36 protein-coding genes and 1 tRNA gene (1 of these 37 running past the window's edge) are annotated in these 57,671 nt (G+C 31.3%); 18 read left to right on the top strand and 19 right to left on the bottom strand.

The features are described from left to right. The 4 genes from ABWU82_RS00185 to ABWU82_RS00170 form a co-directional block, all read right to left on the bottom strand. On the bottom strand, positions 1–1,510 hold the 5' end (the start) of the coding sequence (locus ABWU82_RS00185; RefSeq protein WP_353289492.1) for a hypothetical protein. Its footprint begins 5,246 nt before the window's first position; 1,510 of the gene's 6,756 nt are visible here — the first part of the coding sequence; its start codon is at positions 1,508–1,510; its stop codon lies off the left edge, out of view. Between the two features lie 408 nt (positions 1,511–1,918). Beyond that, on the bottom strand, positions 1,919–3,604 hold the full coding sequence (locus tag ABWU82_RS00180; protein ID WP_353289491.1) for an ABC transporter permease: 1,686 nt from the start codon (positions 3,602–3,604) through the stop codon (positions 1,919–1,921). A gap of 327 nt (positions 3,605–3,931) precedes the next feature. Beyond that, a complete protein-coding gene (locus ABWU82_RS00175) occupies positions 3,932–5,788 on the bottom strand; it encodes an ABC transporter permease (protein WP_353289490.1) in 1,857 nt (618 codons plus the stop codon). 195 nt (positions 5,789–5,983) lie between these two features. Then, the gene (locus tag ABWU82_RS00170; protein ID WP_353289489.1) at positions 5,984–7,342 is read right to left on the bottom strand and encodes a hypothetical protein; all 1,359 of its coding nucleotides are present in this window, start codon (positions 7,340–7,342) and stop codon (positions 5,984–5,986) included. Between the two features lie 55 nt (positions 7,343–7,397). Between ABWU82_RS00170 and ABWU82_RS00165 the strand changes: the two genes are divergently transcribed. The 3 genes from ABWU82_RS00165 to ABWU82_RS00155 all read left to right on the top strand — a co-directional run bounded on the left by ABWU82_RS00165 (position 7,398) and on the right by ABWU82_RS00155 (position 9,182). Continuing rightward, positions 7,398–7,474: transfer RNA gene (locus ABWU82_RS00165), tRNA-Arg, on the top strand. A 115-nt stretch (positions 7,475–7,589) separates the two neighbouring features. Beyond that, positions 7,590–8,057 (top strand): hypothetical protein, encoded by a 468-nt coding sequence (locus tag ABWU82_RS00160; RefSeq protein WP_353289488.1) that lies wholly within the window; start codon positions 7,590–7,592, stop codon positions 8,055–8,057. A 111-nt stretch (positions 8,058–8,168) separates the two neighbouring features. After that, on the top strand, positions 8,169–9,182 hold the full coding sequence (locus ABWU82_RS00155) for a hypothetical protein (RefSeq protein ID WP_353289487.1): 1,014 nt from the start codon (positions 8,169–8,171) through the stop codon (positions 9,180–9,182). A gap of 611 nt (positions 9,183–9,793) precedes the next feature. Here the strand turns inward: ABWU82_RS00155 and ABWU82_RS00150 are convergent. Genes ABWU82_RS00150 through ABWU82_RS00135 form a run of 4 tightly spaced genes read right to left on the bottom strand, consistent with a single transcriptional unit; the run spans position 9,794 to position 14,993 of the window. Then, positions 9,794–10,576 carry an SDR family NAD(P)-dependent oxidoreductase gene (locus tag ABWU82_RS00150; RefSeq protein ID WP_353289486.1) on the bottom strand — a complete coding sequence of 261 codons (783 nt, stop codon included), beginning with the start codon at positions 10,574–10,576 and terminating at the stop codon, positions 9,794–9,796. Positions 10,577–10,591: 15 nt separating this feature from the next. Beyond that, positions 10,592–12,673, bottom strand: coding sequence for a DUF2779 domain-containing protein (locus tag ABWU82_RS00145; protein ID WP_353289485.1), 2,082 nt, complete (start codon positions 12,671–12,673; stop codon positions 10,592–10,594). A gap of 2 nt (positions 12,674–12,675) precedes the next feature. After that, positions 12,676–13,611: a methionyl-tRNA formyltransferase gene (gene fmt / locus ABWU82_RS00140; protein WP_353289484.1), complete on the bottom strand. Its 936-nt coding sequence runs from the start codon at positions 13,609–13,611 to the stop codon at positions 12,676–12,678. A 14-nt stretch (positions 13,612–13,625) separates the two neighbouring features. Beyond that, positions 13,626–14,993 carry an aldehyde dehydrogenase family protein gene (locus ABWU82_RS00135; protein ID WP_353289483.1) on the bottom strand — a complete coding sequence of 456 codons (1,368 nt, stop codon included), beginning with the start codon at positions 14,991–14,993 and terminating at the stop codon, positions 13,626–13,628. Positions 14,994–15,166: 173 nt separating this feature from the next. On the opposite strand from ABWU82_RS00135, the gene ABWU82_RS00130 reads away from it, so the two are divergent. Further along, positions 15,167–15,925 (top strand): DUF5385 family protein, encoded by a 759-nt coding sequence (locus ABWU82_RS00130; protein WP_353289482.1) that lies wholly within the window; start codon positions 15,167–15,169, stop codon positions 15,923–15,925. Positions 15,926–15,983: 58 nt separating this feature from the next. Here the strand turns inward: ABWU82_RS00130 and ABWU82_RS00125 are convergent, their stop codons facing one another. Both ABWU82_RS00125 and ABWU82_RS00120 read right to left on the bottom strand, forming a co-directional pair. Further along, positions 15,984–16,808, bottom strand: coding sequence for a coiled-coil domain-containing protein (locus ABWU82_RS00125; protein ID WP_353289481.1), 825 nt, complete (start codon positions 16,806–16,808; stop codon positions 15,984–15,986). Between the two features lie 175 nt (positions 16,809–16,983). Continuing rightward, complete coding sequence (locus tag ABWU82_RS00120) at positions 16,984–18,600, bottom strand: hypothetical protein (RefSeq protein WP_353289480.1); 1,617 nt, start codon at positions 18,598–18,600, stop codon at positions 16,984–16,986. Between the two features lie 334 nt (positions 18,601–18,934). On the opposite strand from ABWU82_RS00120, the gene rpsD reads away from it, so the two are divergent. The 3 genes from rpsD (at position 18,935) to ABWU82_RS00105 (ending at position 21,141) form a co-directional block, all read left to right on the top strand. Continuing rightward, complete coding sequence (gene rpsD, locus ABWU82_RS00115) at positions 18,935–19,537, top strand: 30S ribosomal protein S4 (RefSeq protein WP_353289479.1); 603 nt, start codon at positions 18,935–18,937, stop codon at positions 19,535–19,537. 309 nt (positions 19,538–19,846) lie between these two features. Next, on the top strand, positions 19,847–20,452 hold the full coding sequence (locus ABWU82_RS00110) for a hypothetical protein (RefSeq protein ID WP_353289478.1): 606 nt from the start codon (positions 19,847–19,849) through the stop codon (positions 20,450–20,452). Between the two features lie 122 nt (positions 20,453–20,574). Then, a complete protein-coding gene (locus ABWU82_RS00105) occupies positions 20,575–21,141 on the top strand; it encodes a hypothetical protein (RefSeq protein WP_353289477.1) in 567 nt (188 codons plus the stop codon). A gap of 1,239 nt (positions 21,142–22,380) precedes the next feature. Here the strand turns inward: ABWU82_RS00105 and ABWU82_RS00100 are convergent. Continuing rightward, positions 22,381–22,506 (bottom strand): hypothetical protein, encoded by a 126-nt coding sequence (locus ABWU82_RS00100; protein WP_353289476.1) that lies wholly within the window; start codon positions 22,504–22,506, stop codon positions 22,381–22,383. A gap of 257 nt (positions 22,507–22,763) precedes the next feature. Here ABWU82_RS00100 and ABWU82_RS00095 point away from each other — a divergent pair, with 257 nt between their 5' ends. From ABWU82_RS00095 to ABWU82_RS00070, 6 genes are all read left to right on the top strand, one after another. Further along, positions 22,764–23,252: a 4Fe-4S single cluster domain-containing protein gene (locus ABWU82_RS00095; RefSeq protein WP_353289475.1), complete on the top strand. Its 489-nt coding sequence runs from the start codon at positions 22,764–22,766 to the stop codon at positions 23,250–23,252. Then, complete coding sequence (nrdD, locus tag ABWU82_RS00090) at positions 23,233–24,951, top strand: anaerobic ribonucleoside-triphosphate reductase (RefSeq protein WP_353289474.1); 1,719 nt, start codon at positions 23,233–23,235, stop codon at positions 24,949–24,951. The genes ABWU82_RS00095 and nrdD overlap by 20 nt, the downstream gene beginning before the upstream one ends. Then, entirely contained in the window at positions 24,951–25,544 is a 594-nt protein-coding gene (locus tag ABWU82_RS00085; protein WP_353289473.1) for a dTMP kinase, read from the top strand. The genes nrdD and ABWU82_RS00085 overlap by 1 nt, the downstream gene beginning before the upstream one ends. After that, positions 25,535–27,997 (top strand): leucine-rich repeat protein, encoded by a 2,463-nt coding sequence (locus ABWU82_RS00080; protein ID WP_353289472.1) that lies wholly within the window; start codon positions 25,535–25,537, stop codon positions 27,995–27,997. Before ABWU82_RS00085 ends, ABWU82_RS00080 begins: the two co-directional genes overlap by 10 nt. Before the next feature lie 82 nt (positions 27,998–28,079). Continuing rightward, positions 28,080–29,246 carry a hypothetical protein gene (locus tag ABWU82_RS00075; protein ID WP_353289471.1) on the top strand — a complete coding sequence of 389 codons (1,167 nt, stop codon included), beginning with the start codon at positions 28,080–28,082 and terminating at the stop codon, positions 29,244–29,246. 217 nt (positions 29,247–29,463) lie between these two features. Further along, positions 29,464–30,879, top strand: coding sequence for a hypothetical protein (locus ABWU82_RS00070; RefSeq protein WP_353289470.1), 1,416 nt, complete (start codon positions 29,464–29,466; stop codon positions 30,877–30,879). 59 nt (positions 30,880–30,938) lie between these two features. Here ABWU82_RS00070 and hemW read toward each other — a convergent pair whose 3' ends face one another. Together hemW and miaA are read right to left on the bottom strand one after the other, a co-directional pair. Then, positions 30,939–31,991 (bottom strand): radical SAM family heme chaperone HemW, encoded by a 1,053-nt coding sequence (gene hemW, locus ABWU82_RS00065; protein WP_353289469.1) that lies wholly within the window; start codon positions 31,989–31,991, stop codon positions 30,939–30,941. Next, a complete protein-coding gene (miaA, locus tag ABWU82_RS00060) occupies positions 31,984–32,898 on the bottom strand; it encodes a tRNA (adenosine(37)-N6)-dimethylallyltransferase MiaA (protein ID WP_353289468.1) in 915 nt (304 codons plus the stop codon). The genes hemW and miaA overlap by 8 nt, the downstream gene beginning before the upstream one ends. 24 nt (positions 32,899–32,922) lie before the next feature. Between miaA and ABWU82_RS00055 the strand changes: the two genes are divergently transcribed. Beyond that, positions 32,923–33,489 carry an IMPACT family protein gene (locus tag ABWU82_RS00055; RefSeq protein ID WP_353289467.1) on the top strand — a complete coding sequence of 189 codons (567 nt, stop codon included), beginning with the start codon at positions 32,923–32,925 and terminating at the stop codon, positions 33,487–33,489. Between the two features lie 7 nt (positions 33,490–33,496). Here ABWU82_RS00055 and ABWU82_RS00050 read toward each other — a convergent pair whose 3' ends face one another. The 3 genes from ABWU82_RS00050 to ABWU82_RS00040 are packed head-to-tail and all read right to left on the bottom strand — an operon-like array spanning position 33,497 to position 35,199. Next, positions 33,497–33,679 carry a hypothetical protein gene (locus ABWU82_RS00050; RefSeq protein WP_353289466.1) on the bottom strand — a complete coding sequence of 61 codons (183 nt, stop codon included), beginning with the start codon at positions 33,677–33,679 and terminating at the stop codon, positions 33,497–33,499. Between the two features lie 4 nt (positions 33,680–33,683). After that, entirely contained in the window at positions 33,684–34,256 is a 573-nt protein-coding gene (locus ABWU82_RS00045; RefSeq protein ID WP_353289465.1) for an O-methyltransferase, read from the bottom strand. Beyond that, a complete protein-coding gene (locus tag ABWU82_RS00040) occupies positions 34,243–35,199 on the bottom strand; it encodes a DUF6856 family protein (RefSeq protein ID WP_353289464.1) in 957 nt (318 codons plus the stop codon). Before ABWU82_RS00040 ends, ABWU82_RS00045 begins: the two co-directional genes overlap by 14 nt. Positions 35,200–35,414: 215 nt before the next feature. Between ABWU82_RS00040 and mnmA the strand changes: the two genes are divergently transcribed. From mnmA to ABWU82_RS00020, 4 genes are all read left to right on the top strand, one after another. Beyond that, positions 35,415–36,524: a tRNA 2-thiouridine(34) synthase MnmA gene (gene mnmA / locus ABWU82_RS00035; RefSeq protein WP_353289463.1), complete on the top strand. Its 1,110-nt coding sequence runs from the start codon at positions 35,415–35,417 to the stop codon at positions 36,522–36,524. A 256-nt stretch (positions 36,525–36,780) separates the two neighbouring features. Continuing rightward, a complete protein-coding gene (gene dnaK, locus ABWU82_RS00030; protein WP_353289462.1) occupies positions 36,781–38,565 on the top strand; it encodes a molecular chaperone DnaK in 1,785 nt (594 codons plus the stop codon). A gap of 220 nt (positions 38,566–38,785) precedes the next feature. Then, positions 38,786–39,145: a hypothetical protein gene (locus ABWU82_RS00025; RefSeq protein ID WP_353289461.1), complete on the top strand. Its 360-nt coding sequence runs from the start codon at positions 38,786–38,788 to the stop codon at positions 39,143–39,145. Between the two features lie 196 nt (positions 39,146–39,341). Next, positions 39,342–39,809, top strand: coding sequence for a hypothetical protein (locus tag ABWU82_RS00020; protein WP_353289460.1), 468 nt, complete (start codon positions 39,342–39,344; stop codon positions 39,807–39,809). 163 nt (positions 39,810–39,972) lie between these two features. Here the strand turns inward: ABWU82_RS00020 and ABWU82_RS00015 are convergent, their stop codons facing one another. The 3 genes from ABWU82_RS00015 to ABWU82_RS00005 form a co-directional block, all read right to left on the bottom strand. Then, positions 39,973–50,973 carry a coiled-coil domain-containing protein gene (locus ABWU82_RS00015; RefSeq protein WP_353289459.1) on the bottom strand — a complete coding sequence of 3,667 codons (11,001 nt, stop codon included), beginning with the start codon at positions 50,971–50,973 and terminating at the stop codon, positions 39,973–39,975. Positions 50,974–50,994: 21 nt separating this feature from the next. Continuing rightward, a complete protein-coding gene (locus tag ABWU82_RS00010) occupies positions 50,995–53,265 on the bottom strand; it encodes a coiled-coil domain-containing protein (protein WP_353289458.1) in 2,271 nt (756 codons plus the stop codon). A 660-nt stretch (positions 53,266–53,925) separates the two neighbouring features. Continuing rightward, on the bottom strand, positions 53,926–57,671 hold a 3,746-nt coding region (locus ABWU82_RS00005; protein WP_353289457.1), incomplete at its 5' end, for a hypothetical protein.

The following is a 57,671-nucleotide window of genomic DNA, read 5'->3' as shown; positions in this document are numbered from 1 at the left end:
CCACTTTTTGAGCAGCTGCAATTACCGCTTGTTGATCAGCGATAATAGTTTTATCTTTTTCAGTTTTATTGGCAGCTATAGTTTGTTTAATTACATTTTCAGCATTAGTAATAGTTGTTTGGTTTTGAGAAGCCAAAGTTTTATTGTTAGCAGCGTTATTGTTAGCTCCTGTTGCGTTAACAGTTGCAGTCTCAGCGTTAGCATTAGCCACTTTTTGAGCTTCTGAATCTAAACCAATTTGACCATTAGGTACTACTGGTACACTAGCATTTTTGTAATTTTCTTGTTGTAAGTTTTGTAAAACATTAATACTGTTGTTTAAGGCCACTCTGTTATCATTAACGTCTGATTCTAATGGTTGTAAAGCATTTGCATCAGCTTTAATTTTGTTAATTGCGTTTATGTAACCATCGTTGGCTGTTTTGACAGTTGTTACTTGAGTATTAATTGCGTTTTGGTTAGTAGTTAAGTCTTGGTCTACACTACCTCTATCAGTTGGACTGGCTTTCAACCATTGGTTTTCTAACTCAGCCTTTTTAGTGTATAGTTGTTTTAAATTAGTTAAGTCGTTAATCAATTTTTGAGCCAAGCCAGTACTTGGTGTTTTTTCTGTTGCATTGTTTAAAGCAGATAAGTCTTGGTTTTGTTGAGTTAATTGGCCATCTAATTTCTTTCTAGAATCCACCAAGGTTTTTAAAGCAGCTAAAGTTTTTTGTACTTGACCTTTAACATTATTTGGAGTTTTAGGGTTGTTTAAAATTGACTCTAAATTTTTTTGCATTGCTGTATAAGTTGGTGCAAGTTCTTTAGAGTTTGCTAATTGGGAATTGTTTAAAGTGGTTTGAGTTGGTAAAGTTGCATTTACTGCTGAAACATTATCAATGGCTTGTTGAATTAACCCAGCGTTTGTTTTAGCTTGTTGAGCTTGATGTTCATGATATTGATTTTGAGCATTAGCTAAGTCTTGTTTTAATTGGTCTAATTGTTTAGTTAAAGCACCAATTTTTTCTTGCGCTTGCGCTTCAGCTTGGGCTAATTCTTGTTTTTTATTAGCAATAGCTTGGTCAGTAGCTTGAACATCTTTATCTAACGCATCTTGTTTAGCTTTTGTTGTGGCGTTAACTTGTTGGATTTGTTGTTCAATATCTTGAATTTGTTTCTTTAAAGCATTAACCTTACTTTCTTTTTGGTTGTAAGTATCTTGTAGTTTTTGATCAATTTGTTTAATAGAATCTGTTGACTTTTCTAATTGGTGAATCCGGTCTAAGTTTTGTTGTTTTTGAATTTCTAATTTCTTATTTTGGTCTGTAAGACCATTTTTTTGTTCAGTTAATTGTTTTAACTTTTGGTTTAAGGATTTAATTAATTGATTTTGGTCATTTTCTGTTTGGACTACTTTAGTGGTTTTATGTCCTCTAAAAGAAAATCACACGGCAGGAGTTACGATTCCGGTAGCAATCAGTGAAACTGAAGCAATAATCGCAATATTTCTAATGGTTTTTTTCTTCATAAAGATTCCTTGAGTCGTTTTTTTAAAGATATGTATTTAAATTTTAGGTGTGTCACAAAAAAACACATGCATAAAAATACAAGTGACATATAACTCTAAAATTTATTTATATTATCATCCCAAAATTGTCAAAATATTTATAAAAGGTAATAAATTTACACATTTTTTCAAGAAAAAAGGAAAAAACTCGAAAAATAACAAATTACACTACTTTTTTTGTGTTTTTTATATTAAATCTGTTATAGATTGACATTTTCCTTATGTATTTAGTCTAATAAAATTAAAGTTTATTTATTATCTTGTTTAAAATTTATTTATTTGAAATCATTCGTTTAAAAGTTTAGAAAAATATAAAAATAAAAAACGTCACTAGTTTTCAACCACTAGCGGCGTTTTTCTAAAAAAATCTTAAGCTACATCTGTACGGACGTACATCGCTACCCCAAAGAAGATAAATATAATGCCAACGGCTAATCAACCTAAAATTAATGCATATGGATTATATTCTGGTTGAATATTGGCAGTGAAACCAGTTGTTAATTTTTCAGATTCTAATAGTGATAACGGTAAATTAGTTTGCAGAGTTTGCAGCTGAATGTTTTGCCCATGTCAATCATTATGTAAGTTGGCCATAAACACCGGTTTATTATAAATAAACGCACCCATACCATTGTTGTTGATGGAGTCATTAATAGCCAAAGGAGCAATATTTAAATTTAAATTGCTTGCCATAATTTCCAAAATTGATTTATTAATTCACGGAAACTTATTAGGATTAGCATAATATTCTTGCATTGCTAAATATGTGGCTTGAGCAAATTTGATACTATCACCAAAGAATTTTAATAAAAATTCATTTCTTTGTTTTGCTGTAAAATCGTCAAAATTATTTGTAGTATTTTTTGCACATAGATTTTGCAAAATCGGACTGTAATAATAAGTTGACGGTAAAAATTTATGTTTGCTAAATGAACGTCAATTATTCATTAATTGATTTAATTGCTCTAAACGTTCACCAGAATAATAATATTTACTAAATTCATTAATAGAATTAAAGGTTTTAGTTTTTCATAAACCCGTTTGAGAGTCTAAATCGTAAATAGGGAACGTTCAACCATTAGTTTTATTCATTTCATAAACGGACTGAATGGTATTCGGCAATATAGTTAAGCCTTTTCTGTTTGCGCCAAAATTATAAAACATGTAATTGTTATAAGTTAGGATTAATTTATTTTTATTTAAGGTTTGAGTGTGGTTATCTACGATAAACTGATTTAAATTAACATCATTAATCTGTAAACGTCATCCTCTAAATTCAGATGCGTTAATAAATCACAATAATTGATCTACGTCATAATTTTTATAAAATTTTGAACTGTAAAGACGGTACATATCAATAAATTGATTTTCGATATCACCATATCCAGTTTGGTAATAATTAGAAGCATTAATCGCTTCTTTTCAATAATATTCACCCAATCGACTTAACTTCGCAGGAAAATCAGACACCTTATTGTAATCAATGATAGTTTCAGAAGTAATAGGTTTACCTTTGTAAGCCACTACATTAATTTTTTTAATACCATTAGGATGTTCTTTATCAGGTTTTACTACCAAGTTAACATTTTGAAATTGTAAATCATTCTTTTTAAAATAATCACTTGGTGTAGTTTGTGTAAAGTAATAAATTGATGATACTAACATTAAAACCGCTTGCAAGCCAATAGAAAGCATTACAATCAAAGTCTTTTTAGAAAATACAGTGAAGACTAAGGTTAAACCTGACCAAACCGTAAAGATAGTAAACGTCGCCACAAATAAGGATAATACTGTAAACGGCATCACATCATTAACGTTATATTCTGACCACTGAGTAAAGATACCTATAATCGCTGCGGCAACAGAAGCTAAGCTAATGTACGCCATTAAAATGAATATTTTAGACCAAATCATGGTTGATCTTGTAATTGGCTTAGAACAGATTAATAGTTCAGTCCCATCTTGTAAATCTTTTATAAAGATTTGGACCACTACTACTGAAGCTGGAATTACAGCGAAGAATACAAACATACTAATTAAGGATTTGAACTCCATAACCGAGGTAATAGATTCCTTCAACACCAGAGGTACAACGTATAAAATCAACGCAATAACAGCATAATAGAGGAGCGTTGTGATGTAAATAGACCACCTTTTAGATAACGAAGATAATAAAAATTTTGTATATTTTCAAAAAATCATTTAATCACCCGACTTATAAAAGATACCCGTTGACTCATCATCAACAGGTATATATATTATGGTAACTTATCCAGATATGAAGTTAACAGAATTTGAAACTTTTCCTGTTTTTTTCTGGTCTAGATTGATTTCATCTTTATATAGTAGTTACTCATAAAGTAACTTTATTATAACCAGATTTTAAATAATATCTTTTCTACGGTATAAGTGTTGTCCAGCTAGCAAGATAATAAAACTTGCACACAATCAAGCCACAATTAAACCAGTATTACTGTAAGTTGTCACTACTTTCATAGTTGTCGCAGTACTTAAATAACTTTCTGGCATTAAAGTGAAAGTAGAGTTATTTTTAAATCAGTATTCACTAAAGTCAGGAGCTAAAGTAGCAACTTGAGGTGCATCACTCACCACTCAATTTTTGGAGTTTTGGCTAGTTAAAGCAAATAATTGTTGTGCTGAACCAGCATAAGTTAAACTTTGTAAACCAATATTTAGCTTATCATTACTGTAATATGACATCGGTAAATTCAACACTCTTAACATTACTTCATAAGAACTTTTATTAAATTCTGGGAAATTATTAGGATGATTGAATGCTTCAATCATACCTAAATAAGTTCAGTATTGAAATTTTGTAAATTCTTTGTTGAAAGTGTTTACTATTTTTTTCAATTGACTATTATCGTCTTTTAAGATGTTTAAATTTTGTTGTTGTAATAAATAAGTAGTTAATAAAGATTGGTAAATAGTTGCACTACTTAAAGTTGATTGCAATTGGTGGGTAATAATTTTATGTGCAGATAAATTACTCATAAAATCTAAGTTTTGTGCAACAAATTGTGAATTATAAAAATATTTGACTAGTGCTTCAGGGTTTGCAAAAGTTTTAGTATTTCAATTTTGTGTAGCAGCGTTAAAGTCTAGAACAGGGAAGTTCAACGCATCCTTTAAATTTAAATTTCAGTTTTGTGTTCCGTTATAACCCTTAAACATTCTGCTACTTGTAAAACTTCTAGCAAACATCGGACCTAACATATCATTTAGATCTGAATTTGTGTCGATATTAGAAGCCGTGGATTTAGCCTTGGTAAAAATAACACTTGGATTAGCGGTTAATAAAAATTTTCTTAAATGCGGATGTATACCAGTGGTAGTGACGGATAAATCTAGAGGATCTAAATGGTCGTAAACCGCTGTTTGCACTCCACCATTTTTACTAAATTGCAATTGGTAGTAGGTTGAGTCACCATTTGCGCTAATAGATAAATGGTTTATCGTATTGTTTAAACCACCACTAATATACGTTTTGGTACTAATAAATGAAAACAAGGATACTAGTTGGTAGTTGAAGTCAATTTTTGTTAAAGTATTCAAGTTTGTTTCGCGATTAGCTCTACTTCATTCGTCATGAATGTAAGAGTTCAAATTCAACTGTTGGCTTTTTACAGTTAATCCATTTATAATTGAATCTTCTGTAATAGGATAATAAGTATTTTTACTATATCTATTAGCAACACCTAATCACTCGTATTGACTTTGATTTTGAGCATCAGGTTTAGACACAACGCAAACAGGCGCTACCCGAATTCCTTCTTCAACCAGTTTAGGTCCCGGTGCAGTCAAGACTAAAGAATAAACGATAGAAATAACCATTAAAGTTACGTTTAAAAAAATTGTTACTGTTAAAGCTAAGAATCTTTTATAAAACGCTGAAACCACAATAGAAATCGAACCCCAGAACAAGAAGTTCACAAATGTTCCGGTAAAATAACCAGCTAAAATGCCTTTGATAGGATCATTTTCGTTATGTGAAGAATATTTACTCCAAATGGCTACAAAAACCATTAACAACGAAATAAAAATAATCGAAACTAAAAATACAAAAATTTTACTTCACGTAACCGTAAATCTTGTGATAGGTTTCGACAAAACTAACAAGTCAGTTCCGTCTTCTACCCCAGTTCGAAAAATTTGCGTTCCTAAAGTAGCAGCAGCAATCGCGCCAAAGATCATGTTTAACATTAAGACACCCTTCATCTTAAACATTTCTGTTAACGACAGATGGAACAGAGAAGGATATAAATAAAGAAACAGCACCATAACCAGAATGAACAATCCGCTAGTTATGTATACTGATCATTTTCGCACTAACGTGGAAAATAAGAATTTCGTATATGATAAAAAGCTCATGGTGTGAATGTAATTTGTAGTTTTTTAAAAAATAAAATATAGTTAGTTTTTACTTGACAAGAAAGTGACTGATGAACCATGTTCACGAATTCATGCACCAAAGATGTCTTGATGATTAACTACTTGTTTAATTGTAAGATTCTTAGCTTGTTCTAGGACACTTTTTATACTAATATCTTCTTTAACTATTGTACTTTTACCATTTAAAGGGGTGTTAACAGTTAAACTTAGTTTTAACTGTGGATTTTTTTGTAAAATTTCTGTTATTTCTTTTTTGGTTAAATTTTGCTTTATTCCACCATTAATTAGTTGAGCATCAATTAAATTATTGTAATTATTTTTAGTATATAAAGGGTTTTTAATTCAAGCCGAAGATTGTACTTGTGGATTATTAGAATTGTTTAAATTAACAATTTTGAAGTAACATTGTTGACCTAAATAATTAAATGTTGCTTCATAATAGGTTTCTGTAACATCAAACGGAATAAATAATCCGTAAGGTGCTTGGTTTTTTAATTGCATTAATCCAAAGTAAATGCCTAATAAACCATTTTGCGGACCTAATACTAAAGAACCGGATGCCCCCGGTTTTAAAGCCATGTTTTTTACACCAGCAATAATTTCGTTGTTAAAAGAATAACCATTTAATTCTGGATAATTAGATAATAACGGATCCATAAACACCACTTGCGACATTGGTTTATTACTAAATTGTTCATAATCAGCATGTCCAGTGTGTCCGTCATAAGGATATCCACCAATCGTAACGGTTGGAGTTGTGGTTTGTTGAGCGCCTAAATATGGATTATTGTATTTAAGCTCTTGTTTGTGTTCATCAAAATAAGCAAATTGATGTGGTAAATTATGATCTTTTAAATTTACTTGAACTTTTAATACAGCCACATCATAATTAGTTTCTAATGCATAATCATTTAGTAAATAAATATCTCCTTTGGGTTCTTTCTTACTATATATATGGAAATTAAAATTAGAAACATCGTAATTTCAAGCAGATACTGTTCCACCGATTGGCTCAGAAGCCAAAGAAAGACTAGTATTAATTAAATAATTTGAATCAGAAGTTTGAATGTCATGAAAAAAGTGGTAATTTGTCATGATATAAAAAGTTCTTAAAGAGTTTTTAGGATTTTTTACAACATTTTCATCAAAAACAAAGCCAGTAGCAAAAATATTATTGACAGCAGTTGTCGCTTTTAGTGAAAGAGATAAATTATTAATTAATTTTGTGGTAGAATTTTTTGTGTTCTGATTAATTAGATTATGATTTAACGGTTTTACTGTTGAAGAACATGAGGTTAACCCCCATGTTAATCCACCAGCAATCGCTAATAAACCTAATGAAATTAAAAAATATTTATTTTTTTTAAAATTTGTTTTCATATTTCTAATTATAGTGTATAATATTTAAGTGTTAATCACAAAGCATTTAAAAAATGCGCCTATAGCTCAGCAGGATAGAGCATACGCCTTCTAAGCGTACGGTCGGGAGTTCGAATCTCTTTAGGCGCGCCATTTTAAAAATAACTCACCTTATTTAAGGTGAGTTTTTTGTTCCCTATGATAAAACAAGAATAATTGTTATATAGTACAATAACTATAGAACATCTTAACGTAAAGGGTGGTTATTATGGAAAATCCCGAAGTAAATAATCAATTTTATGATTATGCTTTAGATAATGAATTAGATATCGTGGACACACATAAAGTTAGTAGTGGTTACGATTATGCTAAAGGGGCACTTGTTATTTTAGTGTTCTTAAACATTATTTTTAATATTTTATGAATGGTTTACTTAGCTGATTTTAGTTGAGCGGTAAATCATCCTCATGATTTTAATAACTATGATAGCTATATTTGGTTACACCGTACCAATGCCATCGCTTTTGGAGTAACGGCAATTTGTACCGGTTTGATTTCAGCAATTATTGTCGGTTCTATTTGAAATAGTTTAACCAAAAAGAACTTTATTATTTGAATGACATTGGCACTTTTATCAAGTGTGATTCCGTTTATCCCATCACTTGTCTTATACTTTTATGTAGCTGGTGTAAAATTCAAGAAAAAGAATCGTAAGACAAACTCTAACTCACGTTAGAGTTTTTTTCTAGCTTATACTCACTTTTATGTCTGTATCGTTTCAGCTTCAGAATCATTAACTAACTTTGTTATAATGATAACTATTAATGTATTTTCGGAGTAAAAGATAATGGAACAATTTAGTTACGAAGATTTTAAAGAAGCCTGCAATAACCAAGGGTTATCAGGACGGGCACAAATGATTGATGTGTACTTAGCTGCCTTAAACACTTATAAAGACAAGTTAACTCATATTAATCCTAGTATCGCAATTACTAAAAATAATTTAGAAACCATGATTGAAAACTCTAATGACTGAATCTTAATCGGCGAATTTTTAGAAGATAACATCGGTTCTTACATGACTAAACCTAGCGACAAAGAATTAGACATGTTACGTTATGAAGGATTGCTATTAGCTGACCAAATTACAGCAGAAGAAGATAATGTCTTTCCTGATAAAAAAGTTTTGTTACAGATTACTGAACAAAACTTTGACGTACATAAACAAAAAACTTTAAGAATGGACTTTAATTTATTAGATACTTTACGTCGTAAATGAGAAGACGAAGTACATAAAGACAACGTTAGTTCAGTGATCGATGCTATGGATAAAACCACTTATTTATTTAAAAATGTCGATATTCGCAAACAAACCCAAAAAGAAGACCAACTGTTTGCTGTTATTAGCATTGATGACACTCCTTACAACTTGTGTGAACACGGCATGACATGATTATTAAATACTGGTTGAACTTACAACTTTATCAAAGTTAACGATACTTTAAAGGCCTTTTACAAAAAACATAATTTAAGTTACCACTTCTCCTATGAAATTAGTTTAGATAACTTAAATTATGGACTAAGAGAAGCAAACGGTAGTATTTCTGATTTATACTTAAGAATTAAACAAGTGAAATCTAAATACGACGTCAGTTTGTTAAATAAACTAGAACGTGAAGATATGTCTTTCTTTAAAAGATTAACTATGTCTGAAAAGAAGATGAATAAAGAAGTTTTATACTTAATTACTAGTATTTTAGACGCCAATAAAGACTTAATGGAATCATTAGCGCACAAACTGAGCTTCTTAAGAAAAGCAATCATTTTAAACGACTTGAAAGATAACCGCGTAGGCGAATAATCTCAGAGAAATACTCTTTTTTAAAGAGTATTTTTTAATACACTAATTTAATATTTTTTTAAATTACTGAAAACTTCATCTGGCTCAAAATATTTGCTTTCAAATCTTTGTGCTATTTTTACATGTTGAATGTTTTGCATCGCTTGCCATTATTTAATTTTATAAATAATTTTTGTGTAATTGTTATCAGTGGATTATATAATAAATGTGCATTTAAGAAGGTAGTTATAATACTTTATAAAAACCTCTTAGTTTCAGATTATAAGTAATTTGAATCCGGTGGAATCGTTTCTTTATAAAGAGACGGTTCATTTTTATTGTGTATCAAAAAAACGTTAACTGGATAATCCTCTGAATTAAAATACTCCATCTTTTAATTCATAAAAAGATGGAGTTCTTTATTGTAACAACAAGGCAACAGTTGGATTTTAGACTACTACCAATTTATAAAATTGTGCAATATTATAATTTAAAGAATCTGAAGTACAGAACTTTTAACTAAGAAATAAAATAATAACCCAACACTTAATGTAAGTGTTGCAGTTGTTATTTAAACTCAAGATACCCCATTTTTTCAATTTTAGAAAAATGAAATATTTATTATGTTGATTTTATTTTTGGTGAGCTTTTTTTAATAAAATCTTTCCGACAAATTTAGGACACATACGGTATAAATTAATAACGTGTTGTAAACTTCTCGGGATTAAAACTGTTTGTTTTTGGTGAGACAAGCCGTTAATCACTTTTTCAGCTACAGTTTGTGGCGTTAATAAATTCTTTTGGAATCCAGAAGAATAGTCAGTGTGCTTGTCAGCGTTAGGAAAGAAATTAGTTTTTACTCCTGCGGGATGAATAGTTAAAACGTTTACGTTGTGTTTTGCAGTTTCTAATCTTAAAGCGTTAGCATAACCTAAAATAGCATATTTAGTGGCCGTATATGTTGCACAATAAGGTAACGGAAAGAAAGAGACAGCTGATGCTAAAAAAACTATTTGACCAGACTCTTTTTTGTACATTGAAGGTAAGACCATTTTAGCTAGTTCTATTGGTGTAAGTACGTTAGTTTGAAACATTTTTTGTTCTTCTGATGCTGAAATAGCTGTACTTTGGTCAAAAGTGCCGTAACCAGCATTATTAATTAACACATCCACATTTTCACAATGTGGTCTTAACGCTTCTACTTCTTCTGGTTTACTTAAATCGCAAATAACCTTCGTTATTCTTACTTTAGTTGTGTTTAAACCAGCTAGTAACGCATCTAGCTTTTGTTCATTCCGCGCTACTAAAATTAAATGAACTGAATAATTTAACAATAATTGGAGAATCTCTTTTCCAATTCCGTTAGTACAACCAGTTAATAAAATGGTTTTATTATTTAAATCGTAAGTATTCATGAACTAATCCTTAAATTAATTGAGTGTATTCACGTAGGCTAAGCAATCTGGAGCATATGTTGGTAGGATAAACTTAGTCACTAAGTATTCGACAGCCACCATTGCTCTTACGTCATTTTCGCAATAAATAGAAACATTTCTTACTAAAGTATTTCAGTCTTCATCGCTTAATGTTCCGTAAAATCTAGCCATAGTTTTTTGTTGACAAACTAACCCATTACCAATTGCTAGAGTTTTATAATCTTTACAACCGGTTTCTTCAAAAATTTTCGGTTGGTACTTTTCTACTAATGGTAACACCTTTTTAATTGAATAGAACCCACCTAATTCTTTAATAAACACCGCTTCTTTTTTTGTGCTAATTGAGAAGAAATCTGCTAAGTCAAAAATGTTTTTATTAATACATTTGACTTTGTCTCAGTATTCTTCTTCATTAATAAATTCAGCCATTTCTGTTAGCCGTAGTGTTTCGAAGTTTTTGTTATACACTACATAGCTGTAGTCTTCACCTTCATATAATTCATCAATAACTGCTTTAAATCAAGGAATATCAATGAAGTTAGGATCACGGACCATGTTAATACATTTTTCGTTTAATACGCCATGACCGTGATCTTTAATCACTGAGTTTTGCGTAATGGCTTGAGTAAATGGTAAAGATTTATCAATCGCACGGATAGATGGGTTAATTGATTCAAAGTCAAAATAAACTTTTTTAGGTTTTAAAGTTTTTAAAATTTCTACTGTTTCTTTTTCGTCAACAGTGAAGTTTGGAACTTTAGGATTAACGAATCTTTCGTGATTTTTCTTATAACGGTCCGTATCTTTTGCTTTCCCATTTAAAAAATCTTCAATTTCGTTGGTATCTAATAAATTTTCATCTGTCATTCTTTGTAAATTACCGGCTGACATATCTAATACATTACCAGAATAATTAAAGAACAAGTAGCCTTTAGCTAAGTAGAGTTTTCTTAACACTAATCACATATCAGTGTTTTTGAAATCTGATTTATCTTGTCTGCTAGGTGTAAAATTTCCGGGAATATCATTCATTGTCATTTTTGACTTGTGCTCTCACAAGTTTAGAATAACATCATTGAATTCGTTTATCGTATTTTCAATTAATACTTTTTTCCGGTTTTTAATGGCACTATTAAAGATTTCTTCATCGAATTCTAATTCAAATAATTCATCAAATAATGGGCCACCAAGATCAGTAACTAACTCTTCTTTTTTGTTTAATTTATCAAAAGGTTGAGCTAATTTTTTGGCTTGTTTTTGTTGCAAGTCATAATGATTTTCTTTAGTAATGCTGACACTTTTACTTAAATTCACTCTATCAGTTAAGATAAATGAAACTTGTTTTCTCAACAAACGTTCGTACTTAATTAAACATAGTTCGTAATGTAAGAAATAGTCTTTAGGATTAAAGATAGTTTCTAAAATTTTGTGTTGGAACAACAAGTCTAAAAAGTGGTGAATTTTGACGGATGAAGTGGCCTTGGTTTCAATAATATTGATGTTTTTACCACACTTAACTAAGGCGTCACATTTAGTCGCAATTTCTCTTTTTTTATCAATAAAAACTGGTTGGAAAATGATGACATTTTCGTAGTTAGCTAGTTTTTCAGCAGTATACACTGCTTGTTGTTCTAATTTCACACCTTGGTAAATTTCATCAAAGTCAAAGATATTGTAGTCCACATCTAACGTATTATCTTCTTTAGTATAGTGGCGAATAATATAAGCCTTGGATTCTTGGTCGATGATTCTCCCTTCCACAATTAAAGGGTTCACATCATCGACGTGTCTTAGCTCATCTAAATATTGTTGGAATTTTGTCTCATTACCTGTGTAATAAGGCATTTCTTCTTCGTTTTTTAAAACCCTGTATAATTCGTAAGAATCAACTTCTGCTTCTTCGTTTTCTTCATCATCTTCTTCATCTAAATCGTTTAGATGGTGACGATCATGTGCTAATTCGTATTGTAATTTATAAGCTGCTTCTAACTCCGCGTTACTAAAAAACCACATTGCTGGTTGTTTGGTATAGTATGCCAAATAGTCATATTTGGTAACGTAATTAGACTTTTTCATAATTATTTATGATTACGGTATCATTCAGTAAACACGTTGTTACCGTTTAATAATTCTTTGATTAATAATGGTTTTTTGTTAGGTAGTTGGATTTTAGTTAAAGCGATATCAAAGTTTTTAGTGGCAATATAAATTGCTTCTTTAGTAATTTGAGAAATTTCTCCAGGAGCCACTTTAGAAGGAATACTTGTCATTTCAGCCGCGTGAATTTTAATTAATTCCCCTTGGTAGTTGAAGTTAGCCATAGGTTTGCTAAATAAACCTCTAATTCATTGGTCTACAACATGTGCTTCATTATTGAAATCTACAATTTCTTGTTCTTTAGTAATGTTGTAACCGAAAGTTACTAAAGCTTCATATTGAGCAACAGATGGAATGTCTTGTTGTAACAATAAATGGAAGTCTCTTTGAATAATGTCGTAACCTAATTGTTTTAATTTGTCATATAAGCTGGCAGTAGTTTCTCTTGCTGAGATTGGACATTTCATTTGTGAAATAATGTCGCCCGCATCCATTTTAGAGACCATTTTCATTAAAGTCATGCCTGATTCGGTTTCACCATTAATAATGGCTCAGTGAATCGGTGCTCCACCTCTTAATTTTGGTAATAAAGAAGCATGCACGTTAAAACAGCCATATGTTGGAATAGCTAAAATTTCTTTATTAATAAATTGACCAAACGCACAAGTTACGATTACATCGGGTTGTAATTGTGCAATTTCTTCAGTAATTTCTTTAACTTTATTTGGTTGTAATACCGGAATATTATGTTCTAAAGCTAATTGTTTAACTGGTTGATAAATAATTTCTTTTTTACGGTTCATTAGTCTATCTGGTTGACAGACTACAGCGATCACTTGAACATCTTGTAAGTCTAATAAAGATTGCAATACATATTTGCCAATTTCTGGCGTTCCCATAAAAATAACTTTTGTCATTGTAAACCACCTTGTTATTTATAAAATTTCTTTAAAAAATGAAGTTTGTCTGATGTATAAGGTGCATATCTTGCAGGTACATCAATTCTTGAGGCTTTGACCATTGGTTTGAGTTGGCTGAATGTAGTCACTGAATTTCATTTATGATATTGACCCACACCTGAATTTTTAATACCACCAAACGGTGACATTTTATCGCAGTGTACCAACACGTCGTTTTGCACAAAAGCGCCGGTTTTAATATTTCAGAATAATCAGTTAAAGAATTCCTTGTCAGTCGTAAAAGCGTAGCTTGCTAACGGATAATTGTTTCTTTGCACGATATTTAAAATATCTTCTTTTGTCTTAAATGTACAAATCGGTAAAATTGGACCAAATATTTCTGTTTGCATTAAATCAGAATCTAATTGCTCTTTAGTAACATCAACAATTGTAAACCCTAATTGATTATCGTTAGTTTTCAATTGAGCTACAATATTTTGTCCTTGTAATAATTCATTAAATTTAGCCAATGATTTTTTGTTCACACTGTAGGCAATATCTTCACCTTGTCTAGCAGCAGGATATTGAGTATTAAATTCTTGAATTAAGGCTTCAATTAGTTGTTGTTTGACTGACTCTTGCACAATTACATAGTCTGGTGCTACACAAGTTTGACCGTTATTCACCATTTTGCCTCACACTAAACGTTTAGCTGTAATGTTAACATCAAAAGTATCGTCCACAATTACCGGACACTTGCCACCCAATTCTAAAACTACCGGAATTAATTTACTACTGTAATTTTCATAAATTTTGCGTCCTACAGCTTCTGAACCAGTAAAGAAAACTAGGTCAGGATCTAAGCTGTATAACTCATCGTACAAGTGTTCAGATCATGTTTCATCCACAATGCAGCATTGTTCTGGACTAAATGTTTCTTCAATAATCGTTTTCATAACTTGTGTCACAGCTTTTGTGTAACTAGCTGGTTTTAAAATTACCGTATTGTTCATTGCAATGCTGCCAATTAACGGTACCATTGATAAATTAAACGGATAATTATATGGCGAATAGATAATTGTTGTGCCATAGCCTTGTCTACGAGTAAATGTTTTTTGGTTAATGATTCATAACGGATCATAATAACTTTTTGTACGATAAATTTTATTTAATTTTTTTATAAATCAGTTTAACTCATTTAACGCAATGGCATACTCAGTTAAATACACTTCTTGTTGACTTTTATGAAAGTCACTTTGAAAAGCATCATACAAATCTTGCTCATGTTTTATCATGTTACTTCTTAACATAATTAATTGTTCTTTTAAACGCAACACATCAGGTTCTTGATGTGTTTTAACATAATTTTGTTGCGCTTGAAATAACTCTAAAATAGTCATCAGATGTTTCCTTTCTCAAACGGTTGAAACCATGAAAATGTGGTTAGGTTACTCACCATTAATTCATTTCTATTATTATATAGAATAATGAATTACAATTGAATATCTACATTTTAAACATTGATACGATATAATATTTTAGATATACGTCACCCAAAGGGGTTAGGAAATAAATGGATACAATCTCTCAATTAGTTAACTTAACAACAGCCAGCGACGGATTAAATAGTAGTAACTTATTCTACATTATCTTAATCATCTTACCGATCGCTTTAATTATCTTCTTTATTATTAAAAAGAAAAAAGGTAACTCTAACGACAAGAGTCCTAACGGTAACCGTTTAAAAAACAAACAAGAAGCTGACGAAGTTTGATTAACTATTAAAAGATACTTAAGAGATAAGTCAGAAAAAGGTAAAGAAGTTGTCGATTCTTACGTTGTTAAACGTCCTGATCCGTTCAATGTGTCAGCTATGACCAAAGAACAAAAGCAAGAATGAAAACAAAAACAAAAAGAATTTAAAGCTTTAAAGAAAACCGACCCTGACCAATATAAGCTAGAAAAAGCAAGAATTGCCATTCAAAAAAGAAAAAAACCAGCTGAGTTATACGTAGTATTATTTACTACTAAAAATACTAAGACTGGCACAATTGATAATCCTAGAGCCATTGAATGTGAAGTCACTTACAAGAAAATCAACAAAAATAACCGTGAAAGAATCATTGTTATTAACAAGTTGTTAAACTACGACGAAGAAATGAAGTGAATTCAACCAATTAAGGCGAAAGATGACAAGCAATGAGCAAAACAATTGCAACGCGAACAAAGAGTAGAAGCGAGATTAAAAGCTAAAAAAGAAAAACAAAAATTAAAAGAGCAACAAAAGAAAGATGCTCAAAAACTTGCTGAAGCCGAAGTATCACATCATTAGTCTGATAAGAAAAAAAGAGTTAACTCTTGGTTTATTCCACCAAGAAGTTAGCTCTTTTTTAATCAACCATTTTTTGTCATGGTTTTTTAATTTTGAACTTAAATCTTTCGGACTTGCTAGCCGGTTGTGATTTGTTATAAAGTTCCAGCAAGACATAAGAGTGTTCTTCTAATTTTTTGATATTCGCTAATAAAGTAGCGTTGTACTTCTTTAAAGTCTCAACCAATTTTCTCTGGTTTTGTTCTAAGTTAGCATGTAAATTGTTTAGTTCAGTTTCATCTTCTGCTTGAGCAATTTGCAAACGGTTTGTTTTCACTACTTCGTTAGCCTTAGCAAAATCCTCATTGTGTTTAGTGATGTCTTTTTCTATTTCTTCAATAATTACATCTTCATATTCACTAATTTGAACCATATCTGTATACAACATTTCGTTTTGCAACATAATATCAGTCACGTTAGAACCTTGGTCTTGTTTTAAAATAATAAACTTTTTGAATAGAAAGTCAATGTTAGGTTGTGTTCTGAAAATTGGATTAAAAAATTTAGGATAATCATTCACAAATTTTTCGACGTAGTTGTCAATTTTATCTCTATACTTATCAAAGTATTTTTTATATTCCTCATCTGAACAAGGAATATTATTATCATTATGATAATGTAAATAGAGAGAAGTTAAGGCGTAATAATCCTTTAATTCTTGAGGCATAAAATGATAAATCATTTGACCTTGCCAACTTCCGTTCACAAATGACATAACTCTTGCAGAGTGTTGAGACTTAAAAATTTGAGTTTCAGTAGTACCATTAAAAATCTTCCATAGGTAGTAGATCTTCTTTTCGTAGTACATTCTGACTCTTAAAAAAAATTCTGCAGTTATTTTCATAATGAAATGGTTTCCTTTTTAGAAACTAACTTCATTATACTAGACAAATGCATGTTAAGGCGACTAGTAGTATATTTTCTGTTTTACACAAAAAAACAAGTAATTTTATTTTTCAAGAAGATAACATAAAAACTATCTAGATTTTTGTGGTCTAGATAGTTTTTCAAAATATCATTTAAATTACTTTTAATTTAATTAAAATCCGAACAGTTTGTTCGATAAATTTTTTATATTCAATGTTGTTGTAAGTGTGGTCCAGCTGTTTTCATTCAGTTTCTGTAAAAATTTCGTAATACTGATCAACATTAATTTGTTTTCATAATTCTCTAGCGATAATTTCGTAAGTTTGTTGCTTATAGTTATGATCTAAAAACATATTTACAGTAATGGCGGACACGTTCATTACTTGTTCGTTCGCTAAATTATATGGCGCTTGAATTTGGTTTAACACTTCTTGTGCACAATATAATTCTTCTCTATTAGGTGTGTACTCACGGTCTAAGAATTCAATTTCGTTTAATAATTGGAGCTTCTTAAACTGAGCAATTTCTTGAATGAAATTAAATTCATTTAATGTGTTGATTAAGATATTCGTTTGTGTTGACCAAACTAATAACTGTTCGCATAACTGGATTAAAGCTTTAAGAGCAACCGGCGGTCAAAGTTCTAAGCTATAACGGTCATCTGCTAAAGAATTTAACCGATTTTCGGTTAGTAAACGACGGCTATTCTCAATTAAGCATTGTGAATCACGTATTCAGTTTTGTGCAAGATTGTGGATTCAAACGAGTTGTTGGTTTGGTGCAATTTGTTCTTGGAACCACCCAAGAAAACTTTCTATTGATTTAAATGTTTCAGCTACTTTTTTTATAAATGAGGCGTTATTTTTCTTTCATTCCAATAAATATTTAGTTTGTCAAACTTTCACTAAATCTTTTTGGAAGTCGTTAATTACAAACCAACCATCACATAGCCTCTTATTTTGAACTTTAAATTTCGATGCTAAATGTTCTAATTTACCTCTTTGACTTTGTAGAGCAAACAATTCTGTTTTACTTAAACTTTGTTGTGTTAATGCTCAGTTATCGGATTTTAACAACTCGTCATACACAATATTCCATTTATTAATTGACAAAATAAACTGGTGATAATTTAATAAAATTCGTGAATAACTTAAAATTAAATCAATCATCTCTTCGTTCATGACGGTCGTTTGATCATTGAATTTGGTACTAATATATTTCCGAAATTTCTTTAACATAATCATGTTGTCAGTCAATTCGTAACCGTCTTTATTACTTTCGTTAGTTACATAATTATAAAACTCTTCCAAAATTTGGTTAAATAGTAATAATTTAGTTTTCAAACTATCTTTTTGGAACCGCTTAATTAAATCGTTCATTGTAGTTTTGCACAATTTAAACGATTCTCAACACGCAGTACGACACTGAGTAATATTGTTACGTAAAACGACCGCTCGTTTAAAATTATTTTTAACTAAAGCCTGTTTCAAGTCATGCAGTTGTTTAGCTCAAAATTCTTCATTTTGGTATCATGTTGCTAAATACTTTTTATTGGTTACAGTATCACATTCTTCTTTTTTTAACAGGTTTTCAAATCAAGCGTTATCAAACGAAGCAGAGACATATTTGTAATGTTCAAAATCCAGAACTAACATTTGGTATTCTTGGTTTAAAGAGCGTTTTTTGCGACAAATAAACACAAAAATACCAAACAGAGTTAAAAACAACCCAATAAAAATTCACATTGCAATGAGAGCGCTTAGATGCATGAATATGTCTTCCTTTAATTTAGTTAGTCGTCTTTGTCATATAAACAATCTTGCAATAATTATAATGAATATTCCTTATATTTAGAGGAAGACTAAACAAGCATTGCATTTAAAGGGGTTATTTTGTATAATTATTAGAGCACTCAGCAAATTAGTATACATAAACCTTAGTACGTAACCTCATAATTTCATTAAAATACATTGGTTGCCCGTTTAGAAAGTAAGAATGCTGATTCTTCTGAAATCTTTAATACGTAATAACTTATGTAGGACTAATTCTTTTCAAAAGGTTGATGTGCACACAATAAATAAGCCTATAGAAGGATATATAAACATGCGTTACACAGGAAGTTTATACAGAAAATCTCGTAGATTAGGATTTTCTTTATTAGAAAACAACAAAGAATTTACTAAAGGTAAACAAAGAACAAGTCGTCCAGGTCAACACGGTGCAAAACGTGCTAAATTATCAAACTACGGACAACAATTACAAGAAAAACAAAAATTAATGTACTTATACGGTATGAATGACCGTCAATTCAGAAGATTATTCATCATCGCTAAAAAACGTAAAGGTGCAACTACTTTAAACTTATTACAAGTTTTAGAATCAAGACTAGACTCATTAGTATTCAGAGCTGGTTTAGCTCCAACTAGAAGAAGTGCTAGACAAATCGTTACACACAACCACGTATTAGTTAACGGTAAAAAAGTTAACATTCCATCAATTATCTTAAACGTTGGTGACAAAATTGCAATCGCTGAAAAATCAAAAGCAATGCCTTTAATCGCTAACACACAAACAGCTGCAGCTCCTTTCATTAACTTAAACAGAGAAGCTTTAGAAGCTGAATTCATTAGATTACCAGAACGTGAAGAATTATCTTCAGAAATCAACGAATCATACGTTGTTGAATGATTCAACCGTTTAATGTAATTTAAACTCATAACCAAAAACCAAAACCAATATCAACCAATATTAATTAATTTAAAAAATCCCTTTATACCTAGACAACTTGTAAGAAGTGTCTGTATAAAGGGATTTTTACACATTCTTTATGATATTTTATAGTTTTACAAACTATAATGAAAGATGTGAGATATTTTAGAGAAGAAAAAGAAAGTGTAAAATATCTTGCCGTTAAAAGTGAGTAGGTAGGAAATACAAACTTTTAATGTGAACACAAAGTTTTCCTACGGGATTATTTTGTTTTCAAAAAACATTTCAAAAAAGGAATAATTCCAAATGACTAACAAACAACAAACAATCTGAAACAACACCACAGGTGTTGCTAACGACTATGCAAAAGACCCTTTTGGGGTCACTATTTATAAAGGTGCTCTTGGACAAGAACATAGCGAATACGGATTTACTTTGGATCATGTGTGACCCGAAAGTAAAGACGGTTCAAGTGAAATTGAAAATTTACAATCTACTTCTTATCAAGTTAATTGAAACAAAGCTGATAAAATGGCTGGTAAATTAAAAATTTCATATAGAGACAACCGTAATAATTTGGTTACTTTAGAAAGAGTATACCAAGTAGTAAAACGCCCTTTCTATAATCGTAGTAACGGTAAAAGAATCGGAGCTTATAAGTTAAAAATTGAAATTTATGACTTAGAGCTAAATGGTTATAGAAGTATGGAACAATTTTTAAACATAAATTTTGATGTTTATAGAGACGGATTCGCATCTGACTTAAACAATAATTATTCAGTAATTATTGTGGATTCATACGGTTTAGTAAAATATAACGGCCAATGATATTATAGAGAACTAGACCCAAATAGACACGAAGGCACAGTTGCTTTCAAATCACAAACATCTTGAAAAGCATATAAAGCTTAAGAGCATTCAACACAACTCGCGGTTATTATCCGTGGGTTGTTTTTTTACGCCTTCTAAAGTTTTTATACGAAAATGTATTATAAGAAAAATCTTTTTATTAATTTAGAGGGTAGGGTATATTTATGAAAACAAATAGTTACACATTAATACAAAATTATAAAATTAACTGGCAAAATCCTTATGTAGATTTTATAGACCACTTTAAAAAAGTGCATTCACAATCTGTACACAAGACAAACCAAAACTGACAAATTCAACTTTTAACATTACAAAATTTGTCAAATTCATGATGTAGTAGCAATCAAACAGAACAAAGGTTAGCTCAACAACTTCAAATATTGCAAAAACAATTAGCCGCAATTGATTTGCACAACATACAAGAGCAAATCAAAGATTTAGAGCAACAACGAGAAAATTTGCTCTTTTTTATGCAAGGTTCACGCACCAGCTGTGACCAACGTCAACATTATCAAGCCGTCTTATATAAAGAAGTGACACCCAAACTCACTCATTTAAAAAGTGTTTGAGAGACACAAAATCATCTGGCTAATGATTTGTATTCAAAAATAGTTAATCTTGAAAAAGAGCAAACACTTATTAACAATCAACTACATAAGAATAAATTCCAAATTCAATTGACAGTAAACAAACTCCTTAGTATTCTCACAGAAACTCTTTGGAAAAATTAGTTAAAGTTATTTTTTTATTCCTAAATCTTTTTACTAATTTTGACTATAAATTTAGAAGATAGCATATAATGAAGTCAAAGGAGCTTTACATTAAATACATTTAAAATTCTTAATAGAAACTGCTATACGTTTTTATTAACGTTTCATTTGATTTAAAGTTATTTACTTCCACACAATCTTTATTTATTAACTACATCGTTTACAGAAGCACTACAAAATTTGTTCATCTGTTCAATACAACATCAACCTTAATTATTTTTATTCCAATATTTATTCTTCTGTAACATAACATTCATTTATCACACAATTTAAACTTAAATCGTTTTGCAGTTTTTATTTCTTTGATAAACAAGATACATAATCGCCGAAGATAGTTATCAATTTTTTTATGACAATATTGACCAAGCAGCAAATCTAACTGAACTGGATTCGCATAAACTAAACCTCTTCTTTAGTTTATTGTCTTCAAATCATTTTTAGAACATAGGATTTAGCAACTACACCCATATCTTAGAACCTTGGTTGCACTTCTATCTTCTAACGAGCCAACCGTGGTTCTTTCGTTATTAATTCATCTCTGTTAATTCAAATAAACCTAGACATAGCATAACCACTTCTTTCTTTGTCACACTCTTTGTAGTTTAATTTAGTAAGCCAAAGATGCTAAATTATTCTGTCTTCACTAAACTAATCCATAGCAGTTTAGTTACCTTAACCATTCTTAATTATTTACATTCAACTTTAGGTTATGTTATTAATTTGTAATTTCTTTTCAATCTTTATTGTGTAACAAACCCTTACGTTTCATTCTTTTAAATTTAACACTTGGATAACAATGTTGCAAGTAAACTATAAAAGTTTACTATCTTCGTTCTTTGACTTATCGAGCTTTACGTTTCTTGTTTATTGCGTTTTTTTGTAACTTATTTCTTAAGCTTTTGTTATGGTGAAACACCGTGTTTGACCGGGAATAAGTTAATCTCACTTTCTCTATGAGGAGCATAATTATTGATCAATTCATAATTTTGCACTTGCTATTAAATCCGGATAAATAACAAAAAATAACTTCGCACTTTGTCGTTAGGGTGTGAAGTTATTTTGTCTATAGTATTAATTTTTCCTTAATGATTATTTGGAAACATCCGATTTGAGGAAGTGTTGAGGGCAATTATAATTAAGAAACAAAAAGCCACTTAGATTAACTAAATAATCTAAGTGGTTGTTTTCTTTTTTTATTTTTTATTTTTTATTATTTGGGTTTAATTGTTTGCCTCTGTTGCCGTTCATTTTTGAGTTTTCTTTGTTGACACCAGAAGTTCCACGATTAGAATTAGCTTGGTTAGCTTTGTGGTTATTGTTTGCCATGATTTCACTTCCTTTCATTGTTAATTTTTTGTTAATAACTAAATTATAGAACTTATCAAGCAATTGTCAAGCACTTTATATATTAGAGTGCTAATTTATATAAAAAATGACTTTTGAAAATTATTAGAATCATATTATGCTTAATACGTTTTTTATGTGTTCAAACAGTTTTATAATAAAAATGTAATGTTATAAAAAGGAATAACAATTACACGCGAAAGGAAAATATATCTACTTTAAGTAGAAGTTACAAATATATGGCACTTATATACTTAAATTCAATACGAAATGATTTATCTGTAAATGATGGTCCCGGTTATAGATTAGTTATCTTTTTACAAGGTTGTGATATACATTGTAAAGGCTGCCAAAATAAATCCATTCAAAATATGAATGATGTTGAGCCAATAGAAGTTTCACAACTAGTAAACCAAATAAGAAATAAGTTAAAAGAGACCGGAAACGTTATAAATAGAATCACGGTTTCCGGAGGAGAACCTTTATTGCAAAAAGACGCTCTTTTAGAATTACTAATAGAATTACAAGATTTAGATATTTGTTTATATACCGGCCACGAACTTAATGAAGTCCCAGAAATTTTTTTCCAATATTTAAATTTTGTCAAAACAGGGCCTTTTATATTAAATTTATTTACTAGAACTAAACCTTTTGTTGGTTCTACTAACCAAACAATGTGAGAAATAGATAAGGAGACATTAGAACCTCATGAATACGAAGCGCAATAGAACTATCCAAGATAATGCTGCCGATAGACAATCATACGTTGGCATTTTGAATAAAAAAGGCGAACAAGCTTACAAAAAAGACATCTTAGCTTCTCTTCCTACAGAGTTAGCTAATTTACATAAAGAAGGTTATATCCATATTCACGATTTAGATGCGTATGGTTTAACTTATAACTGCTTAGGATTTAATCTTTTACAAGGATTCCCCTACAATTCAATTAAAAATTTGCGTTGTGACGCAGAAAAAATTATAAAAACATTCGATTTTCTTAAAGAACTATTTGAAAAAATGGGTAATGAACAATCTGGAGGTATGTCTTTAATTAATTTCGACATAGATTTAGCTCAAATTTTTCAAAAAGTAGGTGTTACTGCATACCAAGAAAATACAATTATCTTTGAATCTTGCATCAGTTCTATGATTAATTGATGTAATGATATGCACACTAGAATGGGTAAAACCTCTTATTACATCACACTTAACGTAGGTTTAGGTACCGACGATTTTTCTCGTTTCTTAACCAAGACTCTATTACAAGAATTTAAAACATCAAGAAACGACGTATACAAACCAAATATTGTATTTAAAGTTAAAAAAGGAATTAACTTAGAACCAGACACAATTAATCACGATTTATTAAAAGAAGCTTTAAAAACTACTGCAATTAAAATGATTCCTACATATTTATTCTGCGATTGTGAAGAAGATGCACCTTATGATCCCTATACTTTAGGTATTATTGGATGCAGATCAAGAATTATGAGTAATATTTTCAGAGAAGAACAAGGTTGCATAGGTCGTGGTAATTTAGCTAATATTTCTATGAATATTGTGAAATTAGCTCTACAAACCGATAAAGAATGTTCTGGTTGTAGCATCTCAGATAAAGTTAAAGTTTTCGTTGAAAAATTACGTTCTTTAATGGATAAAACTACAGAAATTTTGTTAGATAGATTTGATAAAACTATTAATTTAGGTACAAACTATTTCCCAACTATTGCTGAATTCCCTATTATGATGCAAGACATTAAAGAAACAGGTGTTCAAGAAAATTTAAAACAATTTAGTTTATCACTTGGATATATTGGTCTAAGTGAAACAGTCGAAATTTTAACTGGATCTAAATTTTGAAATAATGATCAAGATACTTATAAAATCGCTTATGATATCGTTAAAACTATGAGAGAACAAGTAGACTCATACACCGAAAAATATCATATTAATTTCTCTTTATTAGCAACTGCAGGCGAACTAATTAGTGGTAGATTTTTAGAATGTGATAAACAATCTTTCAATCACCCAGTCTTCGAAAAAGGTTTTTACACTAATTCCTTCCATGTCAATGTCGACTCATTATTACCAGCATTTAAAAAGATTCAATTAGAAGCTCCGTTCCATACTTTATCTAATGGGGGCAGCATTACATATGTTGAATTAAAAGAAGCTCCGTTAAACAATTGGTTAGCGTTATACGATTTAATTAAATTTACAGCTATAACAGAAGTTCATTATTTAGGCTTTAATTTCCCATTAGATATTTGCAACGATTGCAATACCAAAGGTATCTTCGATTCTTGTAGCAATTGTTCTAGCAAAAACATCAAAAGAATTAGACGTGTCTCAGGCTATTTAGAAATTCAAGATGGTTTTACTAGTGGTAAATATAACGAATCTTTATTAAGAAAAGTTAATAAATAATGAAGCATATTTCTATTGAAGGTATGGATGGTGTTGGTAAAACCACCATCTGCAACTTACTCCAACAGCAATTACAATGGAGTTTTGTTGAACAACCACTACATTTATTATTCGATGAGTCGGATAATAACAGAACAATCTACAAAAAAATCCGTGATGAAATTAATAAGAACCCTAACCGGAATTTATCTGCATGATTTTATGGATTAGGCTCTTTATATATGTACGACCGTTACAAAGATACTAACATTATTACTGACCGTCACTTAGCTTCTAATTATGCTTGAGGCGGAGAAACATGTAATTTAGATATTTTTAGTTTACTGTTACATAAAATTCCTGTACCTAACTTAACCGTAATTTTAAGAGCGCAACAAAGCACTATTGAAAAGCGTCTTCTCAATAGAAATCGTCAAGATAGTGATTTATCCAAAACAGAAAAAACTAATTACATTTATCAAAAAATGGAAGCATTCTGTAAGGATTTTCAGTTGCCTTATATCATAATCGATACAGACGAATTAACACCAGAACAAATTGTGCATCAAATTATAGCGTGTTTAAAGGAAAGGGAAATTATTGAATGGAATTAATTAATAACGAAATTAATGTGTCTAAACAATTTAAGTTTGTCGCTTTGTATTCCGCTTTAGATTTTTTTGAAGAAGAAAAGATCAATGAATTTATCAAATCTTATTCTAACGGACAACAAATAGTTATTCATGCCGACCAAAATACCTTCAAAGTGAACAATTTCTTAGAACTCAATTTAATTCAAGAAAAAGATTTTGTTCTATTAGAATTTTTGGATTATTGGTTTCAACATGGTCACTTACTACAAGACTTGGTCATAACTAATGACTGAATTCTTTTGAACCAAGAATATAAACTATATTTTGATAAATGGGGCAAATCCGTACCAAATCTAAAATCTGAAGAATTTTTTTATAAATCTAGATTGTACAACGGCTTAATAGAAAGACAAATCTTTTTCCAACAAAATAATCAATTTGTACAAAACGAATATTTGTTAGACACATGACCATTGAAGTTCGAGCAACAAGAATCTGATAACCTAGAATACAATCATGATGAATTCGTTTACGATAACAACAAACTACTTAAATATTGTGGTAGCAAAAATAGTGTAATTGTTCCTAAGGGTACTAAACATTTAGATACTTTATGCTTTTATGATAATCACAATATCCAAAAGGTCATTTTACCCGAAGGATTAATTTCTATTGGTGGAGACGCATTTTTTAATTGCGTTAATTTAGAAAGCATCAATTTACCCAGCTCTTTAACCACTTTAGGTAACAATCCCTTTGCTGGCTGCCGTAAATTAAAACTTATAAATAATTCGCAAAATTTTCAGTTAGTAGAAAATTTACTTTATAACAAACTTTTAAACCGGGTGATTTGTTGTCAATCATTAGAAGAAGAAGTGGATTTAACCTTACTAAAATCTACTAAAGTTATTGGTAAACATTGTTTTTATAACTGTAATAAAATCAAAAAATTGGTGCTCAATGATAATTTAAAAAGAATTGAAAACAATCCGTTTAGCGCTGCTGTTAACATGGTATTAACTAACACAAATCATGATAAAAATTTTATTGTCGGTAATTTTCAAATCTTAAATAATAGTGTATACAGTAAAGACGCTAAAGTATTGTATTCTGTTTTAAGTAACCAAATTAATCCTGTTTATTACTGTCCAGAATCATTAGAATCTATCTCCAGAAACTCTTTTTACGGTATTGAAAAAGTAAGCAAAATTATCTTCAACCATAACTTAAAAGACATTGGTTACAATCCGTTTGTTAATATGAATGAAAATTTAGAATTTGTATCTCATTCTCCTAACTTTGTTGTGAAAGATGGAATGTTATACAATAGTGATTTAACCAAATTAATTTGTTGTCCTGTTCATGAAGCTCAAGGCCATATCACTTTATTAGAGTCAGTGAAAGAACTAGAAAGAGGTTGTTTTGCAAGTTGCAAGAATTTAACCTCTATCGATTTAGGTAATGTAACAGTAATTGAAAAGAATTCTTTTATTAACTGTCAGAATTTAACTGAAATTTATTGCAGTGATTTAATTAAATATATTTCTCAATGAGCATTTGCTTATTGTTCTCATTTGCAACAAGCAAGCATATCAAAAAAAACTAATGTTCATAACAGTGCCTTTTTACACAGTCCCACTAAAGTCTTAACAAGATCAACAGCTGATAACTATTTAATTAACTCTGATAACTATTACACCTTACAAAGTTTGTTAATTAATTTTGAAAATAAGATTGATTCAATAATTATTGACCCACCTTATAATTCCAAAATTGATTACATTGGTTATGAAGACAACATTCAAAATTATTCACAGTTTATGAAAACTAGAATTGAATTAGCTCATAAATTACTATCTGAGACAGGTTTTTTGGTAATTAATATTGACGATGGTGAATATCAATTACTGTACAATTTATGCCAGTTAGTGTTTGGTAACGACTTAGTTTCTTTACATCAATGAAAGAAAAAACACCCTTGATTTGACACTAATAGAGTTGTGTTAAATCCTCATAAACTCCAAACTGATTACGAATATATTATCATTTGTAAAAAGAGTAAAAGTAGTGTGCTTCATCAATTAAAAAAACCTTACTTAGTGAATAACGAATTATTCGAAGAATGAGCTACTGTTCCAAACATCTTTGATTGTTTCGGTACTACTTCGTCTGCTAAAGACGAAATTGCTGCAGATTTTGGCGACCGAACTTACTTCTCTACACCTAAACCTATTAAATTAATTAAAGAATTAATCAGAGCCACTACAACTCCTAATTCAACCGTTATGGATTTCTTTGCTGGTTCAGGCACGTTAGGTGTAGCTACTAATGCGTTAAACCAAGAAGATAACGGTAATAGACGGTTCATTTTAGTCACAAATAATGAAGATAATATTTGTGAACACGTGACACACCAAAGATTAATAAAACATCATATTGTTTTTAATTACTTAAAAACAATCCCTAATAATTAAAATAACTTTTAATTATAAATTCTCACATAAACGATATGTGAGAATTTTATTATTAAAAAATACTCAAAAAAGGAACACTACAATGTCAACAAAAAAGTTAATTGATCATTTAAATAACAAAAAGACCACTTCTAAAAAGTTTAATGAATATTTCATACAATTATGAAATGAATGTAACAAAAATATAGAGACGTTAAAATTAAATATTTCATTAATAACAAGAAAAGGAGCAATAAACAGTATTATAAGCGGTGTCTTAAATTCTGAAACATTTAAACAATCCAATTCTAATGAACAAATCTCCAAAATTAAACAAATATTAAAAAATTCTTTAAACACTTCAACAAACAATTCTCAACCAGTATCTACAAGTATCAATTTTGATGATTATTTAAAAGAGTTAAATAAGTCTAATGTAAAATTTCCTAAAGTTGAATCTATTTTCAACGATCTAAAAACATCTTTTAATGATTCAGATAATAAAGAGAAGATAAAACAATTGATAACTCAAATAACATCAAATAGAGCAATTAGGCTACTAAGAAGTACTTATTTAACCAAGAAAAGAAAAAACAAAAATAAAGAATATTGCACATTTTTAATCGACACTCTAGATGAATATTTTGATGAAAACAACGAACTAAAAAGCTTATCTAACTCTTTAAATACAGAAAATAGCAATCAAACTACTGAAAAAATTGCGCCAGAATCATCTGCAGATAGCATTATTTCAGAATCAACGAGTGAAGCTCCTAAACTTAGTGAATTTAGTGTTATCCCTAATGATATGAACTATAAATTCTTCATTTGAATCAATGAAGCCAAAGAAATTTATAACCATTCACGTAAATCAGCTTTAATCTTACTGAGAAACTCTTTGGAAAAATTAATTTATGATTTTGCTTTAAAATTACAAAATTTAAATGTTATCAAATCTTTGCCTAACGAAAAATTATTTAACGTTAATTTATGCAAGGGTGTTATAACAGATTCCTCAATAAATAAAATTAATGGTTTGTGATCAAATCTAAGTAACTATGCACACCCATTCCACGAAGACTTAAACACCGAACAAATTGATTCACTATTTTTAGACGTTAATAATCAGTTATTAAATCTTCATACTAACTTAGTAAAAATCTGTAATAAATATGAATTACGTAATAATATTTCTAAAATATTAGAGCACTATAAAACTATTTACGAAGAACACGAACAGTCATTGCAACAGGCTCATGACGTTATTTAATTAGTAAAAAATAATAATTCTTACACATAAACTCGCGTATTTTTCAAGAGCTACGCGAGTTTTTTTCTCCTTTTTAAAACAAACTGAATTATTTTTAGAAAAAGTAGTTCAATTCTACATTGCTTCTCACCAAAACCAATTTAATTCAGTATTAAAATTTTAATTAAGGGCTATGAAATAGCTCTCAATTAAGAAAAATAAATAAGGAGGAAAATAAATGTCTCCAAAACAAAAAAATTTTAATGCACAAAACATGCCAGACACTGAATGCATTAATCGTATGCACAAAAAACTGAAAGATGCACAAGAGTGCAAAAGTTTAATGAAAAGATTAGTTAGCTTACACGCAATCGATACAGAATATCAATATTTAATTGATAATCTAAGTGACATTGAAATAGCTAAAAACTTAAACGTTATCTTGGATAAATATTTAGAAAGCAATAGTGTTGATAAAACTTCTCTTGGTTTTAAGTTGTTATACAACGCTTTAGCTGAAAAAGCTAATTTCTTAAATAAAGGTACCAAAGTTAACAGACTTTATCAGTTATACGAAATTAAAACTCGTCCAGTTACTCAAGAAAATACAGTTCATAGTATAGATGTAGAACCAACCAACAAGTCTTCTACATGTAAACTAAAAAAACCTGTAGTCAATAAAGAAATAGTAAGACAAGCTAAAGAACATCCTAGTCTTATCTGACGCGACTTAAATAGTGGCTGTAGTACTTGTGATGAATGATTCAAAGAAGCACAAGCCATTCACCAATTATCTCCCAAAGCAACCCTAATGTTGTTTAGAAGTATTTTAGAAAAAGTTATCAGAGATTTCTGTTTCTATTTAAGAGAACATGAAGTCTTACCTAAAAGTGAATTAAATATCAACAATACTTTCTTATTAAATTTATGTAAGCATATTTTTGATGAAACTTTTAGTTTAGAGGTTTATTCATTGTGAGCCGAACTAAGTAGTTACACTCACGTAATTCACCCGGTTTTAAAGAAAAATGATGAAGAAACAACAAAATTAGTATTAGGTTACCGTGATACTTTGTGAGAAATTGTAGATGTTGTTTCTAGTCATAAAAATTCAATGTTATTAAAAATCTTAATCGAAAAGAACAAAGAATTAATGGCAATGAAAAATACTGTACAAGAATTAAGTGAACAAGTTCAAACATTACAAGCGCAAATAAAAACCGCTTGTCATAACAATCCTGCTAAAGATTGTCAATGCACTTGTCACGAAGAAACTGAACATTTAAACGTTCAAACAATTTGTACTAACCCTATCTTATCTTTAACCAATAAAGAAGACATTAATGATGATTCCATTACTTTAGAAGCAGAAGTTGCAGAACAAAGTGATGCACAAGAAAGTTGCCAAGATGATTTCTTGTCTGAAATGACCAATGAAGTCTTAAGTAACTTAGAAGAAACTGTTGAACCTACAGTTCAACTAACTGAGTCACAAGTCCAAAAAGAAGACTCTAAGAAATTATCTAAGTTAGACCAATTTTTTCTAAAAATTGAAAATAATAATCACATTAAAGAAACGACCACTCCACCAAGAAATGTCGCTATTCAACTAAAAAATAAAATTAACCGCGAAAATAACGCTAAAAAAAGATAAGGTATAAAAAATCCTCCTCGTTGTATTACAAACAACAAGGAGTTTTTCTTTCTTACAAATTAATCCATTAGAGCTAATAAAGTATCATCCAATAAATCTAGGTTATTAACCCGTAAATAACCGTCTACAATTTGACAATTAATTAACCGGTCTTTATAAAATTCGTAAGCAGCTTTATATGGTTCTTGGTTTAATGGTAAACCCGCTGATAATCTTAAACCCATCATTAAGATTTGGAAGTACCAATCTTTATCAGATACCTTTTCTACTTCAGCGACAGGTTCTGGAATTTTATTAGTAATTACATAAGAATGTTGGTGTTCAAATCCACTAGCACCATAACCGAGTGCTTTTCAGTCGCGACTTAACCAGTAACACTTATTGTGCTGTGATTCATATTCAGGTGCTAAACATCAGTTAGAAACTTCATAGCGGTGGTAACCTAATTCTTGGAACTTTTGTTCGATATATTCCATTTGGTCTTCTTCTTTATCTAAGTCCAAGTGGTATTTACTTTTGGTCATAATAGAATTAGGTTTCAGTTCTAGTGCGTAAAACGATACATGCTTAATGTTATTTTTATGAACAAAGTTAAAAATATCATCTAAATCAGCATATGTTTCGTTGGGTAAATTATAAATAAAATCTAAACTTACATTGGTTAAGTCATTTTGATACAACAGGTCAATGGCTTGTTGAATATGATCAGCGTTGTGCTCTCTTCTTAAAATTTTTAAAGTTTTATTGTTTAAAATCTGTGCACCCAGTGACACTCTGTTTAAGCCATACTTTTTATAAACATCAATTTGGGTTTGGGTTACTAAGTCTGGGTTACATTCAATTGTAAATTCGTAGTTATTAGTATCATCTAAATATTGTTGTAGACACTCTAATAACTTCGCTAGTAAATCATCAGGTAAATGATTAGGAGTGCCACCCCCTAAATAAATAGTGGTGTATTGGTGAGGAACAGAAGTTAACTGGATTTGACGAATCAAGTCATTCACAAAATTTTGCATTAATTCATAACTATTTGTCTTGATACGTTTAAAATCACAGAATGTGCAGATTTGGTTGCAGAACGGAATGTGAAGGTATAAATGTTTAGTCATAGTAAAATTCTTGCACTTTGGCAAAGATTTCTTCAAGGTCATCTTTTTCAAATTCAAAGACTAATTTATCTGGGAATTTGTTGTTACATCAGGTCAATTGTCTCTTTGCTAATTGACGCGTTTTTTGTTTTAATTTTTCTGTATCCACTGGAGTATGGTTCAAAATGCTGTTTGCAATTTCTTGGTAACCAATTGCTTTAAAGCATAGTGACTCAATGATCGCTGGATCTTTTTCAATTAACTGTTGGATTTCTTCCATCCAGTTGTTTTCACTAAAGAATCTGTCAAACCGTGCGTTAATTTTGTCATAAAGCACTTGTCTGTCTTTTGTTACCATAATAATTAACGGTTTATACACCGGTTTATTATTTTGCAAATCAGTTACAGATTTAGGAATATTGTTATTTGCCTTTAATAAAGCAACACATCTAAATAGCCGTTTGTAATTGTTAGGACCGATTTTTTCAGCCGACACCGGATCATACTTTAACACATAGGCATATAATTCTTCAATAGTTCAGTTAGCAATTTCTGTTTCATATGGAGTAGTATCAATCGATAAATCATAACCATTAATAATCGCATCTGTATATAAATGACTGCCACCACATAAAATGGGTAAACGTTGGCGTTGGACGATCTCGTCATAGGCATTATCAAACGCTTTTTGGAAATGAGCAATACTTCATTCTTCGTTTCAAGAAATTAAATTAACTAAATGATAATCATATTTTTCAATCTCTTCTTGAGTAGGTTTATTAATCCCGGCACTAATTTCTTTATAAACTTGGTAAGCATCACCATTAATAACTGAACCTTGAAAACGTTCAGCAATTAAATGCGCTAACCGTGATTTTTTAGCTGCGGTAGGACCGATAATAATAATTAATTTTTTCTCTGGTTGCATAAAGACTTCCTTATAATTGAATTTATGAAAATAATTGCACAAGAACACAATAATCTCTACGAAATTAAAAAATCTAAATTTTTAGGTTTTAATTTTTACGTAGAATCTGTCGCAGACTGTGAAGCGATTCTAAATGACTTAAGAACGCAATTTTATGATGCCACTCACATCTGCTACGCTTACATCTTAAACGAATCTCAATCAGTTCAAAAATATAGCGATGATGGTGAACCTAGTGGTACCGCCGGTTATCCTCTACTCTCTTTATTACTTAAAAATGAATTAACTAATATTTTAGTAGTGGTGGTTCGGTACTACGGAGGCATCAAGTTAGGTGCTGGCGGTTTATTACGTGCTTACACCAAAACAATTTCTAGTTTATTTCAAGAGTGCGAACTCCTAAATTTTGTAAAGTATTACTATTACGAAATTCAGTTTGACTACAACGACACAAAAACCATTGAATACTGAATCAATAGCAACCACTACACTATTTTAGATAAACAATATGGTGAAGATGTCATATTTGAAATAAAATGTGATGTTGAAATAACACCACATTCGTTATTAAAAAAACTGGTTCAAAAATAATTTAATTTTAAGAATGATATTTTTTAACAAGTAATAAAACAATCGCAACGATTGCACCAATACATAAAATAAACATTACAGAAACAATTAACAATTTATGAGAGAGCTTCAGCTCTCTCTCTTTTTTTACTTCGGGTTCTTGTGTTAATTTCTTTTTCGTTTTTGTGTATCTTTGTGCTTGTTTTTCCATAAAATTAAACCCTTTTTAAAATCCCAATGCCATCATCTAAATCTAAAAATTTAAAACTTCAATTTGGCAATCTTTGTAATCATAAAACAAAGTCATCTAACTTTTTAATTAGATTATTTTGGTTTTTAGAACGTAATTCTTCTGGAATTTGTCTAATCTTGTTTAAGAATAAATTATCGATAACAATAATCCCGTTAGGATTTAAATATTCAATGTAATGAGTAATTAAATTTTCTTGGTGTGACTTAGGTCCATCAATAAAAATTAAATCAAATTTAGTTTCAGGTTCATAAGTAAAAGCATCACCTAACACTAAATGTAAATTGTCGTGGTGCACGTATTGTTTCGCTAGAACATGGTTAGCTTCGTTTTTTTCAATGGTAGTAATGTTAGTTAATTGTGGAATTTGAATTCATAGACTAGCAGAATAACCGTATGCAGTACCCACTTCAAACAATGAATGAAAATTATTTTCTAAAATAATTTTTTCGATAAGAAACGCAGTTTGGTCTCTGATGATCGGAATATTATCTTGTAAACATAAGTCTAATAAGACTTGGTTATTATTTAGATTCATTACTAATACCGTAGTTATTTTGTAATCAATTTAAGAAATCGTTGCTAGCAGCTGTAGAACTAGCTTCTAAGTTAGTTGATTCCACGTGATCAGCTAATAATTGTGGTTTAAAAGCAGTGAAGAATTGGTTACTTTGAGTTGTCGCTGCTGTACTTGAACTCGATGAGTCACTAGATCCGTTAAACGAACCAGTATAGTTGCTACAGATGTTGCCATCCTTGTAACCAATGATAATTCCTGATGAACCACTCACGTCTTTTACATTTTTAAATCTTTTGTTTACGAAGTTTACTGCGTTTTGGAATTCAGTTGCGTATTTATCAGTTCTAAAGTAAGTCGTTTTACCTTCTCAGTTAATGTAAGTTTTACCAGGGGCAAAACTTCATTCTGGGGCCGAAATAGCTCACGCATGTTGTTGTCTTTGTTGTCTTGTTAGTTTATCACTACTCATGTCATAAGCTTTTCAAGTTTTCACTTGGTTGTTGTAGTTTAATTGTTCTTTGTAAACAGCTGGCGTTAAGACATCTTGCATCATTAAGACTTGAGGTCTTACTTGTAGCGTATTAATTTGGTTTAACGCTTGGCCAAAATAACCGTTTAACTGTAAGTTTTGGTTAGCTTCAAATGACATCGGTGAAGCATTATTAGCACCGTATAAGAACTCGTTGTTTGAAGTATAAGCTTGACTACCTAAGTAAATAAAGTACGTTCCATGGTTGATTTTAGTAGTCCCTAAAACAGCTTCTTTAAAGCTAACATTCACAGCTCCCATATCTAAAGCATTCATCATTAAAGAACCGTGTGCGTTAGGTTGAAAATTGTATAATTTTGGATTGTTACCTTGTACATTAACGTAGGCTGGGACACAAACAGCAGTGGCCACGATACCAGTTGTTAATGCGATTGATCCGATTGTAATAAGAATTGATTTTTTAATTGCCATAATATGTGTTATTTTAACATAGTAAAAGAAGATTATTATATATACTAGTTGTGGTTTAAAATAATATAAGTTACGCAATGGTGTCCTGATTCCTTTACCCTTCATTCCACCATTGTGAAAAAATGTCAGACATTTTTTTAATCAATAATGTTTAAAGAATTAATTTTTTTAAACTCAATATTTCTATATCAAAAAGTAAAGGTTAGGGACAAAATATGACACCAACACAAGCTAAAAGAGTGGTTGTGGGTTTATCTGGTGGGGTAGACTCAGCCGTATCAGCTTATCTACTAAAACAACAAGGCTATGAAGTCATTGGCTTGTTTATGCAAAACTGAGATTCAACCGCAAATTATGAAAATAACTACGAATCTAAATACGATGTTTGTGATGCGGAAATTGATTTTCAAGCTGCTGAAGCGGTAGCTAAATTCTTAGACATTCCGTTATACAGACAACAATTTATTAAAGAATATTGAGACGATGTCTTCCAATATTTCTTATACGAATACCAACACAACAGAACGCCGAACCCTGATGTATTATGTAACAAACACATTAAATTTGAAGCGTTCCAAAAATACGCTTTAAAAGAATTTAACTGTGATTATATCGCAATGGGTCACTATGCCAAGATTAGACACTACGATAATTATTCGGAACTAATGTTGTGTAAAGACCAAAACAAAGACCAAACTTATTTTTTATGTCACTTAAGTCAAGAACAATTAAAAAGAGCATTGTTCCCATTAGAAGATTTAACTAAAGAAGAAGTTAGAGAATTAGCTCGTAAGGTAGGTTTACCTAATGCTGAAAAGAAAGACTCGACTGGTATTTGTTTTATCGGTGAAAGAAACTTTAGAAAATTCTTAAGTAACTACTTACCAAACCAAGTAGGTGATATTGTAGATATCACTACTAACCAAGTTATTGGACACCATAATGGTGTTATGTACTATACTTTAGGACAAAGAAAAGGTTTAGGCTTAGGCGGTCAAAAAGAAAAGTACTTTGTTTGTAAAAAAGACATTGATAACAAAATTTTATATGTGGCACCTGATTCACTAGAAGAAGAATATTTAGATTCTGCTCACTTAATCATTAATGAATTTAACTGAATTACTAAACCAACAGATTTCCATGGTATCCAAGCTAGATTTAGACACCGTCAAGTGTTACAAAACGTTAGTGTAGAACTACACGATAATCAAGTAGAAGTCTTTTATGACAAACAAAAAAATATTGCTCCTGGACAATACTGCGTTTTATACCAAAACGGTATCTGTTTAGGTGGAGGAGCAATCGACAAAGTTTTAAAACAATAACATTATTAAAACTGAACGTATAACTATAATTTATATATAAAAGGGGTTTGTGGGTCCTCCACAAATCTCTTTTTTTACGTATTTCTGTAATAAATTAGCACTTTTATATGTAGAGTGCTAAAAATGTGCTATACTATACTTACCGATAAAAGTATAACGAAACATAAAAATTCAAAACTAGGCATTAAGAAATTGACACAACGTTATGTTAGTGAATGCTTCTTAAAACAAAATTTTGAAAAACGAGGTATTAAATATGGCAAAAGAAATTATTTTAGGTATTGACTTAGGTACTACCAACTCAGCTGTTGCTGTTATGGAAGGTAAAAAACCAATCATTTTAGAAAACCCTGAAGGTAAAAGAACTGTTCCATCAGTTGTTGCTTTCAAAGGTGAAGAAGTAATCGTTGGTGATGCTGCTAAACGTCAAATGATTACTAACCCAAACACAATTAGCTCAATTAAACGTCACATCGGGGAAAAATATACTGTTGATGTAAACAGTAAAGAATTTACACCAGAAGAAATCTCTGCAAAAATTCTTGCATACATTAAAGGCTTTGCTGAAAAGAAATTAGGCCAAAAAGTAGAAAAAGCTGTAATTACAGTTCCAGCTTACTTCAATGACGCACAACGTCAAGCTACTAAAAACGCTGGTACAATAGCCGGCTTAAAAGTAGAAAGAATTATCAACGAACCAACTGCAGCGGCTTTAGCTTACGGTTTAGAAAAAGCTGATAAAGAAGAAAAAATCTTAGTATTCGACTTAGGTGGTGGTACATTCGACGTTTCTGTTTTAGATATGTCTGATGGTACATTTGAAGTAGTTGCTACTTCAGGTGATAACAACTTAGGTGGGGATGACTGAGACCACGCTATTATGAACTGATTAATCGAAGAAGCTGGTAAAGAATACGGCATCGATTTAAGTAAAGATAAAATGGCTATGCAACGTCTAAAAGATGCTGCAGAAAAAGCTAAAATCGACTTATCAGGTCAATTAACTGCACAAATCATGTTACCATTCATTTCAATGAATGCTAATGGTCCAATTAACATTGAAAAAGAACTAACAAGAGCAAAATTCGAAGAACTAACAAGACCATTGTTAGAACGTTGTAAAAAACCAGTTCAAGATGCTTTAAAAGAATCTGGTTTCAGCGCATCTGAAATTAACGAAGTTTTATTAGTTGGTGGTTCAACAAGAATGCCAGCTGTTCAAGAATTAGTTAAAGAATTAACTGGTAAAACACCAAACAACACAATCAACCCTGATGAAGTAGTTGCTATGGGTGCCGCAATTCAAGGTGGGGTCTTATCTGGTGATGTAGATGACATCTTATTAATTGACGTTACTCCATTAACTTTATCAATTGAAACAATGGGTGGAGTTGCTACTCCATTAATTAAACGTAACACAACTATTCCAGTTACAAAATCACAAATCTTCAGTACTGCTGTAGATAACCAACCAAGCGTAGACATCGTGATCGTTCAAGGTGAACGTCCAATGGCTAGAGATAACAAATTATTAGGTAACTTCCAATTAACAGGTATTCAACCTGCTAAAGCTGGTATGCCACAAATCGAAATTAGTTTCAGTATTGACGCTAACGGTATTATGTCTGTTAAAGCAAAAGACTTAAAAACTAACGAAGAAAACAGTATCACTATTAAAGATTCACAAGGTTTAAGTGAAGAAGAAATTAATAGAATGGTCAAAGAAGCAGAAGAAAACAAAGAAAAAGACGAAGAATTCAAGAAACAAGCCGAAATTAAAAACCGTGCTGACAGACTAGTGCACCAACTAGAAGAAATTCTTGCAATGCCTCAACTTCCTGCAGATAAAAAAGATGAATTACAAAAACAACTAGACGAAATCAAAGATCTTCAAGCTAAAGAAGACTGAAAAGCTCTAGAACCTAAGTTAGCTGCTTTTGAACAAATGATGGCACAAGCTGCTCAAATGGCTCAAAACATGTCTCAAAACCAAGACAACGAAGCTGACGTTAAAGACGAAGAAACTACTGAAAAGAAATAGTTCCTTTTGTCTACACTCATAAAATAAATAACCAAGACAACTTATTAAATTACAATAGCTTAATTTGCTGAAGTAACGCACTCCCTTAAGCGTTCTTAGCAAACTCAATATTCAACCACCTTCATTCCCAAGAAGGTGGTTTTTCTTATACTTGTTAAAAGAAACATGATAAAATTTTTTTAATATTTCAATAAAAAAATAAAGGAATTACAATTTCATTATGTGAAATTCAAATAACGACTACAGTGCTAACCCACTAAACCAAATGAACTATGCTCAAGACATGGACAGTTTACAAAAAATGAAAAAACACGCCGTATGAAGTATCATCTGCCAATGTTTATTCATTCTTATTGTGCCAGTCATTATTTCTATTATTTTCAGTATTGTAGATTTAATTAAAGTGACTAGCTTAAACAACAAACAAATGAAAGACAAATTATTAGTTGTTTCAATTGTTAACTTAGTGTTAAACGTGTTAACGATCTTATGACCAATCGTGACTGCAGTTATCACTTTAAACCAAATCAAAAACATCCAAATGCAATTAGAAGCTTACAACGCACAACAACAATACTAATTAGCTGAAAATAATATACCTAAGTAGGATTTATACCCAACTTAGGTATATTTTTTCGTAATAGTTTAGATGACAGCACCGAGATTCAACTAAATCTTACTTGGTAAGCATATCCACCATCTTTAAGATAAGAAATAGGAAAATAAATGATAAAATATCATTTAGTTTTTTTATATAAAAGAAAGTGAATAACCTTATGTGAGACCATAAACACGACTATTTAGGCGACCACAACAAACCCAAGGATTACATTGGGGCTTTAGAAGACTTACATACCTTGCAAATCTTAAGAAAAAATGCAATTGGTGTTATCATTTGCCAATTCATTTCTTCTTTATCTATTCCTTTGTTAGTTGTTTTAATTACAAACGTGCTAAGCACTAGTTTCTATGTTTGTTTAGCTGTATTGGCTATTCCCGCCAAAATTATTGCTTTACTTTTAAGTATTGCTAATTTAATCAAAATGAACCAAATGAAAAACGCTAACTTGAAACGTAAAGTTTTAACAATTGGCGTTATTGATTTTTTATTAGTCTTTTTTACCTTTTTATGAGCCGTCATTACTTCAGCAGTGCTGTTAAGTAAACTGAAAACTTTACGTTTACAACAAGAAGAAATTATTAATTTTACTCTATCTCAACTTTCCCAAATTAAACAGAACTAATGCTATTCATATTTTTACAACGATTACAACACTACAAATAAAAACCATTCATCTGGATACTGAATGGTTTTTTATTATGTTTTGGATAAAAAAATAACAGCCATACACTGTTCGTTTGTGTCAGCTGTTATTTTCATTACATTTGTTTTAATTAATTCAAAATCTATTTGGTTTTGTTTGATGCTTGTTGATAATCATTATTATTAATTGGAGTTAAGCTACTATTTTGGTAAACCGTTGGTAATAAATTATAAGAATTTGTAAGAACATAACTTCAAGGTAATGATTCTGATAAAATTGAATATTTTCAATACAGAGCATCTGAAGTGTCTGATGCATCGTGATAAGTAGAATTTGCATACCAGTCATCAGCATTAGAATCTCCTTTAGTTCTAGGATCATTAGAGTATCAATTAGTTGTGTATTGACTTTCCATATTTCAAATAGTATTAGTGTAGCCAAAAGGTTGGAACTTAGCTCCGCTTGTAACATACCCGTTGAAGTTAATATCAAAAATTAATCCTTTTAAACTAGCATCATTATCTATTAGATCTTTTACGTCTAATTTTTGGTTTAAATATAAACCGTTTTGAACAGAGGTACCGATATTATTTTTTACAAAATCAGAAATAGTTAAACTGTTAGGTTCAATTGTATAAGTCACCGGTTTATCTTGTTGAATTTTATAAGTTGTAGAAGAATTAGTACCATCAGGCTTAGACGTATCTTTAACCACATATTCAGGAGCTCAATCAATTGTTTTATTAAAAGTTAAATTCAAAATTACATCTTGAATATTGAAATACGACCAAGGTTGTGTGTAATTAATTGAGTTGTCGTTATTAGTGGCATATTTAGTTGTTACTTCGCCACCAAGGTTAGTACCACCAACCACTTTATAATGCGCGTAATCTAAGAAAAATTCGTATTCATCCTCATAAGAATCATCACCACTCACATTAGAAAAAATATTTTTTTCTTTATCTAAAGCGATAGTTTTTGTTGCCGATCCACTTGACTGATTAGATGCATCATCTGCTAAATTATAAAAACCTAATCATTGTATAATTCAGTAACTCAATCAAGAGTTGTTCATATTTAGATATCCTTTTTCATTGGCTAATAAATTAAATAATGATAAGAAGTAAGAAGCTGGACTACTTGGGTTAACGTTTTGGTAAGCGTTATTATTAGTATTAACTTCGTCTAATTCTTTTAAAACTTTGTCTAATTTATTTTTAATATCTGAATTATTGTTCGTTGGATTGTTATAACTTGTTGGGTAATTAAAGTCAGGATCATAGTCTGGTGATAAATCTGGAGTATTTACCGATTCATTATTTAAATCATTTTCTATGTTTTGAATTTCTTTTTTTATGTTACTAATCTTGCTTTGAACATTTGCACTTACATTATTGTATTTCAACAAGATATTACCCAATGCATTAGAAACATTAGCGTAATTAGAAGAAATGTTATGTTTCTTTAATAAACGAGCAATCCCATTAACCACAGGATTTTCGTTTTGTGTTTGGTAATAAATTCCTTCAATCTGTGCTAACGCTTGTGGTGAGCCTGTGTTATTAAAATTAGGACTATTTGTATTCATTTGCATAATTAATGGCATGAACATATTAAATCCTGTGGAAGTTACACGAGCTTTATCAACACTATTAACATCATTACTATTTACGTTGGTATAAGTCTTTAATTGGTGTTCTGTGAAGGTTGAAAATAAATTCATTTTGTTAATGATGTCTTGTTCAGTATTTAAAATATCATTAACTTTAGTTTCGGTTTGTTTATCATTTTCAGCCACGGCTTCTCATTGCTTAAGCTCTTCTGAAATAGTTTTATAACTATTTTTTAATTGCTGATTTATTTTTTCTTGAGCTTGAACTTGAGAAGTTAATTCTTTATTCTTAGCATCAATGTTAGCAATTATTTTTTGGTTTTGATCTGCTTTATTTTTTCATTCAGTAACTTCACTTTGTAATTTGTTAAGTTGAGAACTATTAGAATCTTTTAATGTTTGACATTGTTTATTTAAACCATCTATCTGACTTTGTAGATTTTTAATCTTAACATTACTTGCTTGTAATTCTTTATTCTTTATATCATCTTCTTTTTGGGCCGCTGATGCTTTTTCTAATTTAACTAAATCTTTAACTGCATTTTCCGCTGCTGTTAATGAGTTTTGTGCTGAAGTGAAAGTTTGATTATATACAGCAGAAGGTAAACCAGCTTGCAGTGATTGAAGTACTTGATTAGCAAAACCAGAAGCATCGTTAGCCTCTTTTAACGCTGTATTTGCTTGCGCTTGAACTTTAGAATCACTAGATTGTAACGCCTTTGTAATAACTGAATCAATTAATGATTTAGCGCCACCAAGAATTTGGTAAACTTTTTCGTAATCATTATCACCGTCTACAACACTTTCTGCTTTATTAGATACAGTTACATTATTTTGTAACGCTTGATTTAAGTCTTGTTGAGCTTTATCTAAATTATTTTGTGCAGTTTGTAAATGCATTTGAGTGTTATATACAGCAGCTTGACAAACTTTAACATTTTGAACAGCTTGAGAAACGGCAGTTTGTTGTTTTGCAATATTGCCATCAGCAGTTTTAATAGTTTGTTTGGCTTGTTGCATTTGTTCTGCGCTTGAAGTAGGATTTGCTAAGACTTTTTGAGCGTCAGCTTTAGTTTGATAAGCTTGTCCTAAAGCATTTTGAGCTTCACTTAATTGGTTGTTATCAGCACTTAATTTACCTAATTGTTCAGCTTTAGCTTTTTCTAAACCTTGAACGGTTTGAGCTTGTTGAACAACAGCTTGGGCAGCAGTCTTAACTGCTTTCTGAGCTTTGGCTACATCTAAATTTTTAGAAATATTAGCAGGATTACTTAATTGAGTAATTAATCCATTGTTGTCATTAATTGTATTTGCTAAATCTTTAGCATTCATCTCAGCTTGAGCTTGTTGAGTTTTATTTTCAGTAGCGTTTGCTTCGCTCGCTTGAGCGTTAGCATATGATGTTTTAGCTAAACCAGAATTTACTTCAACTTGCGTTTTTCTTGTTTGATTCAATTGAGTTTGTTTCAATACATTTTGTGCATCAGTTAACCCACTTTGAGCAGTTTGTAAATCTTTTACTAATGGTGTAATAGCTTGAGTGGCTTTGTTTACCACACCTTGAGCTTGAATAACGTCTTGGTTAGCATTATTCACTTGACTTATAGCTGTTTGAATTGCTTCATTAGCATTTTCAATATCAGCTTGAGCTTGAGTTTTTGCATCACTTGAAGTTGCAGATAATAATTGTTTTTCTGCCTTAGCTTTATCTGTATAAGCATTAGCTAATGTTTGTTGAGCTGAACTTAAAGTGTGTGCAGCTTGTGACAATTTATTTAATGCGTCTTGTTTATCAGCATATGCTTTTTGTAATTTTTGTGCAGTGCTTGCCACAACACCAGCTTTTGTAGCCACAGCTTGTTCTTGAGTTTGAACTTTACTATTAGTTTCAGATTTAGCTGCTTGATTCATGTTGTTAATTAAATCATTGGCTGCAGTTTGAATTTGGTTCATACTGTTGCTTGCGTTTTGAGCAGCAGTGGCTTGAACTTTGGCTGATGAACTTAAAGAATCAGCTTGAGCTTTATCACTTAATGCAGTGTTAGCTGCGTTTGTAGCTTGTGCTTCATAGTTTTGAGCAGTTTGTTTTTCTAAACTCTTAATTTGAGCACTTGCAGCTTGTGTTTGAGCGTTTACTACTTGGTTTAATGCTTTTTGAGAATCTTCTAATTGTGTTTGAGCACTGTTTAAAGCATTTTTTGCAGTTTGTAATTGTTTATTAGTTTGATCAACTGCACTTTGTGCTTTGTGAACAGCTTTTGCAGCATTAGCTACTGCTGTTTGTTGTTTTGTAATATCGTTATTAGCTGTTTGAAGATTTTGCTGTGCTTGTTTAATTTGTTCTGAACTTGAAGTTGGATTTGCTAAGACTTTTTGAGCTTCAGCTTTAGTTTCATAAGCTTGACCTAATGCTTTTTGATCAGTACTTAATTGTTTATTAGCTTCACTTAGACTGCCTAATTGTTCAGCTTTAGATTTTTCTAAACCTTGAACGGTTTGAGCTTGACTCACTACAGTTTGAGCGGCTGTTTTTACAGCGTTTTGAGCACCAGCTACTTTGGAATCGTTAGAAACATTATCAGGGTTGTTTAATTGAGTAACTAATCCATTATTACTGCTAATAGTGTTTGCTAAATTCTTAGCACTTGCTTCCGCTTGAGCTTGTTGTGCTTTGTTTTCATCAGCATTGGATTGACTTGCTTGAGCATTAGCGTTTGCAGTATTAGCTAAATCAGAGTTGACTTCATATTGAGTTTTATTGTTGTCTTGGTTTTGAACATTAGCTTGAATTTGTTTTAATACGTTTTGTGCATCAGTTAAACCACTTTGAGCACTTTGTAAGTCTTTTACTAATGGTGTAGTAGCTTGAGTGGCTTTGTTTACCACACCTTGAGCTTTAATAACGTCTTGGTTAGCGTTATTCACTTGACTTATAGCTGTTTTAATTGCTTTATTAGCATTTTCAATATCAGCTTGAGCTTGAGCTTTTGCATCACTTGAAGTTGCAGATAATAATTGTTTTTCTGCCTTAGCTTTATCTGTATAAGCGTTAGCTAATGTTTGTTGAGCTGAACTTAAACTATGTGCAGCTTGAGACAATTTATTTAATGCATCTTGTTTATCAGCATATGCTTTTTGTAATTTTTGTGCAGCACTTGCCACAACACCAGCTTTTGTAGCCACAGTTTGTTCTTGCGTTTGAACTTTACTGTTGGTTTCAGATTTAGCCGCTTGATTCATGTTGTTAATTAAATCATTAGCTGCAGTTTGTGCTTGGTTCATACTGTTGCTTGCGTTTTGAGCAGCAGTGGCTTGAACTTTGGCTGATGAACTTAAAGCATCAGCTTGAGCTTTATCACTTAATGCGGTGTTAGCATCATTTGTAGCTTGTGCTTCATTGTTTTGTACAGTTTGTTTTTCTAAACTCTTAATTTGAGCGCTTGCAGTTTGAGTTTGAGTTGTAACAACTTTATTCAACACTTTTTGAGCGTCTTGTAATTGTGTTTGAGCACTGTTTAAAGCATTTTTTGCAGTTTGTAATTGTTTATTAGTTTGATCAACTGCACTTTGTGCTTTGTGAACAGCTTTTGCAGCATTAGCTACTGACGTTTGTTGTTTTGCGATATTACTATCAGCAGTTTTAATAGCTTGTTGTGCTTGTTTAATTTGTTCTGAACTTGAAGCAGGATTTGCTAAGACTTTTTGAGCTTCAGCTTTAGTTTCATAAGTTTCTCCTAATGCTTTTTGATCAGTACTTAATTGCTTATTAGCTTCACTTAGACTGCCTAATTGTTCAGCTTTAGATTTTTCTAAACCTTGAACGGTTTGAGCTTGACTCACTACAGTTTGAGCGGCTGTTTTTACAGCGTTTTGAGCACCAGCTACTTTTGAATCGTTAGAAACATTATCAGGGTTGCTTAATTGAGTAACTAATCCATTATTACTGTTAATAGTGTTTGCTAAATTCTTAGCACTTGCTTCCACTTGGGCTTGTTGTGCTTTATTTTCATCAGCGTTAGCTTGACTTGCTTGTGCATTAGCGTTTGCAGTATTAGCTAAACCAGAGTTGACTTCAGCTTGAGCTTTATTGTTATCTTGGTTTTGAACGTTAGCTTGAATTTGTTTTAATACGTTTTGTGCATCAGTTAAACCACTTTGAGCAGTTTGCAAGTCTTTTACTAATGGTGTAATAGCTTGAGTGGCTTTGTTTACCACACCTTGAGCTTTAATAACGTCTTGGTTAGCATTATTCACTTGACTTATAGCTGTTTGAATTGCTTCATTAGCATTTTCAATATCAGCTTGAGCTTGAGTTTTTACATCACTTGAAGTTGCAGATAATAATTGTTTTTCTGCCTTAGCTTTATCTGTATAAGCATTAGCTAATGTTTGTTGAGCTGAACTTAAAGTATGTGCAGCTTGAGACAATTTACTTAATGCATCTTGTTTATCAGCATATGCTTTTTGTAATTTTTGAGCAGCGCTTGTCACAACACCAGCTTTTGTAGCCACAGTTTGTTCTTGCGTTTGAACTTTACTGTTAGTTTCAGATTTAGCTGCTTGATTCATGTTGTTAATTAAATCATTGGCTGCGGTTTGAATTTGGTTCATACTGTTGCTTGCGTTTTGAGCAGCAGTGACTTGAACTTTGGCTGATGAACTTAAAGAATCAGCTTGAGCTTTATCACTTAATGCAGTGTTAGCTGCGTTTGTAGCTTGTGCTTCATTATTTTGCGCAGTTTGTTTTTCTAAACTCTTAATTTGAGCACTTGCAGATTGTGTTTGAGCGTTTACTACTTGGTTTAATGCTTTTTGAGAATCTTCTAATTGTGTTTGAGCACTGTTTAAAGCATTTTTTGCAGTTTGTAATTGTTTATTAGTTTGATCAACTGCACTTTGTGCTTTGTGAACAGCTTTTGCAGCATTAGCTACTGCTGTTTGTTGTTTTGTAATATCGTTATTAGCTGTTTGAAGATTTTGCTGTGCTTGTTTAATTTGTTCTGAACTTGAAGTTGGATTTGCTAAGACTTTTTGAGCTTCAGCTTTAGTTTCATAAGCTTGACCTAATGCTTTTTGATCAGTACTTAATTGTTTATTAGCTTCACTTAGACTGCCTAATTGTTCAGCTTTAGATTTTTCTAAACCTTGAACGGTTTGAGCTTGACTCACTACAGTTTGAGCGGCTGTTTTTACAGCGTTTTGAGCACTAGCTACTTTTGAATCGTTAGAAACGTTGTCAGGATTGCTTAATTGAGTAACTAATCCATTATTACTGCTAATAGTGTTTGCTAAATTCTTAGCACTTGCTTCCGCTTGAGCTTGTTGTGCTTTGTTTTCATCAGCATTGGCTTGACTTGCTTGAGCATTAGCGTTTGCAGTATTAGCTAAATCAGAGTTGACTTCATATTGAGTTTTATTGTTGTCTTGGTTTTGAACATTAGCTTGAATTTGTTTTAATACGTTTTGTGCATCAGTTAAACCACTTTGAGCAGTTTGTAAGTCTTTTACTAATGGTGTAATAGCTTGAGTGGCTTTGTTTACCACACCTTGAGCTTTAATAACGTCTTGGTTAGCGTTATTCACTTGACTTATAGCTGTTTTAATTGCTTTATTAGCATTTTCAATATCAGCTTGAGCTTGAGCTTTTGCATCACTTGAAGTTGCAGATAATAATTGTTTTTCTGCCTTAGCTTTATCTGTATAAGCGTTAGCTAATGTTTGTTGAGCTGAACTTAAACTATGTGCAGCTTGAGACAATTTATTTAATGCATCTTGTTTATCAGCATATGCTTTTTGTAATTTTTGTGTAGCACTTGCCACAACACCAGCTTTTGTAGCCACAGTTTGTTCTTGCGTTTGAACTTTACTGTTGGTTTCAGATTTAGCCGCTTGATTCATGTTGTTAATTAAATCATTAGCTGCAGTTTGTGCTTGGTTCATACTGTTGCTTGCGTTTTGAGCAGCAGTGGCTTGAACTTTGGCTGATGAACTTAAAGAATCAGCTTGATTTTTATCACTTAATGCAGTGTTAGCATCATTTGTAGCTTGTGCTTCATTATTTTGTGCAGTTTGTTTTTCTAAACTCTTAATTTGAGCGCTTGCAGTTTGAGTTTGAGTTGTAACAACTTTATTCAACGCTTTTTGAGCGTTTTGTAATTGTGTTTGAGCACTGTTTAAAGCATTTTTTACAGTTTGTAATTGTTTATTAGTTTGATCAACTGCACTTTGTGCTTTGTGAACAGCTTTTGCAGCATTAGCTACTGACGTTTGTTGTTTTGCGATATTACTATCAGCAGTTTTAATAGCTTGTTGCGCTTGTTTAATTTGTTCTGAACTTGAAGTTGGATTTGCTAAGACTTTTTGAGCTTCAGCTTTAGCTTCATAAGCTTGACCTAACGCTTTTTGATCAGTACTTAATTGTTTATTAGCTTCACTTAGACTGCCTAATTGTTCAGCTTTAGATTTTTCTAAACCTTGAACGGTTTGAGCTTGACTCACTACAGTTTGAGCGGCTGTTTTTACAGCGTTTTGAGCACTAGCTACTTTTGAATCGTTAGAAACATTATCAGGGTTGCTTAATTGAGTAACTAATCCATTATTACTGCTAATAGTGTTTGCTAAATTCTTAGCACTTGCTTCCGCTTGGGCTTGTTGTGCTTTATTTTCATCAGCGTTAGCTTGACTTGCTTGTGCATTAGCGTTTGCAGTATTAGCTAAACCAGAGTTGACTTCAGCTTGAGCTTTATTGTTGTCTTGGTTTTGAACGTTAGCTTGAATTTGTTTTAATACGTTTTGTGCATCAGTTAAACCACTTTGAGCAGTTTGCAAGTCTTTTACTAATGGTGTAATAGCTTGAGTGGCTTTGTTTACCACACCTTGAGCTTGAATAACGTCTTGGTTAGCATTATTCACTTGACTTATAGCTGTTTGAATTGCTTCATTAGCATTTTCAATATCAGCTTGAGCTTGAGTTTTTGCATCACTTGAAGTTGCAGTTAATAATTGTTTTTCTGCCTTAGCTTTATCTGTATAAGCATTTGCTAATGTTTGTTGAGCTGAACTTAAAGTATGTGCAGCTTGAGACAATTTACTTAATGCATCTTGTTTATCAGCATATGCTTTTTGTAATTTTTGAGCAGCACTTGCCACAACACCAGCTTTTGTAGCCACAGTTTGTTCTTGCGTTTGAACTTTACTGTTAGTTTCAGATTTAGCTGCTTGATTCATGTTGTTAATTAAATCATTGGCTGCGGTTTGAATTTGGTTCATACTGTTGCTTACGTTTTGAGCAGCAGTGGCTTGAATTTTGGCTGATGAACTTAAAGAATCAGCTTGAGCTTTATCACTTAATGCAGTATTAGCTGCATTTGTAGCTTGTGCTTCATTGTTTTGCGCAGTTTGTTTTTCTAAACTCTTAATTTGAGCGCTTGCAGTTTGAGTTTGAGCGTTTACTACTTGATTTAATGCTTTTTGAGAATCTTCTAATTGTGTTTGAGCGTTATTTAAAGTATCTTGTGCAGTTTGTAATTGTTTATTAGTTTGGTCAACTGCATTTTGTGCTTTGTGAACATCTTTTGCAGCATTAGCTACTGCTGTTTGATGTTTTGTAATATCGTTATTAGCTGTTTGAAGAGCTTGTTGTGCTTGTTTAATTTGTTCTGAACTTGAAGTTGGATTTGCTAAGACTTTTTGAGCTTCAGCTTTAGCTTCATAAGCTTGACCTAACGCTTTTTGATCAGTACTTAATTGTTTATTAGCTTCACTTAGACTGCCTAATTGTTCAGCTTTAGATTTTTCTAAACCTTGAACGGTTTGAGCTTGACTCACTACAGTTTGAGCGGCTGTTTTCACAGCGTTTTGAGCACTAGCTACTTTTGAATCGTTAGAAACGTTGTCAGGATTGCTTAATTGAGTAACTAATCCATTATTACTGTTAATAGTATTTGCTAAATTCTTAACACTTGATTCCGCTTGAGCTTGTTGTGCTTTATTTTCGTCAGCATTGGCTTGACTTGCTTGAGCATTAGCGTTTGCAGTATTGGCTAAACCAGAGTTGACTTCAGCTTGAGTTTTATTGTTGTCTTGGTTTTTAACATTAGCTTGAATTTGTTTTAATACATTTTGTGCGTCAGTTAAACCACTTTGAGCAGTTTGTAAGCCTTTTACTAATGGTGTAATAGTTTGAGTGGCTTTGTTTACCACACCTTGAGCTTTAATAACGTCTTGGTTAGCATTATTCACTTGACTTATAGCTGTTTGAATTGCTTCATTAGCATTTTCAATATCAGCTTGAGCTTGAGTTTTTGCATCGCTTGAAGTTGCAGATAATAATTGTTTTTCTGCCTTAGCTTTATCTGTATAAGCATTAGCTAATGTTTGTTGAGCTGAACTTAAAGTATGTGCAGCTTGAGACAATTTACTTAATGCATCTTGTTTATCAGCATATGCTTTTTGTAATTTTTGAGCAGCACTTGCCACAACACCAGCTTTTGTAGCCACAGTTTGTTCTTGCGTTTGAACTTTACTGTTAGTTTCAGATTTAGCTGCTTGATTCATGTTGTTAATTAAATCATTGGCTGCGGTTTGAATTTGGTTCATACTGTTGCTTGCGTTTTGAGCAGCAGTGGCTTGAACTTTTGCTGATGAACTTAAAGAATCAGCTTGAGCTTTATCACTTAATGCAGTATTAGCTGCATTTGTAGCTTGTGCTTCATTATTTTGCGCAGTTTGTTTTTCTAAACTCTTAATTTGAGCGCTTGCAGTTTGAGTTTGAGCGTTTACTACTTGATTTAATGCTTTTTGAGAATCTTCTAATTGTGTTTGAGCGTTATTTAAAGTATCTTGTGCAGTTTGTAATTGTTTATTAGTTTGGTCAACTGCATTTTGTGCTTTGTGAACAGCTTTTGCAGCATTAGCTACTGCTGTTTGATGTTTTGTAATATCGTTATTAGCTGTTTGAAGAGCTTGTTGTGCTTGTTTAATTTGTTCTGAACTTGAAGTTGGATTTGCTAAGACTTTTTGAGCTTCAGCTTTAGCTTCATAAGCTTGACCTAACGCTTTTTGATCAGTACTTAATTGTTTATTAGCTTCACTTAGACTGCCTAATTGTTCAGCTTTAGATTTTTCTAAACCTTGAACGGTTTGAGCTTGACTCACTACAGTTTGAGCGGCTGTTTTTACAGCGTTTTGAGCACTAGCTACTTTTGAATCGTTAGAAACATTATCAGGGTTGCTTAATTGAGTAACTAATCCATTATTACTGCTAATAGTGTTTGCTAAATTCTTAGCACTTGCTTCCGCTTGGGCTTGTTGTGCTTTATTTTCATCAGCGTTAGCTTGACTTGCTTGTGCATTAGCGTTTGCAGTATTAGCTAAACCAGAGTTGACTTCAGCTTGAGCTTTATTGTTGTCTTGGTTTTGAACGTTAGCTTGAATTTGTTTTAATACGTTTTGTGCATCAGTTAAACCACTTTGAGCAGTTTGCAAGTCTTTTACTAATGGTGTAATAGCTTGAGTGGCTTTGTTTACCACACCTTGAGCTTTAATAACGTCTTAGTTAGCGTTATTCACTTGACTTATAGCTGTTTTAATTGCTTCATTAGCATTTTCAATATCAGCTTGAGCTTGAGTTTTTGCATCACTTGAAGTTGCAGTTAATAATTGTTTTTCTGCTTTAGCTTTATCTGTATAAGCGTTAGCTAATGTTTGTTGAGCTGAACTTAAAGTATGCGCAACTTGAGACAATTTATTTAATGCGTCTTGTTTATTAACATATGCTTTTTGTAATTTTTGAGCAGCACTTGCCACAACACCAGCTTTTGTAGCCACAGTTTGTTCTTGCGTTTGAACTTTACTGTTAGTTTCAGATTTAGCTGCTTGATTCATGTTGTTAATTAAATCATTGGCTGCGGTTTGAATTTGGTTCATACTGTTGCTTGCGTTTTGAGCAGCAGTGGCTTGAACTTTGGCTGATGAACTTAAAGAATCAGCTTGAGCTTTATCACTTAATGCAGTATTAGCTGCATTTGTAGCTTGTGCTTCATTATTTTGCGCAGTTTGTTTTTCTAAACTCTTAATTTGAGCGCTTGCAGTTTGAGTTTGAGCGTTTACTACTTGGTTTAATACTTTTTGAGAATCTTCTAATTGTGTTTGAGCACCATTCAAATCATTTACAGCTAAATTAATTTTTGTATTCATTTCATTAACTATAAGTTGTTGTGCTTTTATTTTTTTAGTTTGTGCAATAACTACTAGTTGTTGTTTACTGATTTCTTCACTAGCAACTTCTATTTCTTTCTTTGCTTGTTTCATTACTGTAGGAGTAGAAGCTGGATTAGCTAAGATTTTTTGTGCTTCAGCTTTATTGTTATAATCTTGACTCAAAATTTGTTGATCAAGACTTAATTGGTGGTTAGCATCGCTTAAATCTTTTAATTGATTTGCTTGAGTAGTTTTTAAAGTCTTTAAAGTATCAGCTTTTTCAATCACTGTTTGTACTAGTAATTTAATATTTTTTTGAACTTTAGCAACTGCTGAATCATTAGAAATATTTGAAGGTTTATTTAATTCATTTAATAAACCTTGGTTATTGTCGATAGTAGTTTTTAAACTATTGATGTCTGCTTCTATTTGAGATTTTTGAGTAACATTTTCATCAGCATTGGCTTGACTAGCTTGTGCGTTAGCTTGAGCAGTGTTTGCTAAGCCAGCATTAACCATTGCTTCAATTTTATTAGTTTCTTGCGTTTGAGCGTTCACTTGGGCTTGTTTTAAATTAGTTTCTTCTGAAGCAAGATCGTTTTTACTAGATTGTCAAACTTTCATTAGAGGAGCGATAGCTTCAGTCATCTTATTTACTTGTTTTTGTGCCTTAATTACAGTTTCATTGGCAAATTTAACGTTTTTTACAGCCGTTTTAATTTTGTTATTAGCAGTAATCACAGATTGTTCTGCGGCTGATTTTTGTTCATCGGTAGCAGTCAATAAGTCTTGTTCAGCTTGCGCTTTTTCTTTATAAGCATCAGCTAAAGCTTGTTGAGTTTGACTTAAAGTATGTGCGGCATCAGATAAATTAGTTAAAGCTTTTTGTTTATTACTGTAAGATTTTTGCAAGTTTTGAGTTGCAGTAACCACAGCGCCAGCTTGTTGAATTACAGCTCGCATTTGCTTTAGTACTTCTTTGTTGATAACGTGTTTTACCGCTTGACTCATATCGATTTTTACAGCTTTAATTTTGTTTTGAGTCGCATTCATACTGTCAATATTATTTTGGATGGCAGTTGCTTGAATTTGTGCAGATGAGCTTAGTGCATCCACTTGCGTTTTATCACTCAAAGCAGCGTTAGCATCAATTTCAGCTTGTACCTTACTGCTTTCAGTGGTTTGTTGGAATAACTCTTTTTTAAGTTGTAAAATCTTTGCGTTAATTTTTTCTAGCTTTTGGTTGTTTTCGTTTGCTTTTGTTAATTTATTTTCTAGTTGATTAATTTTATCGTTTAGTTGCTGATTAGATTGTTCAATATTTTTTTTGCAATTATTTAAATTATCAATAATGTCTTGTAAAGTTTTAATTTCTGATTGATTTTTATTGATTTTATTTAAATACTTATTTTGGTTATTTTTTAAAAGTGCAATATTTTGTTCTTTGCTAGAAATATCATCTTTTAATTGTTGAATTAATTGATTGGTAGTGTGTTGTTGCTTAATCACTTTAGCATCGTTTTGGTTTTTAATAGAATAGTATACTACGGGCGCAACAACACCGGTAGTCGTCGTAGCGATGGAAGCTGCGATTAATGCTTTTTTTAGTGTCTTTTTTGCCATATTTTTATTACTAACAAATTATTTAAAGGACTAAACATGATTTAAAAATAGAAGTTTAAATCTACTGGCACAACACAAAATATATGAACTGGTGAAGTTCATTTATAGGAAGTTAGTAAAATAAACGCCATAATATCATATGTAAAATGCATGAAACCTAATTGAGTAAGTTTCATGTTTAGTTCAATAATTTAACAGCGAATCAGTTCTCTTTAGTTATCTTTTCTCAAAAATTTATTTATCTCTCTTTAATGTTATTTTTGAGATTTTTTAACTAATACAAACCTTTATATTTCGAAAAAATAACATATTTTTTAACGAATAGAGGCACTGTTGAACTATTGTTCAAATAATTTGCAATATACCTTTCCAAATTTTTTGCACTTATTATTATAGGACAATTCTGACATGCTATTTTAAAATCTCAACAGTCAGCTAATTATTTCTCAATAATTAAGTAATTTGTCAGATATTTTTTTCTATAATTCTGAATAATTTTGTCTTAACATAGGATAAATAATTCATCAATATTATTCTTAATTTTTATACTACTCTTCTAATTTATATCAGCACCATTATGATTAAAAAACAACAAAAAAAGGATCTTCTTTTTAAAGAAAATCCTTTTTTAATTTATCTGATAAATCTTGTAATTTTAAATTACTGAGATTCTTGGTTTGTGTAAACTGCAGGTAATAAATTTGTATTGTTTAATAAGTATGATCAAGGCAATGATTCAGACAAGATTGAATCTTGTCAATATAAGTTAGTAGTTGAGTTTGGATCACTGTTTATATATCAGTTGTTAACCGCACTCGTACCATCGTTATTCATGTATTGATTTATGACGTTAACTGTATTTTCAGCTTCCATACTTCAAATTGAACCAGATTGATTAAATGGCGTTGCATAGTTACCAGCAGAGTTTTTTGTACTACTGATATCGTTGTTTAAATATCCATTGAAGTTAATATCAAATACTAAACCATTCATTTCTGTATCGTTTTGGAAGTATGTAGAGTTAAGGTTTTGATTCAAGTAGAAGCCATTTGATGGGTTTTGATCCATATTTTCTTTTACAAACGGTGAAACAGTTAATGTTGTAGGTTGGATCATGTAAGTTTCCGTTTCTCCGTTATTTGTTCAAGTTATAGTTTTATCAAAAGTTAAGTTCAACGTTACATCTTGAACGTTAAAGTAACTAAATTGGGTTCCTGAACCATTTTCTGTTGCAGTAACTTGACCACCTAAATTAGTTGTACCTACTACCGTGTAATGTGCGTAATTATTGAAGAATGTCAGATCTGTTTCGTTTAATTGTGCATTAGTGCCAGTTACTTGTTGATTATTACCTTGGAAATTATAGAAGTTTAATCATTGGTTAATTCAATAATCTAGTCAAGAACCAGTTAGACCTAAATATCCGATTTGTGTATTATTTGCTAATAAATCAAATAATGATAAGAAATATGACGCTGGACTACTTGGAATAGCCATGTTATATGTATCTACGTGTTTCTTACCAAATCAACCAAATACTTTTCCACTAATACCAACAGTATTTTCGTAATCAAATTTCAACATAATATTTCCTAACGCATTACCAAGGTTTGCGTAATTTGTAGGGATATTTTCTTGTTGCATTTGGTTAGCTATACCATTTGTTATTTGGTTGCCATTTGGATAAACATCGTAATTGTATCCATTGTTAGGATTGTAATATTGAGAAGTTTCTTGAGGTGAACCAGAGTTATTAAAGTGAGGACTGCTTGTATTCATTTGCATTAATAACGGCATAAACATATTAAATCCGGTTGATGTTGCTGCAGCCCAGTCAGAATTACTATAATTATTTAATTGTTGACTTGCGAACGTTGAGAAACTATTGATTGCATTGATAATATCATTTTCACTTTGTAATGCACTATCAACTTGTTGTTGCACCGCATTATCTTCTTGAATTTGTTGTTTATATTGATTGATAACATTTTCTAAATTTTGGTTCTGATTTTCTAATTGTTGAATTTCAGCTTTTTGGTTATTAACTTGTGTTTGTAATGTACTGTTATCGTTTTCTAAACCAGAAATCTCTTGATTTTGAGTTTGAATTCTATTTAACAACACTTGAATTCTTCTGTTTAAAGAATTAATTGTTTCAGTTGTTGAATCCTTTAATGAATTATAAGTATTAGTTAAATTATTCACTTCAGATTCTAATTTATTAATTGTTTCGTTATCAGCATTTAATGCGTCGTTTTCAGCACCAATTGCTTGATTAAAGTATGATTGAGCAGTTGTGTTATTAGCAGTTGCAGAACTTAATAAACCTTGAGCTTTTTGTACATCTTCTGAACTATCTGAAGCTAAATCTTTTAATGCTTGAGTGGCTTCTTGAATTACATTGTTTGCGTTCTCATTAGCTTCATTCGCATATCCAACAGCTTTGCTATTAGAAGAATTATTTAAGAAACTATTATGTGCAGCTGTAATTACACTTGCTTCACCGATTAATTCTTTTAATGAATTTTCTAATGAAATTTTTTGAGCAGCCAGTTTAGCTGATGCTGCTTTTTGTGCTTTAACAATATTTTGTATTTCTGTTTGCGCGGATTTTAAAGCATTATCAGCAGCAGTTTGATCTGTTGCAGCAGCTTGAAGGTCACCTGCATTAGCTGCTTGAATTGCTTGTTGCGCGGCAGATGAAGCAGTTTGTGAATCCTGTTGAGCTTGTTGAGCCATTTGTTGAATATTAGTATTAGATGAACTTAACGCTTTTTGAATAGTTGGATTTAAAACGTTAGTTTGATTAATAGTATCGTTAGCCTTTTGTAATGCTTCGCCAATAGCCACACCTTTAGCTTGGACAGCTTGTTCAGCAGCAGCAATTGCAGCTTGTGAATCTTGTTGAGCTGCATTTTCTAAATTTTGAGCAGTTTTTAAATCTTTTTGGGCTTGAGTTAAATTACCATTTTGTAAATCATTTAATACAGTTTGAGCAGCAATTTGTGCTTGTTGTGCAGTGTTAGATGCTTTATTAGCTAATTGTTCCACACGACTGTTAGTTTTATTATCCAAGCCACCAGTAAATGACAATAATGGTGTCATGTCAGTAGTTGTTGTATTAGCTTGGCCAATAACTTCATGAGCTTCACCAAAAATAGTTGAAGATTCATTAGCTTTAGTTGCGGCTTGTTGAGCTTGAGCGGAAATTGCTTTATTAGCAGTTGCCTGAGCTTGTTTTAATAATGATTGAGCTTGTTGTTCATCAGTAGTTGCAGTTTTTAAATCTCCAGATTCTGCAGCTTTGTTGGCTGCAGTTGCTAAAGCTTGAGCTTGTTTTGCTAATTGTTCTGCTGTTTGTGCATCTTTATTAGAAATTTTTGCAACTGAATGGATAATACCATCAGCTTCTGAAATTGATTGTTGGGCTTCTGCCTCAACTTTTCCTAACTCTATACCTTTATTTAAACTATTTTGGTTAGCAACATTAATGGCTGTAGGTTCTTCATTTTCAACTGTTCCTTCAGCTTGTTGAGCAGCTTGCAATTGTTTAATCGCAGATTTTACATCGCCACTTTCAAGAGATTTTAATGCAGATTGAGCTGCTGATAATCCTTGTTGAGCTGTAGACATAGCTAATTTAGCTTCGTCGTTAGATGAGCTATCTACTGCTTGAATTCCTAAAATTTCTCCAGATAATTTTCCGATAATTTTATTAATTTCTGTTTCTAATTTTACTTTTTGAGTAGCGGCTTGAGCAGCAGATTGAGCTTCGTCTTGAGTTACTTTATCAGCAGCTTGTTGAGCTTGACTTAAAGCTTCATCAGCTTTCTTTTGGTCAGTTTGTGCAGTCTTTAAATCACCTTGTTGAGCAGCTGTTTTTGCAGTTTGTGCATCTTGTGCAGCAGTATCGGCTAATTTTTGAGCAGCTTGTGCATCTGCTTTTGTTTTTTCTGATGCAGTTTTTGAATTTGCAATGTCACCCATTGCTTTGCTAATTCCATTAGCTGTGGTTTGAGTTTGTTGAGCTTTATTTTCCGCATTAGCGATTGCTTCACCATTAGCTGTATTGGCTGCTTTATTTGCAGCATTTTGTGCATCGATGGCTTGTTGAGCAGAAGCTTGAGCTTGTTTTTGTAAGCCTTGAGCTTTTGTTAATTCTTTTTGAGCATCTGCTAATTTATCTGCTTTAACATCATCAATTGCTTTTTGAGCAGCAGTTTGTGCTTCTTGAGCATCTTTTTGAGCTTGTTTTGCAGGTGTTGAAATTGCTGAATTACTTGATTTTGCTAATTTATCAACACTGTTTTCTGTTGAGTTAGCTTGACCAATTACTTGGTTTGCTGCTGCAGAGGTTTGGACTGCAGTTTTTGCTTTATCACTTGCAATTTGAGCTTGTGCATCAG

This window comes from Ureaplasma ceti (assembly GCF_040369755.1).
Taxonomy (GTDB): Bacteria; Bacillota_I; Bacilli_A; order Mycoplasmatales; family Mycoplasmoidaceae; genus Ureaplasma; species Ureaplasma ceti.
This window is presented reverse-complemented; position numbering and strand designations above follow the sequence as displayed.